At 54.0% G+C, this 57,362-nt stretch carries 54 protein-coding genes, 3 tRNA genes and 1 rRNA gene (1 of these 58 running past the window's edge); 30 read left to right on the forward strand and 28 right to left on the reverse strand.

Annotated elements, in window-relative coordinates:
• The 5 genes from BT114_RS13025 to nudE all read right to left on the reverse strand — a co-directional run.
• A 16S ribosomal RNA gene (locus BT114_RS13025) occupies positions 1-284 on the reverse strand; the annotation flags it as partial.
• A 386-nt stretch (positions 285-670) separates the two neighbouring features.
• Positions 671-874 carry a YgaP family membrane protein gene (locus tag BT114_RS13030; protein WP_072326943.1) on the reverse strand — a complete coding sequence of 68 codons (204 nt, stop codon included), beginning with the start codon at positions 872-874 and terminating at the stop codon, positions 671-673.
• Between the two features lie 99 nt (positions 875-973).
• Positions 974-3,340, reverse strand: coding sequence for an endopeptidase La (lon, locus tag BT114_RS13035; protein ID WP_072326944.1), 2,367 nt, complete (start codon positions 3,338-3,340; stop codon positions 974-976).
• An 83-nt stretch (positions 3,341-3,423) separates the two neighbouring features.
• Positions 3,424-4,269, reverse strand: coding sequence for a 3'(2'),5'-bisphosphate nucleotidase CysQ (gene cysQ, locus BT114_RS13040; protein WP_245770449.1), 846 nt, complete (start codon positions 4,267-4,269; stop codon positions 3,424-3,426).
• Positions 4,262-4,867, reverse strand: coding sequence for an ADP compounds hydrolase NudE (gene nudE, locus BT114_RS13045; RefSeq protein WP_072327026.1), 606 nt, complete (start codon positions 4,865-4,867; stop codon positions 4,262-4,264). Before nudE ends, cysQ begins: the two co-directional genes overlap by 8 nt.
• 130 nt (positions 4,868-4,997) lie before the next feature.
• Between nudE and yrfG the strand changes: the two genes are divergently transcribed.
• From yrfG to BT114_RS13065, 4 genes are all read left to right on the forward strand, one after another.
• A complete protein-coding gene (yrfG, locus tag BT114_RS13050; RefSeq protein WP_072326946.1) occupies positions 4,998-5,660 on the forward strand; it encodes a GMP/IMP nucleotidase in 663 nt (220 codons plus the stop codon).
• A complete protein-coding gene (locus BT114_RS13055) occupies positions 5,657-6,052 on the forward strand; it encodes an RNA-binding S4 domain-containing protein (protein ID WP_072326947.1) in 396 nt (131 codons plus the stop codon). The genes yrfG and BT114_RS13055 overlap by 4 nt, the downstream gene beginning before the upstream one ends.
• A gap of 24 nt (positions 6,053-6,076) precedes the next feature.
• A complete protein-coding gene (hslO, locus tag BT114_RS13060) occupies positions 6,077-6,961 on the forward strand; it encodes an Hsp33 family molecular chaperone HslO (RefSeq protein ID WP_072327027.1) in 885 nt (294 codons plus the stop codon).
• Between the two features lie 222 nt (positions 6,962-7,183).
• The gene (locus BT114_RS13065; RefSeq protein ID WP_072327028.1) at positions 7,184-8,743 is read left to right on the forward strand and encodes a phosphoenolpyruvate carboxykinase; all 1,560 of its coding nucleotides are present in this window, start codon (positions 7,184-7,186) and stop codon (positions 8,741-8,743) included.
• A gap of 236 nt (positions 8,744-8,979) precedes the next feature.
• On the opposite strand, the gene BT114_RS14985 is transcribed toward BT114_RS13065, so the two are convergent.
• A complete protein-coding gene (locus tag BT114_RS14985; RefSeq protein WP_072326948.1) occupies positions 8,980-10,602 on the reverse strand; it encodes a methyl-accepting chemotaxis protein in 1,623 nt (540 codons plus the stop codon).
• 251 nt (positions 10,603-10,853) lie between these two features.
• Here BT114_RS14985 and parE point away from each other — a divergent pair, with 251 nt between their 5' ends.
• Positions 10,854-12,752, forward strand: coding sequence for a DNA topoisomerase IV subunit B (gene parE / locus BT114_RS13075; RefSeq protein ID WP_072326949.1), 1,899 nt, complete (start codon positions 10,854-10,856; stop codon positions 12,750-12,752).
• Between the two features lie 172 nt (positions 12,753-12,924).
• Here parE and BT114_RS13080 read toward each other — a convergent pair whose 3' ends face one another.
• Entirely contained in the window at positions 12,925-13,749 is an 825-nt protein-coding gene (locus BT114_RS13080) for a nuclease-related domain-containing protein (RefSeq protein WP_072326950.1), read from the reverse strand.
• 220 nt (positions 13,750-13,969) lie between these two features.
• Between BT114_RS13080 and parC the strand changes: the two genes are divergently transcribed.
• Entirely contained in the window at positions 13,970-16,234 is a 2,265-nt protein-coding gene (parC, locus tag BT114_RS13085; protein WP_072326951.1) for a DNA topoisomerase IV subunit A, read from the forward strand.
• A gap of 24 nt (positions 16,235-16,258) precedes the next feature.
• On the opposite strand, the gene BT114_RS13090 is transcribed toward parC, so the two are convergent.
• Entirely contained in the window at positions 16,259-16,462 is a 204-nt protein-coding gene (locus BT114_RS13090) for a hypothetical protein (protein WP_072326952.1), read from the reverse strand.
• A gap of 139 nt (positions 16,463-16,601) precedes the next feature.
• Here BT114_RS13090 and BT114_RS13095 point away from each other — a divergent pair, with 139 nt between their 5' ends.
• The 4 genes from BT114_RS13095 to trpC are packed head-to-tail and all read left to right on the forward strand — an operon-like array spanning position 16,602 to position 20,978.
• Positions 16,602-18,455 carry an ABC transporter ATP-binding protein gene (locus BT114_RS13095; RefSeq protein ID WP_072327029.1) on the forward strand — a complete coding sequence of 618 codons (1,854 nt, stop codon included), beginning with the start codon at positions 16,602-16,604 and terminating at the stop codon, positions 18,453-18,455.
• Between the two features lie 51 nt (positions 18,456-18,506).
• Positions 18,507-19,085, forward strand: coding sequence for an anthranilate synthase component II (locus BT114_RS13100; RefSeq protein ID WP_072326953.1), 579 nt, complete (start codon positions 18,507-18,509; stop codon positions 19,083-19,085).
• Between the two features lie 48 nt (positions 19,086-19,133).
• The gene (gene trpD, locus BT114_RS13105) at positions 19,134-20,153 is read left to right on the forward strand and encodes an anthranilate phosphoribosyltransferase (protein ID WP_072326954.1); all 1,020 of its coding nucleotides are present in this window, start codon (positions 19,134-19,136) and stop codon (positions 20,151-20,153) included.
• Between the two features lie 24 nt (positions 20,154-20,177).
• The gene (trpC, locus tag BT114_RS13110; RefSeq protein ID WP_072327030.1) at positions 20,178-20,978 is read left to right on the forward strand and encodes an indole-3-glycerol phosphate synthase TrpC; all 801 of its coding nucleotides are present in this window, start codon (positions 20,178-20,180) and stop codon (positions 20,976-20,978) included.
• 32 nt (positions 20,979-21,010) lie between these two features.
• Here trpC and crp read toward each other — a convergent pair whose 3' ends face one another.
• Positions 21,011-21,682: a cAMP-activated global transcriptional regulator CRP gene (gene crp, locus BT114_RS13115; protein WP_072326955.1), complete on the reverse strand. Its 672-nt coding sequence runs from the start codon at positions 21,680-21,682 to the stop codon at positions 21,011-21,013.
• Positions 21,683-21,796: 114 nt separating this feature from the next.
• Between crp and BT114_RS13120 the strand changes: the two genes are divergently transcribed.
• The gene (locus BT114_RS13120) at positions 21,797-22,216 is read left to right on the forward strand and encodes an OsmC family protein (RefSeq protein WP_072326956.1); all 420 of its coding nucleotides are present in this window, start codon (positions 21,797-21,799) and stop codon (positions 22,214-22,216) included.
• 164 nt (positions 22,217-22,380) lie between these two features.
• Here BT114_RS13120 and BT114_RS13125 read toward each other — a convergent pair whose 3' ends face one another.
• From BT114_RS13125 to BT114_RS13165, 9 genes are all read right to left on the reverse strand, one after another.
• On the reverse strand, positions 22,381-23,622 hold the full coding sequence (locus tag BT114_RS13125; protein ID WP_072326957.1) for a saccharopine dehydrogenase family protein: 1,242 nt from the start codon (positions 23,620-23,622) through the stop codon (positions 22,381-22,383).
• 42 nt (positions 23,623-23,664) lie between these two features.
• Positions 23,665-24,762 (reverse strand): carboxynorspermidine decarboxylase, encoded by a 1,098-nt coding sequence (nspC, locus tag BT114_RS13130; RefSeq protein ID WP_072326958.1) that lies wholly within the window; start codon positions 24,760-24,762, stop codon positions 23,665-23,667.
• A gap of 66 nt (positions 24,763-24,828) precedes the next feature.
• On the reverse strand, positions 24,829-25,476 hold the full coding sequence (gene coq7 / locus BT114_RS13135) for a 2-polyprenyl-3-methyl-6-methoxy-1,4-benzoquinone monooxygenase (protein ID WP_072326959.1): 648 nt from the start codon (positions 25,474-25,476) through the stop codon (positions 24,829-24,831).
• A 10-nt stretch (positions 25,477-25,486) separates the two neighbouring features.
• Complete coding sequence (locus tag BT114_RS13140) at positions 25,487-26,710, reverse strand: acetate/propionate family kinase (protein ID WP_084662257.1); 1,224 nt, start codon at positions 26,708-26,710, stop codon at positions 25,487-25,489.
• Between the two features lie 3 nt (positions 26,711-26,713).
• Positions 26,714-27,688 (reverse strand): bifunctional enoyl-CoA hydratase/phosphate acetyltransferase, encoded by a 975-nt coding sequence (locus BT114_RS13145; RefSeq protein ID WP_072326960.1) that lies wholly within the window; start codon positions 27,686-27,688, stop codon positions 26,714-26,716.
• Between the two features lie 138 nt (positions 27,689-27,826).
• Positions 27,827-28,171 (reverse strand): histidine triad nucleotide-binding protein, encoded by a 345-nt coding sequence (locus tag BT114_RS13150; protein ID WP_072326961.1) that lies wholly within the window; start codon positions 28,169-28,171, stop codon positions 27,827-27,829.
• 28 nt (positions 28,172-28,199) lie between these two features.
• Positions 28,200-28,523, reverse strand: coding sequence for a ferredoxin FdxA (fdxA, locus tag BT114_RS13155; RefSeq protein WP_072326962.1), 324 nt, complete (start codon positions 28,521-28,523; stop codon positions 28,200-28,202).
• A 41-nt stretch (positions 28,524-28,564) separates the two neighbouring features.
• Positions 28,565-31,183 carry a DNA mismatch repair protein MutS gene (gene mutS, locus BT114_RS13160; RefSeq protein ID WP_072326963.1) on the reverse strand — a complete coding sequence of 873 codons (2,619 nt, stop codon included), beginning with the start codon at positions 31,181-31,183 and terminating at the stop codon, positions 28,565-28,567.
• A gap of 86 nt (positions 31,184-31,269) precedes the next feature.
• A complete protein-coding gene (locus BT114_RS13165) occupies positions 31,270-31,773 on the reverse strand; it encodes a hypothetical protein (RefSeq protein WP_143142842.1) in 504 nt (167 codons plus the stop codon).
• Positions 31,774-31,920: 147 nt separating this feature from the next.
• Here BT114_RS13165 and BT114_RS13170 point away from each other — a divergent pair, with 147 nt between their 5' ends.
• From BT114_RS13170 to BT114_RS13210, 9 genes are all read left to right on the forward strand, one after another.
• Positions 31,921-32,406, forward strand: coding sequence for a CinA family protein (locus BT114_RS13170; protein WP_072327032.1), 486 nt, complete (start codon positions 31,921-31,923; stop codon positions 32,404-32,406).
• Positions 32,407-32,513: 107 nt separating this feature from the next.
• Positions 32,514-33,581 carry a recombinase RecA gene (gene recA / locus BT114_RS13175; RefSeq protein WP_072326965.1) on the forward strand — a complete coding sequence of 356 codons (1,068 nt, stop codon included), beginning with the start codon at positions 32,514-32,516 and terminating at the stop codon, positions 33,579-33,581.
• A gap of 23 nt (positions 33,582-33,604) precedes the next feature.
• On the forward strand, positions 33,605-34,117 hold the full coding sequence (locus tag BT114_RS13180; protein ID WP_072326966.1) for a regulatory protein RecX: 513 nt from the start codon (positions 33,605-33,607) through the stop codon (positions 34,115-34,117).
• 82 nt (positions 34,118-34,199) lie between these two features.
• Positions 34,200-36,842, forward strand: coding sequence for an alanine--tRNA ligase (alaS, locus tag BT114_RS13185; RefSeq protein WP_072326967.1), 2,643 nt, complete (start codon positions 34,200-34,202; stop codon positions 36,840-36,842).
• Between the two features lie 29 nt (positions 36,843-36,871).
• The gene (locus BT114_RS13190; protein ID WP_072326968.1) at positions 36,872-38,110 is read left to right on the forward strand and encodes an aspartate kinase; all 1,239 of its coding nucleotides are present in this window, start codon (positions 36,872-36,874) and stop codon (positions 38,108-38,110) included.
• A gap of 243 nt (positions 38,111-38,353) precedes the next feature.
• Positions 38,354-38,545, forward strand: coding sequence for a carbon storage regulator CsrA (gene csrA / locus BT114_RS13195; protein WP_072326969.1), 192 nt, complete (start codon positions 38,354-38,356; stop codon positions 38,543-38,545).
• A 178-nt stretch (positions 38,546-38,723) separates the two neighbouring features.
• A tRNA-Ser gene (locus tag BT114_RS13200) sits at positions 38,724-38,813 on the forward strand.
• Between the two features lie 19 nt (positions 38,814-38,832).
• Positions 38,833-38,909: transfer RNA gene (locus BT114_RS13205), tRNA-Arg, on the forward strand.
• A 61-nt stretch (positions 38,910-38,970) separates the two neighbouring features.
• Positions 38,971-39,047, forward strand: a tRNA-Arg gene (locus tag BT114_RS13210).
• Positions 39,048-39,108: 61 nt separating this feature from the next.
• On the opposite strand, the gene BT114_RS13215 is transcribed toward BT114_RS13210, so the two are convergent.
• From BT114_RS13215 to purD, 3 genes are all read right to left on the reverse strand, one after another.
• Positions 39,109-39,981, reverse strand: coding sequence for a phosphoribulokinase (locus tag BT114_RS13215; protein WP_072326970.1), 873 nt, complete (start codon positions 39,979-39,981; stop codon positions 39,109-39,111).
• A 3-nt stretch (positions 39,982-39,984) separates the two neighbouring features.
• Positions 39,985-40,416 (reverse strand): acyl-CoA thioesterase, encoded by a 432-nt coding sequence (locus BT114_RS13220; RefSeq protein ID WP_072326971.1) that lies wholly within the window; start codon positions 40,414-40,416, stop codon positions 39,985-39,987.
• A gap of 70 nt (positions 40,417-40,486) precedes the next feature.
• The gene (gene purD, locus BT114_RS13225) at positions 40,487-41,779 is read right to left on the reverse strand and encodes a phosphoribosylamine--glycine ligase (RefSeq protein ID WP_072326972.1); all 1,293 of its coding nucleotides are present in this window, start codon (positions 41,777-41,779) and stop codon (positions 40,487-40,489) included.
• A gap of 238 nt (positions 41,780-42,017) precedes the next feature.
• Between purD and BT114_RS13230 the strand changes: the two genes are divergently transcribed.
• The gene (locus BT114_RS13230) at positions 42,018-43,226 is read left to right on the forward strand and encodes an ABC transporter substrate-binding protein (protein ID WP_072326973.1); all 1,209 of its coding nucleotides are present in this window, start codon (positions 42,018-42,020) and stop codon (positions 43,224-43,226) included.
• Positions 43,227-43,308: 82 nt separating this feature from the next.
• Here the strand turns inward: BT114_RS13230 and BT114_RS13235 are convergent, their stop codons facing one another.
• Genes BT114_RS13235 through BT114_RS13250 form a run of 4 tightly spaced genes read right to left on the reverse strand, consistent with a single transcriptional unit; the run spans position 43,309 to position 47,135 of the window.
• Complete coding sequence (locus BT114_RS13235) at positions 43,309-44,607, reverse strand: branched-chain amino acid ABC transporter permease (protein ID WP_072326974.1); 1,299 nt, start codon at positions 44,605-44,607, stop codon at positions 43,309-43,311.
• Positions 44,607-45,611: a branched-chain amino acid ABC transporter permease gene (locus tag BT114_RS13240; protein WP_072326975.1), complete on the reverse strand. Its 1,005-nt coding sequence runs from the start codon at positions 45,609-45,611 to the stop codon at positions 44,607-44,609. The genes BT114_RS13235 and BT114_RS13240 overlap by 1 nt, the downstream gene beginning before the upstream one ends.
• Positions 45,612-45,642: 31 nt before the next feature.
• Positions 45,643-46,347: an ABC transporter ATP-binding protein gene (locus tag BT114_RS13245; protein ID WP_072326976.1), complete on the reverse strand. Its 705-nt coding sequence runs from the start codon at positions 46,345-46,347 to the stop codon at positions 45,643-45,645.
• Between the two features lie 20 nt (positions 46,348-46,367).
• Positions 46,368-47,135: an ABC transporter ATP-binding protein gene (locus BT114_RS13250; protein WP_072326977.1), complete on the reverse strand. Its 768-nt coding sequence runs from the start codon at positions 47,133-47,135 to the stop codon at positions 46,368-46,370.
• 332 nt (positions 47,136-47,467) lie between these two features.
• On the opposite strand from BT114_RS13250, the gene BT114_RS13255 reads away from it, so the two are divergent.
• Positions 47,468-47,848: a phasin family protein gene (locus BT114_RS13255; protein WP_072326978.1), complete on the forward strand. Its 381-nt coding sequence runs from the start codon at positions 47,468-47,470 to the stop codon at positions 47,846-47,848.
• 142 nt (positions 47,849-47,990) lie between these two features.
• On the opposite strand, the gene phaR is transcribed toward BT114_RS13255, so the two are convergent.
• Complete coding sequence (gene phaR, locus BT114_RS13260) at positions 47,991-48,491, reverse strand: polyhydroxyalkanoate synthesis repressor PhaR (RefSeq protein ID WP_072326979.1); 501 nt, start codon at positions 48,489-48,491, stop codon at positions 47,991-47,993.
• A gap of 155 nt (positions 48,492-48,646) precedes the next feature.
• On the opposite strand from phaR, the gene BT114_RS13265 reads away from it, so the two are divergent.
• Complete coding sequence (locus tag BT114_RS13265) at positions 48,647-49,015, forward strand: hypothetical protein (protein WP_072326980.1); 369 nt, start codon at positions 48,647-48,649, stop codon at positions 49,013-49,015.
• Here the strand turns inward: BT114_RS13265 and BT114_RS13270 are convergent, their stop codons facing one another.
• Complete coding sequence (locus BT114_RS13270) at positions 49,016-49,756, reverse strand: hypothetical protein (protein ID WP_072326981.1); 741 nt, start codon at positions 49,754-49,756, stop codon at positions 49,016-49,018.
• A 487-nt stretch (positions 49,757-50,243) separates the two neighbouring features.
• Between BT114_RS13270 and BT114_RS13275 the strand changes: the two genes are divergently transcribed.
• Together BT114_RS13275 and BT114_RS13280 are read left to right on the forward strand one after the other, a co-directional pair.
• A complete protein-coding gene (locus BT114_RS13275; protein WP_143142843.1) occupies positions 50,244-50,687 on the forward strand; it encodes a hypothetical protein in 444 nt (147 codons plus the stop codon).
• Between the two features lie 9 nt (positions 50,688-50,696).
• A complete protein-coding gene (locus BT114_RS13280) occupies positions 50,697-51,407 on the forward strand; it encodes a 16S rRNA (uracil(1498)-N(3))-methyltransferase (protein WP_072326983.1) in 711 nt (236 codons plus the stop codon).
• Positions 51,408-51,438: 31 nt separating this feature from the next.
• Here BT114_RS13280 and BT114_RS13285 read toward each other — a convergent pair whose 3' ends face one another.
• Complete coding sequence (locus tag BT114_RS13285) at positions 51,439-51,897, reverse strand: DUF3429 domain-containing protein (protein WP_084662261.1); 459 nt, start codon at positions 51,895-51,897, stop codon at positions 51,439-51,441.
• A 197-nt stretch (positions 51,898-52,094) separates the two neighbouring features.
• On the opposite strand from BT114_RS13285, the gene BT114_RS13290 reads away from it, so the two are divergent.
• The 5 genes in view from BT114_RS13290 to BT114_RS13310 are tightly spaced (each overlapping or abutting the next) and all read left to right on the forward strand, a layout consistent with a single transcriptional unit that may run on beyond the window.
• Positions 52,095-54,890 carry a monovalent cation/H+ antiporter subunit A gene (locus tag BT114_RS13290; RefSeq protein ID WP_072326984.1) on the forward strand — a complete coding sequence of 932 codons (2,796 nt, stop codon included), beginning with the start codon at positions 52,095-52,097 and terminating at the stop codon, positions 54,888-54,890.
• Positions 54,890-55,240 (forward strand): Na+/H+ antiporter subunit C, encoded by a 351-nt coding sequence (locus tag BT114_RS13295; RefSeq protein ID WP_072326985.1) that lies wholly within the window; start codon positions 54,890-54,892, stop codon positions 55,238-55,240. The genes BT114_RS13290 and BT114_RS13295 overlap by 1 nt, the downstream gene beginning before the upstream one ends.
• Positions 55,234-56,748 (forward strand): monovalent cation/H+ antiporter subunit D, encoded by a 1,515-nt coding sequence (locus BT114_RS13300; protein ID WP_072326986.1) that lies wholly within the window; start codon positions 55,234-55,236, stop codon positions 56,746-56,748. The genes BT114_RS13295 and BT114_RS13300 overlap by 7 nt, the downstream gene beginning before the upstream one ends.
• Positions 56,748-57,251: a Na+/H+ antiporter subunit E gene (locus tag BT114_RS13305; RefSeq protein ID WP_072326987.1), complete on the forward strand. Its 504-nt coding sequence runs from the start codon at positions 56,748-56,750 to the stop codon at positions 57,249-57,251. The genes BT114_RS13300 and BT114_RS13305 overlap by 1 nt, the downstream gene beginning before the upstream one ends.
• Positions 57,245-57,362: the start of a K+/H+ antiporter subunit F gene (locus BT114_RS13310; RefSeq protein ID WP_072326988.1), read on the forward strand. It continues 152 nt past the right edge of the window; 118 of the gene's 270 nt are visible here — the first part of the coding sequence; the start codon lies at positions 57,245-57,247; the stop codon falls past the right edge of the window. Before BT114_RS13305 ends, BT114_RS13310 begins: the two co-directional genes overlap by 7 nt.

The raw sequence follows: 57,362 nt of genomic DNA on the forward strand, positions 1-57,362 counted from the left end.
GTTACGGATCGTCGCCTTGGTGAGCCTTTACCTCACCAACTAGCTAATCCGACATGGGCTCATCCGATAGCGCAAGCCTAAGCCTGCTTTCTCCCGTAGGACGTATGCGGTATTAGCGTTCCTTTCGAAACGTTGTCCCCCACTATCGGGCAGATTCCCATGCATTACTCACCCGTCCGCCGCTCGCCACCAGAAAAGCAAGCTTTCCCGTGCTGCCGCTCGACTTGCATGTGTTAGGCCTGCCGCCAGCGTTCAATCTGAGCCATGATCAAACTCTTCAGTTTAAAATCATACGGTTTCTTCTGCAGAAGCAGGGCGAAACCAAACCTGGCTCAAGGTTCAAACGAATAATTGGGATCAAATCAAATTCAATCCCGACGAGTCGCTTGCCTTGATATCTTGTGACTGATCACAAAACATCCCGCAAGCGCCCACATGAATGTACCTGATGCTTCATTCTTAAAGAGCTGGCCAGATCTCTCTGAACCGGGACGACAATCTTACTGTTTTCTGTCGTGGTGTCAAGCACTATTTGCTTGAATTTTTCGACCTGCTTCAGCAGCTTGCATCCAGGCGACTTTTTAAATCGCCTCGCTGCAGAACATTGCCCTGACAGCGAGAGCGCATTATATAGAGCCGATTTAAGCTTGCAAGCTTTTTCTCAACTATTTCACTCGAAGGCACAACCCTTCTTGATACCCAGCTTGCGGAAGATCATTACTGCCGGGCAGAAACCGGTTACGCTTGCCTGCATCATGTTGGCGGCAATGAACACGGTGAACCACACAAAACCAGCATGCACAAAATGGGTCAGCAGCAGACTTACCAGAATCATGATGCCAGCAAACATCAACAGGGCGCGATCAATATTCATTTCTTACTCCAGTTACAGGTGGAAGACTTTCAACTGCCAATAATTAAGAATTATCTTAATTAGCATAATCTAGCACTGAAAAATTCAACCTGCAAGCCATCAGAATACTCGCTCTGCCACGTCTTTATAGTGCGAGGCAAAACAGACTGACATGCCTTCCTTCAAGTAGTCTGGCAACTCGTCGTAATCTCGCCGATTGGCAGCCGGAAGTATCAACTCATGGATTTTTGAGCGCCTGGCAGCAATCACTTTTTCGCGTATGCCACCAACCGGCAACACCTGACCTGTCAGACTCAGTTCACCGGTCATGGCCACCCTGGCCGGTTTTTTGTTCAACGCCAGCGACAGCAAGGCGGTGGCCATGGTGATACCTGCTGACGGCCCATCCTTGGGGGTTGCTCCCTCCGGCACGTGCAAATGAATGAATGCCTGATCATAAAACTCCGGGCTGGCCCCATAACTGATCAGGTGACTCATGACATAGCTGTAAGCGATTTCTGCCGACTCTTTCATCACTTCACCCAGCTTACCCGTCAGCTTAAAGCCACGGGTCAGTGAATGAATACGATTGGCCTCCACTGAAAGGGTGGCACCGCCCATTGAGGTCCATGCCAGCCCTGTCACTACACCAACACCTTTCATTAACTGATCAGCCCTGAAGGGCGGCGCTCCCAGATAATCTTCCAGATCCTTCACACCAACACGAACGGCATCCGGACCTGCCTCTGCCAGCAACGCCACCGCAGCCTTGCGCAGAATACGATGCAGCAATTTTTCCAGCTTGCGCACTCCTGCCTCACGGGCGTAGCCCTCTATCAACTGCTTCAAGGCGGCATCACTGATCGACAGCTGTTTCTTTTTCAGGCCTGAACGCTTCAGTAACCGCGGCCACAAATGATGACGGGCAATGGCCAGTTTTTCCTCAGCGATGTAACCGGACAGGCGAATCACTTCCATACGATCCAATAAAGGACCAGGAATGCTATCCAGCTGATTGGCAGTGCAGATGAATAATGCCTTGGACAGATCCACCCGCACATCCAGGTAGTGATCCAGAAAATTGACATTCTGCTCAGGGTCCAGCACCTCCAGCAGGGCCGAAGCCGGATCCCCCTGATAACTACTGCCCAGCTTGTCGATTTCATCCAGCAGGATGACCGGGTTTTCTGTGCCACAGTCTTTTAATGCCTGAATCAACTTGCCAGGCAAGGCACCAATATAGGTACGGCGATGCCCTTTTATTTCTGCTTCATCACGCATGCCACCCACAGAAAAACGATAAAAGCGACGTTCCAGCGCCTCTGCTATCGAACGCCCGATGGACGTTTTACCCACACCCGGCGGCCCCACCAACAGGATGATGGAACCACCCACATCACCCTTGAAATGCCCTTCAGCCAGAAACTCAACAATCCGATCCTTTACATCCTTCAAGCCATCATGGTCACGATCCAGCACCTTGCGGGCATGATCCAGATCCAGGTTATCCGCTGAGCGAATACCCCAGGGCAGACAGGTCAGCCAGTCCAGATAGTTTCTTGTTACCGCGTATTCCGGTGAGCCGGTCTCCAGAACAGAAAACTTCTGCAGCTCTTCATCCAGGCGTTTCTGAACAGCAGAAGGCAATACCTTGTCTTGTAGTCGCTGACGAAACTCATCACTTTCTGCAGTTTTATCATCCTTGCTGATGCCCAGTTCCCGCTGGATCACCTTGAGTTGTTCACGCAGGAAAAACTCGCGCTGACGCTCCTGAATTTTCTGATTGACCGCTTCACTGATTTCACCCTGCAGACGCGCTACCTCAACCTCCTTGCGCAGCAACGGCAAAACCTTTTGCATCCGATCCAGCAGCGGCAGGGTTTCCAGCACCACCTGCAGCTCATGCCCCTTGGCAGACGTAATGGCAGCTGCAAAATCAGTCAGTGGGCCCGGCTCATTGGGACTGAAACGATTAAGGTAATGGCGCAGCTCCTCACCATAAAGCGGATTCAGCGGCAGCAGCTCCTTGATGCCGTTGATGATCGACAAGGCATAAGCGCGCGCTTCATCACTGGTATCCTCCTGATCACGCGGATAACTCACCTCAACCAGATACGGCGGTTTCCGGGATAACCAGCGCTCGATGCGAAAACGTTTCAAGCCCTGAGCAATGAACTGAATGCGGCCTTCATCAGTTGATGCGCGATGCACCTTGACGGCCGTTCCGATCAGTGGCATGGCTTCGGTATCAACCTTTTCAGGCGCTGTTTCACTGACATAAACCAGACCAACAGCATGATGCGGTGTATCTGCCACCCGATCCAGGGTACTTTCCCAGCGCTCACGCGGGATCACCAGCGGCTGAATCTGGGCTGGAAAAAAGGGTCGATTATGAACAGGTAAAAGGTAGATCCGCTCCGGCAACACATCCGCCGGCAGCAAGAGTTGGCCGGCTGAGTTGTCTGTGACGGGAGTATCTTCTGACATGGGTGCCTCTCAATCTGACAGGTATGCTGCTTTACCCTGATTGATGCGGCCCGCAGCCGGGCTTTTCAAGCCCCGAGCAGTGTTCAGCTCCGTGAGTTTTTCGATATCAGTGGCGCCAGCCACTCCTGCCAGGGATGATTGAGGTCACCGATCACCATAAACGGAGGGTTTTCCAACGAAGGTTTCTGGTTGTAAGTCAATGCACGAAACGACCAATCCAGCACCCGCCCTCCTGCCCCCTCAACCACTGCCTGTGCTGCAGCAGTATCCCACTCACTGGTTGGTCCCAGGCGTGGATAAAAATCCATCAGTCCTTCTGCAATACGGCAAAACTTCAATGAACTCCCCATGGAGTGAGCATTCACCACGGCACCAGCCTGCTGCAGTGCATCCTGAACCTGCTGCATGCTTTCCGTGGCATGGCGATGACTACCCACCAGGTTGAGTTGTGGCCAGTTCAGCGAACGAGTCCGTAGCGTGCGCGCTTCTCCATCCCGTGGCTGAATAAAGCTGCCAAAACGTTTACCACCATAATAGGTCTGGCCGCTGGCTGGCAGGTGCACCATGCCAAATACAGGCTGGCCATGTTCAATCAGCGCAATATTAACGGTGAACTCACCATTACGAGCCAGAAATTCACGAGTACCATCAAGGGGATCAACCAACCAGTAACGTGCCCACTGGCGACGTGTAGCCCAGGAGATGACTGCTTCCTCTTCTGACAGCACCGGCAAACGCGGCACCAGTTGATTCAAACTTTGAACAATAACCTGATGAGCAGCCAGATCAGCAGCCGTCACCGGTGAGTGATCCTGTTTTTCAGTGGTTTCCCAAAGTTCCGGGCGCACATAAACCCGCATGATGGCTTCACCGGCGCGATAACAAATGCGGCCCAGCTCTCGTGCCAGTTTGTTTGGCTGATCAAGCACCATCCAACTCCTGCCACTGCCCCATCTCCTGGCGCAAACGCTCACGCGTGATAAACAAGGCTGCTACCGAGCGTCCTTCATGAAAATCATCCCGGTCCACCAGCTCATTCAGACGAGCGAGCGGATAGAGCTGAACTTCCAGAGGTTCGGGCTCATCACCCTCCAGCTTGCAGGCGTATAAATCACGTGCCAGCACCACATGCATCTTGTGACCCATATAGTTAGGTGCCAAAGACAATTGTGTCAGCGGCTCCAGACGACAAGCCCCAAAACCTGTTTCTTCCATCAGCTCACGATTGGCTGCAGCAAGAATGTCTTCGCCGGGCTCAACCAACCCTTTGGGAAGGGTTAAGCAATAGTCGTGAAAACCACCGGCATACTCACGTATCAGCACCACCTGCCCCTCATCGTCCACTGCGACCACCATCACCGCGCCAGGCCCCTGACTGACCAACCGCTCATAGGTACGCTGCTCGCCGTTTTCGAACTTCAAATGCAGCTCTTCCACCTTGAAAAGACGGCTTTCTGCCACTATTTTCCGATGCAGGATGCTGGGGCGTACGGGCATGTCGGGGTCCACTCCTCTGTCGGCGGTCATCCAGCAGTTCTTGAAATTGCCGCTTTCCGCTACAATATTGAGATACTTTCCATTATCAATGCTGGCGGGCTGCTTGCCCAGCTCCATTTTATCAGCCATTCAGGCAACCTGCCTGCACAAAAGGCCCAAGATGATTGACTGGACACGCATTAAAACTGTGCTGCTGGACATGGATGGCACGCTGCTGGATCTGCACTTTGACAGCCACTTCTGGCTGGAACATCTACCACGGCGTTATGCCGAGCTGCACAAGCTGGATCAGGCACAGGTTCGGGAAGAGCTTATACCACAAATCATGGCAGAAAAAGGTCAGCTCAACTGGTACAGCCTGGATTACTGGAGCGAACGTTTTAATGTTGACATTGTTGCACTGAAACGAGAAATCCAACACCTGATTGGATTCCGGGTGGATGCACTGGACTTTCTGCAATGGTTAAAAACTGCGCACCCTCGCGTCATTCTGGCTACCAACGCTGACCGCAAGAGCCTGGAACTGAAACTGGCATTAACCGGCCTGGATGAGTTTGTTGATCTGATTTTCAGCTCGGCGGATGTGGGCATCCCCAAGGAACAGCAGGGTTACTGGCAGGCTTTGATGGAAAAGGAACCCTTTGATCCGGCCAGCACGTTATTGATTGATGACAATGAAGAAGTGCTGGCCTCTGCCAAAACCTTTGGTATTGCGCAGTTGATCACCATCACCCAGCCAGACAGCCAGAGCCCACAGCGCCAGATGACTGAGTTTCCGGCCGTGACCCGTTTTGCAGAACTGCAACCGGTCAACAAACCATGAACCAGGCAGTTGAAGATATCCGACTTGATAAATGGTTGTGGGCCGCACGTTTTTTTAAAACACGCAGTCTGGCCAAGGCTGCCATTGAAAACGGCAAGGTGCGTTACGATGGGCAACGCCCCAAGGTCAGCCGCAACGTCGAAGTGGGAGCCTTGCTGGAAGTGGCTCAAGGCTGGGACCTGCGCGAAGTCCGAGTTCTTGAACTTTCTGCACAACGCGGACCGGCCAGCCGCGCACAACAGCTTTATGAAGAAACCCAGCGCAGCATCCAGCGCCGTGAGCAGGAAACCGAAAAACGCCGTCTGGCCGGTACGGCCTTGCAAGCACCAGAACACCGCCCGGACAAAAAATCACGCCGACAGATTCACCGCTTCAAGCGACAGGAAAACTGAACCATGAACAACCCAACACCCGAACTGCCCGACCAGGTGCAGCGTTTTCTATTTGATGCCACCGCAGTACGTGGTGAGCTGGTGCAACTGCATCAGAGTTATCAGGAAGTACTCAACCGCCATGATTATCCGGCACCGATTGAACGCCTGCTGGGTGAGCTGCTGGCAGCAGCAGCCCTGCTGACAGCAACCGTCAAACTGGATGGCACCCTGACGCTGGAGGCCCGTGGCCAGGGGCAGGTTTCACTGCTGATGGCTGAGTGCAATACCGGATTAAAAGGAGGCGACCAGCTGCGTGCCATTGCACGTTATCAGCAACAGCCTGAAGGTGAAACCCTGCAGCAGTTACTCGGTGGCGGTCAACTGGTGATCACTCTGGATCCCTATAAAGGACAACGTTACCAAGGCATCGTGGCACTGAACCAGGATAATCTGGCCGCCTGCCTGGAAAGTTATTTTGCCAGCTCCGAACAGCTGCCCAGCCGTTTGTGGCTGATGGCTGATGCCACTGCTGCCGGTGGCTTACTGCTGCAACAACTGCCTGATGATCATCACAACAAGGATGCAGATGCATGGGAGCGCATCAATCATCTTGCTGCTACCTTGTCTCAGGATGAGTTGCTGCACCTTGATCAACATGAAATCCTGCACCGCTTGTTCCATGAAGAGACCGTGCGCGTGTTTGATCCTCAACCACTGAGTTTTGGTTGCACCTGCTCCCGCGAACGCATTGCAGATGCTCTGGCCAGTCTGGGCGAGGCAGATTTGCGTGAAATGCTCGCTGAGCAAGGTAATATCACGACCCAGTGCCATTTCTGTAATACCAGTTATACCTTTGACTCTGAGGCACTACCCGATATCCTCAAAAGTAAAGCTGACGGAGCTCCATCAGGTACCACCCTGCACTGAAACAACTTTTGTAGTGGTGATTGATCAATTTTCAATCAAATCAGGAATAATTATTGTTTATAGTGCTTAAGCAACTGATAAAAAAAGAGTTTTGGCTGTGTAATGGTGCTACACCGGAATTCAGTCATTTTTAACAAAAACAGATACTTCGCCCTGCAGTTTTTTTTTGACATAATACCGCCCACTTTTCGGGCGACTTTATTTCCAGAGGCGGCCCTGATCATGACAAGCATTAGTGAGAGCGCTGTGAAAACCCATACCAATTTAAGCAATGCCCAGCTGATCGAGCTGGCAGTACAACGCGGTGAAGGCCAGCTGGCAGACAATGGTGCACTGGTGGTCAACACCGGCAAGCGGACTGGCCGCTCTCCCAAAGATCGTTTTATTGTTGATGAGCCCAGCACTTCCGGTGACATCGAATGGGGTGGTATCAACCGTCCATTTGATGCGGCACGCTTTGATGCCTTGTGGGATCGTGTAGCTGCCTATCTGGGTGAGCGTGACCAGTTCATCTCCGAGTTGCATGTTGGCTCTGATCCAGCCCACTACCTGCCCATTCGTGTCACCACTGAAACGGCCTGGCACAACCTCTTTGGTCGCACCCTGTTCATCCGCCCTGACAGCTACAACCCAGCAGGCAAACAGGAGTGGACCATTCTGAATGCGCCACACTTTGAATGTGACCCTGCGCGTGATGGCACCAATTCCGACGGCTGTGTGATCCTGAACTTTGCCCAGCGCAAGGTCCTGATTGCAGGCATGCGTTATGCCGGTGAAATGAAAAAAGCCATGTTCTCCGTACAGAACTTCCTGCTGCCTGCCGCCGATGTATTGCCCATGCACTGCTCTGCCAACGTCGGTGAAGATGGTGAAACCACCCTGTTCTTTGGCCTCTCAGGTACTGGCAAAACCACCCTTTCTGCTGACCCATCCCGCTACCTGATTGGTGATGATGAGCACGGCTGGGGTGTAGGCACCGTATTCAACATTGAAGGTGGCTGTTATGCCAAGTGCATCAATCTGTCTCAGAAAAACGAACCCATCATCTGGGATGCCATCCGTTTTGGGGCCGTTCTGGAAAACGTAGTGCTGAATGACCGTCGTGAACCCGACTATGCGGATGACAGCCTGACCGAAAACTCCCGTGCAGCCTACCCGCTGGAGCATGTGGAAAAACGTGTTGCCGAAAACCGTGCCGGCGAGCCCAATGCCATCATTTTCCTGACCTGCGACATGAGCGGTGTACTGCCTCCGGTTTCCGTGCTGTCCAAGGAAGCAGCGGCTTACCACTTCCTGTCGGGTTACACCGCCAAGGTTGGCTCCACTGAAATGGGCTCCACCTCTGGCCTGGAAGCCACCTTCTCCACCTGTTTTGGTGCGCCTTTCTTCCCACGTCCGGCGCGCGTTTATGCCGACCTGTTGATGAAGCGCATTGAAGCTTTTGGCTCCCGCGTGTACCTGGTTAACACCGGCTGGACTGGTGGTGCCTATGGTCAGGGTGGTAGCCGTTTCAGTATCCCCACCACTCGCGCCATTGTTAACGCCGTACAAAACGGTGCACTGGCCGAAGTGGAAACCGTTAAACTGCCGATCCTGAACCTGGAAGTACCTGCCCATGTACCAGGTGTTGATTCCAGCCTGCTGAACCCACGTGACACCTGGCAAGACAAGGATGCTTATGATCGCCAGGCACAGCAACTGGCTGGCATGTTCATCGAGAACTTCCGCAAGTTTGCCGGTGTTGACCAGCAAATTATTGGTGCGGGTCCTCAACTGAGCTGAGAAGCCTCTGTTTAATGTCACGTGCGCAGGTCAGGCAAGGCGAAATTGGCTGAAAAAGCGGAGTTTACACAGAGTAAATGAGCATTTTGAGGCCAATTTCAACACGGCATAAGCCAGCAAAGTAATTAATCAGTGGCTTTCTAATTCGCACAACCCATAAAAAATCCCCACCACCGATGAAGGTCGCGGGGATTTTTTATTACCCCGAATCAGATCACCTGATCTGAAATGACCAATCAGGTCACAAAGCGCGCCAGCTGAGACTTCAGCTCTACTGCAGACAGTTGTAAGCGCTCAGCCGCTTCGGCCACTTCCGACATGCTCTGAAAGTTTTCGTGGGTGTGATCTTCCACTTGGCTGACCTGCGACAGAACCTCTCGCGTACTACCCAGCACCTCACCAAGATTGCCTGAAGCCTGCTTCAGCTTGCTGCGGGTTGCATGCATACTGGTCGTGCTCTGTGTCACCTGCTCGTAGGCCTGGTTGGATTCACTCAGCAGTTGGTTGAACTGATCTGCACTCTGCTGCATTTTATTGGCCACCCCCACGATGGAAGCAACAATGCGACTGATGGTTTCTCGCGTCTGGTTCAGGCTGTCCTGGGTACGGGTAGCCAGTTGCCGCACTTCATCTGCGACCACCGCAAAACCTCGACCATGCTCACCAGCACGCGCTGCTTCAATGGCCGCATTCAGTGCCAGCAGATTGGTTTGATCAGCAATTTCACTGATCACCGACAGCACCTGATTAACATCCTCAGCCTGGTGTGAAAGCTGTGCCAGTTCATCAGACAGATCTGATTGGGAACGGGCCGTCTGTTCGATGGTTTCAGCCACCTTACGAATTGCCGCCTGGCCAGCATCCAGACGCTCCACTGATTCCAACACCTCTGCAACCGCAACCGACAATTCCTGATCAGATGCTGCCAGCAGTTCCCCAGTGGTTCCACCTTGCATCCGCACGGCATCAACAGCCTGCACCACACCTCGTCCACGCTCATTCATCTGGCGACTGCTGGACTGCAATTGATCAGCCACGGAAGCAGTATCCAGTGCAGCACGCGTAGTGGTGGACAGGGTATCCTGCAACTCTTGCATCAAGCCATTAAAATCAGCCAACAGCTGCCCGATTTCGTCACGACCACAGCGTGTACGCAAGGTTAAGTCACGTCGACTGGCCGCCTCTCGCATCACTGACTGAGCTGTTCCCAGGGGTCGCAACACCCGGCTCACCAACCAGTAGGTCACACCGGAGGACAGGATAAAAATCAGCAAACCTATGGCGATGGAAACCAGCAGGGTGGATAACAGTTCACTGCGAATGTGGCTGATGGTGATGTCAGCACCGGCAACAAATTGCTGACCACTGGCCGTGGTATAGGGAACAAATACCGAACGGAACTCACCCCATTCATCTTCATATTCATCAAAAGTGATGCGCTGCTCACGGAAAGCCAGAAAAATAGCCTCGCTAGGCTCTTCATAAAGTGGCAACAGCTCACCAAAATCACCTGAAGTCACTTCTTCAGGTTCAGGAGTATCCAGCACAAACACCAAGCCACGCGGGGTTTGCACCAGGGTATAAATGTATTCAATGTCAGTTGGGCTGACCAGATGATAGGCCTGCAACTGTATGGCATCAGAGAGGGTTTCATCAAAACTGCCAGCAGCCACCCGGTCATAAATGGATTGATCCACCAGATTCGCTGCTGCGTGTGCTGCAAATAATAGCTGCCCATCAATCTGTGCATAAAGATCAGCCTTGCGAACCTGCCAGGCATAAACCGTGTAGGCCGTGACAGCAAAGGCATTCAGGAGAAGTACAACCACCAGCAGACGGGCACGAATTGTTATAAACATGTTATCATCCCTGCTAAATTAAACCTTATGTAATCAAGATTGGTTAAAAAAACATTCTACTCCTGTTGAATTAATGGGTCACTTGTACTTCGTCACAAAATTAAAAATTCATTTACCAATCATCTTTATTCCATTCAAATTAATACACCACTTGATAAGTGCGCCTCATCACTGCATTCCTTGCCAGCAGGCAAGCCTGCAGGCAAACTAGGCCGATTCAGAACAGCCCCATATAACAACTGAAGCAGCCCATGACTCAATACGATGCACGCGCAATCGAGGTGTTGACCGGTCTGGATCCGGTGCGTAAACGCCCCGGCATGTACACCGATACCACCCGCCCTAACCACCTGGCACAAGAAGTCATCGACAATAGCGTCGATGAAGCCTTGGCAGGCCATGCCAGCGAAATCCTGGTCACCCTGCATGCCAACAATAGCCTGAGTGTTCGTGACAACGGACGCGGCATGCCAACCGACATTCACCCTGAATACGGTGTATCCGGTGTTGAGCTGATCCTGACCCGCCTGCACGCGGGGGGCAAGTTCTCCAACAAGAACTATGAGTTCTCCGGCGGTCTGCATGGTGTGGGTGTATCCGTGGTGAACGCCCTGTCTGAGTACCTGGAAGTGACGGTACGTCGGAACGGTGAAATCAGTCGCATCACCTTCGCCGGTGGCGAAAAAGCCAGTGAACTGGAAATCATTGGCAAGTGCAATAAAAAAGACACAGGCACTGAAGTACGCTTCCTGGCTGACAGCAGTTATTTTGACAGCCCTCGTTATGCCACCACTCGGTTAAAACACCTGTTACGCGCCAAAGCCGTACTCTGTCCCGGCTTAAAGGTGGTCTTTGTCAATGAACAGGAAAAAGATCCCGAAAGTGGGCAGGCCCACCAGCAGGAATGGTGTTATCAGGATGGTCTGGGCGACTACCTGCAACAGGCTTGTCAGGGCTGGGAAACCTTGCCAACCCAGCCATTCCGGGGTGAGTTCCGGGCACCACACGAAGCAGTGGACTGGGCTATTTTCTGGCTGCCGGAAGGTGGTGAGCTGGTACAGGAAAGTTACGTCAACCTGATTCCAACAGCTCAGGGTGGCACCCATGTCAACGGCCTGCGCAGTGGTTTGCTGGATGCACTGAGGGAGTTCTGTGAATACCGCAACCTACTGCCACGGGGTGTGAAGCTGGCCCCGGAAGACCTGTGGATGGATTGCAGTTATGTGTTGTCCCTGAAAATGCAGGACCCACAGTTTGCCGGACAGACCAAAGAACGCCTGTCATCCCGCCAGAGTGCCACCTTTATCAGCGGTGTGATCAAGGATGCTTTTTCGCTATGGTTGAACCAACACACTCTGGATGCCGAACGCATTGTTGAGCTGGTACTCAGTCGTGCCAACCGCCGCCTGCGTGCAGCCAAAACCGTAGTGCGTAAAAAGATCACCCAAGGACCTGCCCTGCCCGGCAAACTGGCCGACTGTACCGGGGCCGACATTGCCCGCAGCGAGCTGTTTCTGGTGGAAGGTGACTCTGCCGGTGGCTCAGCCAAACAGGCGCGGGATCGTACCTTTCAGGCCATCCTGCCACTGCGTGGCAAAATACTGAACACCTGGGAAGTTGAATCCGGTGAAATTCTTGCCTCGCAGGAAGTGCATGACATTGCCGTGGCACTGGGCATGGACCCTGGCTCCACCGATTTAAGTGGTCTGCGTTATGGCAAGATCTGTATTCTGGCAGATGCTGATTCGGATGGCCTGCACATAGCCACCCTGCTGTGCGCCCTGTTCCTGCGCCACTTTCCGGCCCTAGTCGATCAAGGCCATGTGTTTGTCGCCATGCCACCCCTGTATCGTGTTGACTGCGGCAAGGAAGTTTTTTATGCCCTGGACGAAAGTGAAAAGGAAGCTGTACTGGATCGCCTGACCGGACGCAAGGCCAAAATCAACGTCCAACGCTTCAAGGGACTAGGTGAAATGAACCCGCAACAGCTCAGGGAAACCACCATGGCCCCGGAAACCCGGCGACTGGTGCAACTGGTGCGTGAAGAAGGGGATCAGGCACTGGAGCTACTGGATATGCTACTGGCCAAAAAACGGGCCTCCGACCGCAAAAACTGGCTGGAAGCCAAGGGTAACCTTGCCGAAGTGTAAGGAAACCTCTGATTAATGTCACGAGCGCAGGTTAGGCAAGGCGAAATTGGCTGAAAAAGCGGAGTTTACACAGAGTAAATGAGCATTTTGAGGCCAATTTCAACACAGCATAAGCCAGCAAAGTAGTTAATCAGAGGTTTCTAAGCCAGGACAGATGAAATAAAGCCCGGACTCACCGGGCTTTAGCTTCACTCTCTGCTTCCAGGCGTTCCAGCGTCTGCTTGCCGGGCTTGATGTCTCGTCCTTTGATGATTTTGACCGGCTTGGTGCTATAAGCCCTCACTATGCCTGTTTTTCCTTCGGGAACAGGTAAAAGTGCAGCACCACCACTACTGGTCTGCTCTGTTGCAGCAGGGTAGCTACTGCGATCGATCTCGTTACCCAACAGGAAGTTGGCAATGGCATACATGTCTGACTGGGAAATCTTGAAGGTATCCAGACCACCATACATCTGAAACTCACGCTTTTTATAAGCGCTGAAGGTACGGTTAATGCTCTGGGTCAGGGCTTCTACAAAAATAATGTTGGATTGATTGATGCCGGTACCAATGATGGTGCTTTTTAATGCCTGGATAAATAGCACATCAATGGGCATGTTCTCAAAAGTACGCTGGCTGCCCTTGGCGCGCGTTAACAGTTGATCGATATTCAGGCTGAGGTTCTGGCGGAGGTTTTTGCTGACATGCTTGAACAGTTCAATCGGGTTCTGCATGGCAATTTCCCGACCCTTGACGTTGCGACTCCACTCACCGCGGTAGTTCACCTCAATCTTGCCGTAAATGGCACGGCTGCTGATCAGGGTCATACCATAACTATGCAGCACGATATGATCCACATTTACCGTGCGCTCATCATCAAACGGCAGACGTACGTCATTCAGCAGCACCACGTCCTCATTGGCCTTGAAGGCATTGCGTAACCGTGTTGCGGCCTCGGCGCAGGTTTCTTCCGAACGGGGGTCCGCATCCGGGCGGTGCACGTAATCTTTCAGAATCATGATCCAACCTCCCTGAACAACATGCAGGTCATCAAGACCCGATTATCCCGGAATTATAACCAGTGACTGGCAGTCGCGATAGCAAGCACTACACATGGAAACAATCTTTACATCACTGATCTGTATATCCGCCCAGCACTGCATTTATTCAGCCACCAGTTCAGGGTACACTGGCAGCCCTCCAGGGCACATTTGACGGCAAAGAAGGACAGTCTCCCTCATGAGCAGCAGCTACAGCGATTTTGTTGACGACAATTTTGAACGTCTCAGCCTGAGCCAGTACACGGAAAAAGCCTATCTTGATTATTCCATGTACGTGATTCTTGATCGTGCGTTACCACACATCGGTGATGGCATGAAGCCGGTACAACGGCGCATTGTTTATGCCATGAGTGAACTGGGCCTGAGTGCCAGTGCCAAGTACAAGAAGTCTGCCCGCACCGTGGGTGACGTGCTGGGTAAGTTCCACCCCCACGGTGATTCGGCCTGTTATGAAGCCATGGTACTGATGGCTCAGCCCTTCAGTTATCGCTACCCGCTGGTGGATGGTCAGGGCAACTGGGGTAGCCCGGATGATCCCAAATCCTTTGCAGCCATGCGTTATACTGAATCACGCCTGGCTCGCTTCTCGGAAGTGCTGCTGAAAGAACTGGGACAGGGCACTGTTGACTGGGTACCCAACTTTGATGGCACCCTCGATGAACCGGAAGTTCTGCCCGCCCGCCTGCCACACATCCTGCTGAATGGCGGCACTGGCATTGCTGTTGGCATGGCCACCGACATTCCACCACACAACGTGCGTGAAGTGGTCAAAGCCACCCTGCATCTGCTGCAACACCCGGAAGCCGACATCAGTACCCTGATGCAGTTTGTACCCGCACCAGACTTCCCCACCGGTGCGGAAATCATCACCCCGCCTGAAGAGTTGCATCGCATTTATGCCAGTGGACGTGGCTCGGTAAAATGCCGTGCAACCTGGCAAGTGGAAGACGGTGAAATTGTCATCCAGGCACTACCGTATCAGGTTTCACCCAGCAAGGTACTGGAACAGATTGCAGCACAGATGCAAGCCAAAAAGCTACCGCTGCTGGCTGATCTGCGCGACGAGTCAGATCATGAAAATGCCGTACGCCTGGTGCTGGTGCCCCGCTCCAACCGGGTGGATCTGGACGCCTTGATGGCACACCTGTTTGCCACCACCGACCTGGAAAAAAACCACCGGATCAACTTCAACGTGATTGGTCTGGACGGTCGCCCGCAGGTCAAACCCCTGAACCTGCTGTTAAAAGAATGGTTGGTGTTCCGTCGTCAGACCGTGGTACGTCGCCTCGAAAACCGCCTGAAGAAGGTGGAAGATCGCCTGCACCTGCTGGCAGGCCTGCTGATTGCCTACCTGAACATTGATGAAGTCATCCGCATCATCCGTGAGGAAGAAGAACCCCGTGCAGAATTGATGCAACGCTTTGGGCTCAGTGAGCGCCAGGCCGATGCCATTCTGGACCTGAAACTGCGTCATCTGGCACGTCTGGAAGAAGAAAAAATCCGCGGTGAAGAAAACGAACTGGAAGCAGAACGCAAGAAGCTGACTGAACTACTGGGCAGTGACCAACTGCTGCGCCAGCTGATTGCTGAAGAGCTGGCCGCTGACGCAGAAAGTTATGGTGATGAGCGGCGTTGTGCACTGGTGCAGCGTGAAGAGGCCAGAGCCCTGACGGAAGTGGAACTGGTTGGTGCCGACCCGGTCACCGTGGTGCTGTCCCGCAAGGGCTGGATACGTGCCGCCAAAGGACATGACTTGGATCCGGCCAGCCTGAGTTATAAAAGTGGCGATGACTTCTTCCTGGCCGCCCGCGGCAAATCCAACCAGCAACTGGTATTACTGGATGACACCGGGCGCAGCTACTCCTTGGCCGCTCACGGTCTGCCTTCAGCCAGAGGCCAGGGTGAACCACTGACCAGCCGCATCAACCCTCCGGCTGGCTCTGAATTCCGTGGCCTGCTGATCGGCCAGGAGCAGGAGCAGGTGCTGGTGGCCTCGGATGCCGGTTATGGCTTCATCACCACCCTGGGCGACATGATCAGCAAAAACAAGGCCGGTAAAACCCTGCTGAATCCACCCACTGGTGCTGAGGTGATGCAACCTCAGTCATTACCTGTGACAGACAATCCTGATGAGCTGAAGCTGGCCGCCGTATCTAATGAAGGACGTTTACTGGTATTCCCCGTCAGTGAACTGCCACAACTGTCCAAGGGCAAAGGCAACAAGATCATTGATATCCCATCACGCCGGGCGGCAAATCGGGAGGAGTATGTCAAAGCGTTGGTGGTACTGACCCCACAGGACAGCCTGAAAATCATGTCCGGCAAACGTATCCTGACACTTAAACCTGCTGATCTGGAACACTATCTCGGAGAGCGTGGCCGCCGTGGCAGCAAGCTGCCACGGGGTTTTCAGAAAGTGGATCAGATGGAAAAGGACAGCTAAGCAAGGGGCTTTAGATCAAGGGACTTACACCCGCACATCCACATGGTGCCCCAGACTACCATCCGGCTGGGGCACCGGGACGGCCCCCATCAGCGCCATGATGGCGTCACCCTGCATCTCCTGCGCACCCTTCACAACCTTCACCTGCGCTTCCAGCTCAGCCTGTGCCTGCTGCTCTCGCAGGGTACTTCTTACCAGTACCTCTGGGCTAACTGCGGAAATATCCATCAGTTTTGCTCCTTCTTTTTGCCATTAAAACGTCACTGCCTGAATGATGATTCCATCAAACTGCTGCAGCACTTCTGACACTCTAGCAACCCAGAACCGAGTTTTATAGTAAGATTTGGTTTTTTTCCGAGGCAAAGCCGTGTCAGCTTTTTTCGGCCATACCGAAACATCCAGCCGCTCCACTTCTGAACTACAACGCTTCCTGGGGGTATTCCGTTATACCCGCCGTGCCATTCAACTGGTCTGGCAGACCTCTCGTCGCCTGACGCTGGGGCTGATGCTGCTGACACTGATTGCCGGAGTACTACCCGCTGTGGCAGCCTGGATCGGCAAGTTGATTGTGGACGCCGTGGTACTGGCGATGCAGGTGCATCAGACAACCGGGCTGGTGGAATACCAGCCGGTACTCAACTACCTGCTGCTGGAAGCCCTGGTATTGATTGGCATCAGTGCCACCCAGCGGGCCACCGCAGCACATCAGGCGCTGTTGCGAGCCTTGCTGGGCCAGAAGGTCAACGTGATGATTCTGGAAAAAGCCCAGACCCTGTCACTGGCCCAGTTTGAAGATTCAGAGTTCTACGACAAACTGACCCGCGCCCGGCGTGAAGCCTCTGTACGCCCGCTGGCACTGGTCAACAAAACCTTCACCCTGCTGCAGAATGCCATTGCGCTGGCCAGCTTTGCCTTTCTGCTGATCCAGTTTTCTCCCTGGGCCTTGCTGCTGCTGTTTGTGGGTGCCTTGCCAGTGTTCATTGCCGAAGCAAAATTCTCCGGTGATGCCTTTCAGATTTTCCGTCGTCGTTCACCGGAAACCCGCACCCAGATGTACCTTGAAACGGTGATGGCCCGTGAAGACAGCATCAAGGAAGTGAAACTCTTCCAGCTTGGGCCACTGCTGTTGAATCGCTACCGGGGTATTTTTGACACCCTGTTCAGCGAAGATCGCAAACTGATCCTGAAGCGGGAAACCTGGGGGTTTATCCTGGGCCTGCTCGGCACCCTGACCTTTTATGCTGCTTACGCCTGGGTGGTGCTGGAAACCGTGCTGGGCAAAATCACCCTGGGCGACATGACCATGTACCTGCTGGTCTTCCGCCAGGGGCAGACATCGGTCAGTGCCAGCCTGACATCCATCAGCGGCATGTATGAAGACAACCTCTACCTGTCCAACCTGTACGAATACCTGGAACAACCGGTACCCATTGAAGCCGGACAACTGACCCAAGGCACACAACCGGGTGATGGCCTCCGATTTGAAAACGTCAGTTTCACCTACCCAGGCGCCAGGCATCCCGCCCTGCAACACATCAACCTGCACCTGAAACCCGGTGAAAGCCTGGCACTGGTGGGTGAAAACGGCTCCGGCAAAACCACCCTGATCAAACTGCTGACCCGTCTTTATGAGCCGGATGAGGGGCGTATCCTGCTGGATGGCAGTGACCTGAAAGACTGGCACCCCCAGACCCTGCGAGAGCGCATCGGCGTGATCTTCCAGGATTTTGTGCGTTACCAGTTTCTGGTGGGTGAAAACATCGGCATGGGTGACGTGGCAGCCTTCAGTGAAGAACCTCGCTGGAAAAAAGCGGCTGAAGCCGGCATGGCGGATGACTTCATTCAACGCATGAGCCAGGGTTATCACACTCAGTTGGGACGCTGGTTCAAGGGTGGGCAGGAGTTATCCGGTGGTCAGTGGCAGAAAATTGCCCTGTCCCGTGCCTTCATGCGGGAAAAGGCTGATATTCTAGTGCTTGATGAACCCACTGCCGCCATGGATGCAGAGGCCGAAGCCCAGATGTTTGAATACTTCCGCCAGCACACCCTGAACAAGATGGCGATTCTGATTTCACACCGCTTTTCCACCGTGCGCATGGCTGATCAGATCATTTTCATCGAGCAGGGGCAGATACTGGAACAGGGCAGCCACGAACAACTGATGGTGCTGGATGGTCGTTATGCCCATCTGTTTAACCTGCAGGCCAGCGGTTACCGATAAACACCAATCCCTGTATAATCGCGTGATATTTTTGCTCAGGAATCACCCGTCATGCTGCTGATGATCGACAATTTTGACAGCTTCACCTTTAACATCGTGCAGTATCTGGCTGAGCTGGGTGCTGACGTACGGGTGGAGCGCAACAACGCCCTGACACTGGCACAGATCGAAGCCATGCAGCCCAGTCATCTGGTGATCTCCCCCGGCCCCTGCACACCCAATGAAGCCGGTATTTCCATGGATGCCATTCGCCACTTTGCCGGAAAAATACCGATTCTGGGTGTCTGCCTGGGTCATCAGGCCATCGGTCAGGTATTTGGTGGCCAGGTGGTGCGCGCCCCTCAGGTGATGCATGGTAAAACCTCACTGATTGCACACCACAACACCGGTGTCTTCCGTGGTCTGGAAAACCCGCTTTCGGTGACGCGTTACCACTCGCTGGTGGTTGATGAAGCCAGTCTGCCCGACTGTCTGGAAGTCACTGCGCGCGTGGTGCAGGATGACCCGACACCTGGCCTGATCATGGGTATCAAACACAAAACCCTGGCAGTGGAAGGTGTCCAGTTCCACCCGGAATCCATTCTGTCCCGTCAGGGCCATGAGCTGCTGAAAAACTTTCTTGATCAATAACGCCAGCAGCAACACGCCATTCGAACAACAACGACCAGGGAGCCACCCATGGACATGAAACAGGCCATAGATGCCGTCACCCGCCGTCAGGATTTAACCCGTGAACAGATGCGGGATGTGATGCAACTGATCATGACCGGTGAGGCCACCGCGGCCCAGATGGGCGGTTTTCTGGTCGGCCTGCGCATGAAAGGTGAAACCGTGGATGAAATCACCGCGGCCGCCGAAGTCATGCGCAATCTGGCTACACCGGTACAGATCAAGTCTGATCGACTGGTGGACATTGTTGGCACGGGCGGTGACGGTGCAAACCTGTTTAACGTATCCACCTGTGCCTGCCTGGTGGTTGCTGCCGCCGGTGGTCAGGTAGCCAAACACGGCAATCGCTCAGTTTCCTCTTCCAGCGGCAGTGCTGATCTGCTGGAAGCTGCCGGTGTGCATCTGGCCATCACCCCGGAACAGGTGGCCCGCTGCGTGGAAGAGCTGGGGGTCGGTTTCATGTTTGCGCCCCAGCACCACAGCGCCATGAAACATGCCATCGGCCCACGCCGGGAAATGGGCGTTCGCACCCTGTTCAATATCCTGGGACCACTGACCAATCCAGCCGGTGCCCAGCACCAGTTGCTCGGTGTTTATACGCCCGAGCTGGTACGCCCACTGGCTGAGGTACTGGGCAATCTGGGATTAAAACACGCACTGGTGGTCAGCGGCGAAGACGGACTGGATGAAATCTCCATTGCCGGCCCCACTCATGTAGCGGAATACCGCAATGGCCAGCTCAGTGAATACACCATCCAGCCGGAAGACTTTGGCCTGACCCGCCACTCACTCGATGCCCTGAAAGTCGGATCCGCCAGCGAGTCCCTGGAGCTGATCCGTCAGGTATTAAAAAATCAGCAGGGCCCGGCACTCGACATGGTGCTGCTGAACGCCGGAGCGGCACTTTATGCTGCTGATATTGCCGACTCCATCATTGAAGGGGTGGCGCTGGCCCAGGATGCCATTGCATCCGGTCAGGCTGCCGAAAAACTCAAGGTACTGGTGAACTTCACCCAGAGCCTGGCATAACTGGCACAAAAGGTCCCCATGCTGATGCACACTGATACCCCCACCATCCTGAAAAAAATTGTTGCCCGCAAACACCAGGAAGTGGCTGAGCGCAGCCAGTCAACCAGCTTGAAGGCACTGTATCGCCGCGCTGAGCAGGCGGATGCCCCTCGCGGTTTCACTCAGGCACTGCTGGACAAGGTTGCAGCCGGGCAACCTGCGGTGATTGCCGAAATCAAAAAGGCCTCACCCAGCAAAGGCGTGCTGCGTGAAGACTTCATTCCGGCTGAAATTGCCCAGCGTTATGAAGCCTGCGGTGCAGCCTGCCTGTCAGTGCTGACGGATCAGGATTTTTTCCAGGGTCACGAAGACTACCTGCAGCAGGCGCGGGCCGCCTGTCAGTTGCCGGTGATTCGCAAGGACTTCATTGTTGAGCCTTATCAGGTGGTGGAAGCACGCGCCATCAATGCTGACTGCATCCTGCTGATTGCCGCCTGCCTGAATGATGAACAAATGAGTGAGCTTAACCTGCTGGCTCATGAACTGGGCATGGATGTGCTGATTGAAGTACACAACAAGGAAGAACTGGAGCGGGCATTAAAGCTGCCGAACCGCATCATCGGCATCAACAACCGCGACCTGCACAGTTTTGAAGTGAAGCTGGAGCACACCTGGGCGCTTCTGCCCTTTATCCCGCAGGATCGTCTGGTGATCACCGAAAGCGGCATTCTCAGCCAGCAGGATGTGACCGCCATGCAACAGCACCAGGTGAATGCCTTTCTGGTCGGTGAAGCCTTTATGCGTGCAGAAGACCCAGGCCAGGCACTGCAACAACTCTTTTTCTGACGTGAGGTCCACCACCGGGTTGTGCCTTCTGCTTACGAACCGGGCTGGGACTCACGATAGAGTGGACGTAAACTTGGGTCACGGATGACCAGGCTTTTGCCTTCAGCTTCAACCAACCCCTTTTCTTCCAGGTCTTTCAGCACACGACCAGACATTTCACGCGAACAACCCACCAGCTGCGCAATCTCCTGTCGGGTGATGCGTACCATCATGCCCTCAGGATGAGTCATGGCATCCGGCTGTCTGGCCAACTCCAGCAGCATCCGCGCCACCCGGCCAGTGACATCCAGAAAAGCCAGATCACCCACCTTTTGGGTGGTAGCACGCAGACGCACTGCCAGTTGATTACCCAACAGGAACCAGAGGCTCTGGTGCTCCCGTGACAGGTTCAGGAAGCGCTCATAACTCATCTCGGCCACTTCACACTCGGTTCTGGCTCGCACCCAGGCACTGCGCCGACTGATTTCATCAAACAAACCCAGTTCACCAAAAAAGTCACCCTTGTTGAGGTAGGAAACAATCATTTCCCTTCCCTGCTCATCCTCAATGTAAACAGCCACCGTACCCTTGACGATGTAATGGATGGACTGGGCATTTTCACCGGCATGGATCACCAGCGCACGCTTGTTGTAACGACGCTTGTGGGCCTGCTCCAGATATACATCCAGAGCGGCATCCCGTGCCTCGGCGTTGGGCAGACTCATTGCAGCAAACTCCTTCCTTTGGCAGCAGGCAGAAAGGCTGATCAGGTTTCCTGCTGGAGCACCATTAAAGCACCATCAATGGTAAGATTGAAGTCATTGACAGGAGAACAACTCATGCAAGCAAAAATCAAGTGGACCGATGGCGTTCAATTCATCGCCGAGTCAGGCACCGGCCATGCCGTTGTGGTGGATGGCCCACCGGATTCAGGGGGCCGCAATACCGGGCCGCGCCCAATGGAGCTGGTACTGATGGGATTGGGTGCCTGCAGCAGTTATGACGTGGTCAGTATTCTGAAAAAATCCCGTCAGGACATCACTGACTGCCATACCGAACTCAAGGCTGATCGCGTGGATGCCATCCCCGCTGTATTCAGCAAGATTCACCTGCACTTTGTGGTCAGCGGACGAGACCTGAAACCGGCACAGGTGGAGCGTGCGGTGAAGCTCTCGGCAGAAAAGTACTGCTCCGCATCCATCATGCTGGGTAATGCCGGGGTTGAAATCACCCACAGCCATGAAATAATCAGTGTTTAACCGGGCAACAAACAAGCCTGGCAGAACGCGCCTGGTGTTTGAAGCAAAAAAACAACCTGCCGTGACCTGAGAAAGAAGCGATCTAAGAAAGCAGCGACCTGAGAAAGCAGCGACCAGACAAAACAGGCCAGCATTGCTGGCCTGTTTTTATTGGTGCGGCAGGATCAACTGAAGTTCAGCGGGCGCTCACCGGCTTCATCACGAATACAGGTGGGTAGGCCCATCTGGTTCAGCAGGTTCAGGAAGGGTTTGGGTGGCAGCTCTTCCACGTTCACCATCTTTTCCACATCCCAGATACCCTGTGCGACCAGCAGGGCAGCAGCCACAGGCGGTACACCGGCAGTGTAAGAAATGCCCTGCGAACCTACTTCGTTATAAGCTTCTTTATGGTCGGCCACGTTGTAAATGAAGACTTCCCGCTCCTTACCATCCTTCTGCCCCTTCACCAGATCACCGATACAGGTTTTCCCGGTGTAGTTGGGCGCTAGGGAAGATGGGTCCGGCAGCACTGCTTTCACCACTTTCAGCGGTACCACTTCCTGGCCTTCGGCGGTTTTAACCGGTTGCTCCGAGAGCAGGCCAAGATTGTTCAGCACCGTAAACACATTGATGTAATGCTCACCAAAACCCATCCAGAAACGGATGTTGGGAACATCCAGGTTCTTTGACAGGGAATGGATTTCATCATGACCCGTCATGTAACTGGTCTGTTCACCCACTACCGGCAGGGAGTCAGTGCGCTTGATTTCAAACATCCGGTTCTGGGTCCACTGGCGATTCTGCCAGGACCAGACACGTCCGGTGAATTCACGGAAGTTGATTTCCGGATCAAAGTTGGTGGCAAAATACTTGCCGTGACTGCCAGCATTGATATCAATGATGTCGATGGAGTCAATGGCATCAAAATACTCATCACGCGCCAGTGCCGCATAAGCATTCACCACACCGGGATCAAAACCAATGCCAAGAATGGCGGTGGTTTTATTGTTTTCGCACTCCTGCTTACGCTTCCACTCATAGTTACCGTACCAGGGGGGTGTTTCACAGATTTTGGCCGGATCTTCGTGAATGGCAGTATCCAGATAAGCGGCGCCGGTTTTGATGCAGGCGCTGAGCACGGACATGTTGACAAAGGCAGAGCCAACATTGATGACGATCTGAGACTGGGTTTCCCTGATCAGGGAGGCGGTGGCTTCAACATCCAGTGCATCCAGTGCGAAGCAGCAGATTTGTCCGGCCACCTTCATACTACCCTTTTCAGCCACGCTCGCAGCGATGGCTTCACACTTTTCCAGTGTTCTTGAGGCAAGGGCAATATTGCCGAGAATATCGTTGTGTTGTGCACACTTATGAGCAACAACCTGGGCGACACCTCCAGCACCAATAATCAGAACGTTTTTTTTCATCTCGACGCATAACTCCTCTTTGTCATGCAGGTTAAGCAGGGCTCAGGAGAGCCCTTGCACAAAGTCGCCGTAGGAAAACTCCCTGATGAGCTCCACACGACCATCCAGCTGTTTCACGGCAATGGCAGGCATCTTCACACCGTTGAACCAGTTTTTCTTCACCATGGTGTAACCGGCTGCATCCTGAAAGGACAGGCGATCACCAATCTGCAGTGGCTGTTCAAAACGGAACTCGCCAAAAATATCGCCCGCCAGACAGGATTTACCGCACACCATGTATTCATGCTCACCTTGATTGGGAAGCAGTTTGGCGGACTGGCGATAAATCAGCAGATCCAGCATATGGGCTTCAATCGAGCTATCCACAATAGCCAGATTTTTGCCATTAAACAGGGTGTCCAGCACTGTCACTTCCAGGGTGGTGGAGTTGGTGATGGCTGCTTCACCCGGCTCCAGATACACCTGCACACCCCAGCGCTCGGCAAAGTCTTTCAAGCGAGCACAGAAGGCATCCAGCGGATAGTTTTCACCGGTAAAGTGAATCCCTCCACCGAGGCTGACCCACTCTACCCGCTCCAGCAATGAGCCAAATTTTTCTTCAATGCGCCCCAATAACTGATCAAACAATTCAAAGCTGCTATTTTCACAGTTGTTGTGGAACATGAAGCCGGATATCTGATCCATCACTTCGGCAATTCTGGCTGGATCATGTTCACCCAGACGGCTGTGCGGACGCGCCGGGTCAGCCAGAATGAACTCCGAGCTGCTGACACCGGGATTAACCCGCAGGCCACGAACATGGCCTTCCGATGCAGCAGCAAAACGCTGCAACTGGCTGATGGAGTTAAAAATGATCTTGTCGCTGTTGGCCAGCACTTCGGCGATTTCATCATCGGCATAAGCCACACTGTAGGCGTGGGTTTCACCGGCAAATTTTTCGCGCCCCAGCTTCACTTCATAGAGGGAGGAGGTGGTGGTGCCATCCATGTATTCCTGCATCAGATCAAAGACTGACCAGGTGGCAAAACACTTGAGCGCCAGCAGCGCCTTGGCACCGGACTGCTGGCGAACCTGAGCAATTTTCTCCAGGTTCTTCAGCAGACGGGATTTGTCGATCAGGTAACAGGGCGTTTTGAGCATGATCCGGCCTCATGCCTGATCCAGCGTCTGGGCTGAATCAGGACAGGTAGTTAACAAAACGCGCGATTATATACGATAAACGCTCTTGGTCATCACCTTCGACATCAGTGTCATGACTTTCCTGACCGGCGTGGGAAACTCAATGCCTCCGGCAGCCAGTGCCCAGTCTGCATGATGGGCTTCATCTTCATGCATCTGGCGCAGAATGGCGCGGGAACGCTCATCCTGTGCGGGTAAATCTTCAAAGTGGTGTTCCAGGTGTTTGCACACCTGATCTTCCGTGGCCGCCACAAAACCCAGGCTGTATTTATCCCCGGCGGCACCGGCAGCAGCACCGATACCAAAGGACAGGGCATAAAACACCGGATTCAGCAGACTGGTGTGACTGTCCAACTCTTTCAAGCGCTGCTCACACCAGGCCAGATGATCAATCTCTTCCTGAGCAGCCAGAGTCATCTGATCACGCACTGCTTCCAGTCGGGCGGTTAATGCCTGGCCCTGGTAAAGGGCCTGGGCACAAACTTCGCCAGTGTGATTGATGCGCATCAGGCCTGCTGCATGGCGCCGCTCTTCTTCGGTCATGTCCGGCTGCTCATGCAGCTGTGCCGGATTAGGCCGGTAGGGTTGTGCGGCACCCGGTACCAGGGTGCGCAGCAGAGTATCAAACTGGCCGATCAGGCGATCGACCGAATTTTCCTGGCGTACAAGGGACATTTCACCTCCGTCAGGCCACGCCCAGCTGTTTCAGCGTATGGCGGGCAATCATCTTTTCTTCGTTGGTGGGGATGGCAAACACCTTCACCCGGCTGTCATCCGCTGAAATCAGATATTCATTGGAGCGATTACGCTGTGGGTCCAGTTTCATGCCCAGCCAGGCATTCTGCTCCACCACTGCAGCACGCAAGTCGGCGTCATTTTCACCCACACCACCGGTGAATACAAATACATCCACACCACCCAGAGCAGCCGCCAGCGAACCGGTTTCACGGGCAATACGATACACAAACATGTCAATCGCTGCTTTGGCCAGCGGATCGGATGACTGCTTCAGCGTCAGCATCTCTGAGGAAATACCACCGGACACACCAAACCAACCACATTCCTTATACAGGAAGCTTTCCAGCGCCTTGGCATCCAGGCCTTTTTCCTGCATCAGGTACAGGAGTACACCAGGGTCCAACTGGCCGGAACGGGTACCCATTGGCAGACCTTCAACGGCAGTGAACCCCATGGTCGAAGCACGACTTTTGCCCTGATCCATCGCACACATGGAGCTGCCCGCACCCAGATGGGCCACCAGCAGTTTTTTCTGTGCCAGTCCGGCATCCAGGCGACTCAGCTTGTCATGGATGTATTCATAAGACAGGCCATGAAAACCATAACGACGCACCCCTTCTTCGGTCAGCTTGCGCGGAATGGCAAACTCGCGCGCCACCACCGGGATGCTGCTGTGGAACGCAGTATCAAAACAGGCCACCTGCGGACAGTTCGGCAGAAATTCGCGGCACAGGTGAATCAGCTTCAGGTTGAAGGGTTGATGCAGGGGGGCCAGCGGAATCAGGGTTTCCAGGAAAGCCAGTACATCACTGTCCACCACCACAGGGCTGGAATAGCGATCACCACCGTGGACCACCCGGTGCCCAACCCAGGCCACCTGATACTGCGGAGTGTTTTTTTCAATCCAGTCCAGCACCACTTTCAACGCCTGGGCATGGGCCTGGTTATGCGCCACATCCAGCTGTTCCTTATCCAGGGTTTCCTTATCAACCAGCACACCATCCGGATTTTCACTGTGGTCATAAATTTCCAGCCGTGCCGGGCCAGACAGGTTGGCCACCTTGACACGAAAATGCTGGGTCACCTCAGTGCCCTGTACATCAAACAGGGAGCACTTCAGGCTGGAAGAGCCGGCGTTGACGATCAACACCATATCGGTTTTCTGAGTCATAACTTACTCCAGACGGCCAAGTTTGCGGGCCACCATCACCGCCACAGCACAAGAAGACAGACGCTCCAGCGACTTGGCAGCACGACTGGTCAGAATGATGGGTACCCGAGCCCCCATCACAATACCGGCGGCCTTGGCATTGGCCAGGTACTGCAACTGCTTGGCAAACATATTGCCGGACTCCAGATCCGGAGCCATCAAAATATCCACATCCCCCGGCACCGGTGACTTGATGCCCTTGTCCAGTGCGGCTTCCAATGAAATGGCGTTGTCAAAGGCCAGTGGACCATCAACAATGGCACCGGTGATCTGACCACGATCCAGCATTTTGCACAGAGCTGCCGCATCCAGGGTGGACTGGATGTTCGGCTTGACCTTTTCCACCGCAGACAGAATGGCAGCCTTGGGCAAATCCACACCCAAGGCATGAGCACAGTCAATGGCGTTCTGCAGGATGTCGCGCTTTTCCATCAGGTTTGGTGCAATGTTGATGGCCGCATCAGTGATGAACAGGGTTTTGTGGTAGCTGGGCACATCCATTACAAACACATGCGACAAACGACTCTCGGTGCGCAGGCCACCGGTTTTGGACACCACCGCACCCAGCAACTCGGAGGTGCCCAGCGAACCTTTCATCAGGGCATGCACTTCACCACAGTAGGCCATTTTTACTGACACTTCCGCTGAGGCATGGCTGTGTTCGGTGTCAATGATGGTGTAATCACGCAAATCAATATCAGCCTGCTCAGCGACGGCACGGATCTTTTTTTCCGGCCCGACCAGGAAAGGCACAATGATGTCGGCTTCGGCTGCCTCAATGGCGCCTTCCAGACTGTTCACATCAGTGGGGTGCACCACAGCGGTGGGCACCGGTGGTGCATCCTTGGCTTGCTGCAGAATGCTTTCCAACTGATAGTGTTTAACGTCCTTCACTTCCAGTGCGTGAGGGGCCAGTACCTTCTTGATTGCATCGTTCATGATTACCCTTTCCTCTGTTGAGCCTGCGCTTCCACTATCCAGTTCATTGCTGAATCAATCACTCTTGCAGCAGGCATTGCCATCCTATTGTGGCAAGCCTGCAAGACGTTCTGCTGACAGGCAGCTGTCAATCTGGTTTCAACCTGGTGGCCAGGTTAACTGGCGACCAGCCAGTACATGCATGTGAATGTGCCAGACGGTCTGACCACCATCTTCATTACAATTCATCACCACACGATAACCCTGCTCGGCAAAACCCAGCTCCCTGGCCAGTTTTGCAGCGGTAACCTGCAAGCGCCCAACCAGTGCGGCATCACCCTCTTCCAGATCATTCAGGGTGGTGATGTGGCGCTTGGGGATCACCAGCAGGTGAATGGGTGCCTTGGGATCAATATCATGAAAAGCGATCACCTGATCGTCTTCATAAGCAATTTTGGCCGGAATCTCACGGCTGACAATTTTGCAAAAAATACAGTCTTGCATGCTTCACTCCCGTTTTTATTGTCGTTGATCAGCGTTCCAGATACTGCAGCTTGCCGGGCTTGCCATCCCAGTCGGCTGCATCTGGCAGTGGGTCTTTTTTCTCAGCAATATTGGGCCAGATTTCTGCCAGGTCGGCATTCAGTGCCACAAAGTTTTCCATGTCAGCGGGCACTTCATCCTCTGAAAAAATGGCTCCTGCCGGGCACTCAGGCTCACACAGGGCACAGTCGATGCACTCATCCGGATGAATCACCAGAAAGTTCGGCCCTTCATAAAAACAATCCACCGGACAAACTTCCACACAGTCGGTGTATTTGCAGCGGATGCAGTTGTCGGTTACAACAAAGGCCACTGAAGCCTCCTTTTATTGGTCATCTTCAATCAAGTCAGCCATCAATCATCAGCCAGTTGCTTCAAGCTGTAAAGCAACTCCAGCGCCTGACGTGGGCTCAGGTCGTCCGGTGACAGCTTTTTCATTTCATCCACCAGTGGATGAGGTTGCAAGGCAAACATGTCTGCCTGCCAGGGTTGTTCAGCCACCCTACCCGTTGCACTTACAGCTGGCTGCTCCTGAACCGGAGGTTTGACACCCATCTGGCGTTGCAGCACTTCCTGCTGCTCCAGTTCACGCAGTCGGGTGCGAGCCCGGCTGATCACCTTTTCCGGCACACCGGCCAGGCGTGCCACCTGCAAACCATAACTCTGGCTGGCCGGGCCCGCTTCCACCTTGTGCATGAATATCAATTGATCACCATACTCACTGGCAGACAGGTGCACATTGGCCACCCCTTTCCGATCATCCGCCAGCGTGGTGAGTTCAAAATAATGGGTGGCAAACAGGGTACGGGCACCGATCTGTGCCAGTTCCTCAGCACAGGCCCAGGCCAGTGACAGGCCATCAAAAGTGCTGGTGCCGCGCCCCACTTCATCCATCAGCACCAGACTCTGGGCGGTGGCGTTATGCAGGATATTGGCGGTTTCGGTCATTTCCACCATAAAGGTGGAGCGACCGGAGGCCAGATCATCAGAGGCACCGATACGGGTGAAAATCCGATCCACCGGACCGATGCGAGCGGCACTGGCGGGCACCGCCGAGCCGATATGGGCCAGCAGGGTGATCAGCGCCACCTGGCGCATGTAGGTGGATTTACCCCCCATGTTGGGACCGGTGATCACCAGCATGCGAGTCTCGGCGTCAAACTGCAGGTCATTGGCCACAAAAGGATCCGTGACCACCTGCTCAACCACCGGATGGCGACCGGCGTCAATCTGCAGTTCATCCGTCTCGGTAAGCTGCGGCAGGCACCAGTCCAATTGTTCGGCACGTGCTGCCAGATTATTCAGTACATCCAGCTCAGACAGGGCTGCAGATGTCTGCTGCAAACTGGCCAAGTGTTCATTCAGGCGGTCCAGCAGGATTTCATACAGCTGCTTTTCACGACTCAGTGCCCGGCTCTGACTGGACAGTGCCTTGTCTTCAAAGACTTTCAGCTCAGGTGTAATAAAACGCTCGGCATTTTTCAAGGTCTGACGCCGTTGGTAGTCGATCGGTGCCTGATCCGACTGGGCCCGGCTGATTTCGATGTAATAACCATGCACCCGGTTGTAACCCACCTTCAGGGTGGACAGTCCGGTGCGGGCTTTTTCCTGCTCTTCCAGTTTCAGCAGAAAGCCACCGGCGTTTTCCCGCAAGGCCCGCAACTCATCCAACTCGTCATCATAACCCGTGGCAATCACACCACCGTCCCGGATCACCGCCGGGGGATTGTCGATCAAGGCACGCTGCAATTCATCCGCCAGTTCCGGCAGCGGCTCCATCTGCCCGTTCAGGGACTGCAACAGGGGAGCCTGCACACTGGCCAGTCGCTGCTGCAGCTGAGGCAGGCTCAGCAGGGCATCTTTCAGGCGAGACAGATCGCGTGGTCGGGCTGAGCGCAGGGCCACTCGCGCCAGAATGCGCTCCAGATCACCAATGGCTTTCAGCAGGGGGTGTAAATCCAGCGCAAATAACTGTTCACGCAGTTCTGCCACCGCCTGTTGACGTTGCAGCAGTACCTGGCGCTTGCGCAGAGGCCGATGCAACCACCGGCGCAACAGTCGCGATCCCATCGGTGTAGCGGTTTCATCCAGCACTTCCAGCAGGGTGTGGCTCTGACCACCAGACAGGTTGGTATCCAGTTCCAGATTACGGCGGCTGGCAGCATCCAGCAGCAGTGCCTCATCTTCTTCTTCCAGCAACAGGGATCGCAGGTGGGGTAAATCAGACTTCTGGGTATCCTTCACATACTGCAGCAGTGCACCGGCAGCAGCCAGGGCTGAATTCAGATGATCACAACCAAAACCACGCAGATCCTGCACCCGGAACTGCTCACAGAGTTTGCGAACAGCCGTTTCCCGATCAAACTGCCAGGGCGGTAGACGACGCAGGCCTCGCAGGCTGCGCCACTCATCCGGCAGCGGCAACAGCTCATCAACCAGCAACTCGGAAGGCGCCAGGCGTGCCAGGGTGGTTTCCAACTGCTCCTGACCTTGTACTTCTGACACCACAAAACGACCACTGGACAGATCCAGACTGGCAAAACCGTAGCGACCACCCTCTGCGTGCAAGGCCACCAACAGGTTGTCCCGCCGTTCATCCAGCAGCGCCTCATCGGTCAGGGTGCCGGGAGTCACCACTCGCACCACCTGCCGTTCCACCGGCCCTTTACTGGTGGCCGGATCACCGATCTGCTCACAGATGGCGACTGACAAGCCAGCTTTCACCAATCGCGCCAGATAACCCTCGGCAGCATGATGGGGTATGCCCGCCATGGGTATTGGCTCACCGGCCGAAGCCCCCCGCTGGGTCAGGGTGATATCCAGCAACCGGGCGGCTTCACGGGCATCATCAAAAAACAGCTCGTAAAAATCACCCATCCGGTAAAACAACAGGGTGGTGGGATAATCTCGCTTCAGAGCAAGATATTGACGCATCATAGGTGTGTGGCTGGAAAACTCTTCCTGGGCAGTCATGCGGTTTTAAATCCTGACAAGTCTGTTATCGGTAAGTGGCTAACGATAAACCTGTAGCTTAACATTTTACCCTTGATCCCAGACTGCTAATTACCACCAAAAGCCACCTCCAACCCCAGCCAACCCAGCTTGTAATCAATGCCATCAAAGCTGCTGAAATCATAACCAACAAGAAAACCGGCGCGACGGCTCCCCAACCTCAACAAAGCACCGTAATAAGGGTCACTGCCAGTGAACTGTTGCGTGCTCCGGCCTATCGACGGCTTCACCCCGATGGACCAGTGCATCACACCCGCCTGAACACCAAGATGTGCCCAGTCATTCAAGGGGTGTTGATACCCAGCCAGAAAACGGGTTGCATAACCGTCCACGCCATAAACCACATCATCCAGAAAAGGCAGGAGCTCCAGATTCAAGCGGGACACCTCCAGGGTAAACTGTTCCTGATAACGCACCCCCAGACCCAGCAATCCAGCAAAATCGGCTTCACTGAACCCGGTTTCACCCCGTCGCCCCGGATAATCACCACTGGCATCATACTGACCGATACCCACCCCAAGGCGCAGATAAACATCAGTATTGGCGGACACACCCATACAACTCATTAGCAGTATGAGCCCTGACAAAATGCCTCCAGACAAGCTGTGATTCATGGTCGACATGTCCTGATCTGTTTTATGATGTCCCTGCAGTTTAGTCAGCCCAGCAGTCATCACAAGCAGAAAACGGCCATACAGATGAACAGAAGATTGATCATTGAACAGATTGCCGAACTGGCCACCCGCCAGGGAAAAATGCTGGCAACCGCTGAATCCTGCACCGGTGGAGGCATTGCCAAGGCGCTGACTGAAGTGCCCGGTAGCTCTGCCTGGTTTACCTGTGGCCTGATCACTTACTCCAATCAGGCCAAACAGCAGCTACTGGGGGTCTCCGCCACCAGCCTCACTGAACAGGGAGCGGTCAGCGAGGCAGTGGTCTGCGAAATGGTGAAGGGTGCATGTCTACAAGGTGCAGCGGATCTTGCTGTAGCTGTCAGTGGTGTGGCTGGCCCTGATGGCGGCACGCCGGAAAAACCGGTGGGTTGTGTCTGGCTGGCCTGGGGCGATGCCAGCCAGCAATGGGCACAGCGCATGCAATACCAGGGTGATCGACGCACCATCCGCGAGCAAACCATCAACACCGCACTACAAGGCTTGCTGGACGCGTTACAGAAAACTGCATGAACAGGTGTTGCCTTCTGAAAAAATACTGTTAACCTATACAGTAATCGACACAAACGCATCCCCGATTCGACAAAAATTCATCACCACTTTTATGAAGGAAGCATGTCATGGCCATTGATGAAAACCGCCAGAAAGCCCTCGCCGCCGCCCTCGGTCAGATTGAAAAACAATTCGGCAAGGGCGCCATCATGCGCATGGGTGATCAACCTCGCGTAGCCATCCCCGCGGTTTCCACCGGTTCACTGGGACTGGATATTGCGCTGGGCATCGGCGGCCTTCCCTATGGCCGTATCGTAGAAATTTATGGCCCTGAGTCTTCCGGTAAAACCACCCTGACCCTGTCAGTGATTGCTCAGGCCCAGAAGCAAGGCAAAACCTGCGCATTCATTGATGCTGAACACGCGCTTGACCCCATTTATGCTGAAAAACTGGGTGTCAGCCTGGATGATCTGTTGGTATCCCAGCCAGACAATGGTGAACAGGCACTGGAAATCACCGACTCACTGGTTCGCTCTGGCGCAGTGGATGTAGTGATTGTGGACTCGGTGGCAGCACTGACACCCAAGGCAGAAATTGAAGGTGACATGGGTGACTCCCACGTTGGTCTGCAGGCTCGCCTGATGTCTCAGGCACTGCGCAAAATCACCGGCAACATCAAAAATGCCAACTGCCTGGTGATTTTCATCAACCAGATCCGCATGAAAATTGGTGTGATGTTCGGTAGCCCGGAAACCACCACCGGTGGTAATGCCCTGAAGTTTTATGCATCCGTGCGTCTGGATATTCGTCGCATCGGTTCCGTTAAGCAGGGTGATGAAGTCACCGGTAACGAAACCCGCGTCAAGGTGGTCAAGAACAAGGTTTCACCACCCTTCCGCCAGGCTGAATTCCAGATCCTTTACGGCAAGGGCATCTATCATGCCGGAGAAGTCATTGACCTGGGTGTGCAGTGTAAACTGATCGAAAAATCAGGTGCCTGGTACAGCTATCAAGGCAACAAGATTGGTCAGGGTAAGGCCAACGCCGCACAGTACCTGGAAGACAACCCCGCCATCCTGACCGAAATCGAAGCTGGAATCCGTGAACAGCTGCTGAACAAGGTGGAAGAAAAACGCAGTGCAGAAATGGTCACCGAAGCCGGTGATGATGACGAACTGCCACCGCTGGACGACTGAGTCACAGCCGGTCTGTCACTCTTATGGAACTGACAAGCGCCCAGCAAGACTGGCTGAAAGCCCGCCGCGAGCGGGCTTTTCGCTTACTTGCCGCCAGAGAACACAGTCGCAGTGAGCTGCGCAACAAACTGCTAAAGCCCTCAAGGACTGAACAAGCCCTGACTGACAACGAAGCCGCAGTGGACAGCGAGTTGGCCCAAGCACTGATTGACTCCCTGCTGGAGCAACTCATCACTGACGGTTTACAAAGTGATGCCCGCTTTATGGACAGTCTGGTGCGTCAATACCTCAGCAAGGGCAAAGGCCCAGTGGCATTACAACAAGCCTGTCGCATGCAGCAGCTGGACACTGAATTGGTGCAGCAACAACTGCAACGCCTTGAAACCCTTTGGCCAAAACAGGTACAGCGCGTTCGTGAAAAACGCTTTGGAAATGAACCACCCGCTGACTCGCGCGAAGCAGCCAGGATGCAACGTTTTCTGGCGCAGCGGGGATTTACCCCTGAACTGATCCGAAAGGCAGTGTTTCAGCGCTGAGCCGGATTATCATTTTGCCGTGAACTCCGTATAATGGTCGCCCAGTTTGTCCGGCAGCCCCATTCGCTTACAGAGAGGCATCATGAAAAGCGCCGAAATCCGCGAGGCTTTCCTGAAGTTTTTTCAATCCAAAGGGCACACCGCCGTGCCGTCCAGCTCGCTGGTGCCCCATGACGACCCGACCCTGCTGTTCACCAACGCAGGGATGAACCAGTTTAAAGACTGTTTCCTGGGTCTGGAGCAACGGGGCTACACCCGTGCAACCTCGTCACAGAAGTGTGTGCGTGCTGGTGGCAAACACAATGATCTGGAAAACGTCGGTTATACCGCACGTCACCACACCTTTTTTGAAATGCTGGGCAATTTCAGCTTCGGCGACTATTTCAAGCAGGATGCCATTCACTACGCCTGGGAATTCCTGACCGGCGTAGCCAAGCTGCCCAAAGAAAAGCTGTGGATCACTGTTTACGCCACTGATGATGAAGCTTACGACATCTGGCATCAGCAGATAGGTGTTCCTGCTGAACGCATTATTCGCATTGGTGACAACAAGGGTGCGCCCTACGCATCTGACAACTTCTGGGCGATGGGTGATACCGGCCCCTGCGGCCCCTGCACTGAAATTTTTTATGACCACGGCGAGCACATCTGGGGTGGCCCACCCGGCTCACCGGAAGAAGATGGCGATCGATATATCGAAATCTGGAACGTGGTGTTCATGCAGTTCAACCGCACTGCGGATGGCCAGCTCCACCCGCTGCCGGCACCTTCCGTAGATACCGGCATGGGTCTGGAGCGCATTGCCGCGGTACTGCAAGGCGTACATGCCAACTATGAAATTGACCTGTTCCAGAACCTGTTAAAGGCCTCTGCAGAAGCCATCGGCTGCGAAAACTCCGATGCACCTTCTCTCAAGGTGGTGGCTGACCACATTCGCTCCTGCAGCTTCCTGGTGGCGGATGGTGTTATTCCATCCAACGAAGGCCGGGGTTATGTGCTACGTCGCATCATTCGCCGCGCCTGCCGCCATGGCCACAAGCTGGGTGCTGAAGGCAGCTTCTTTTACCGCATTGTGGCTGCCCTGGCACAGGAGATGGGTGATGCCTATCCTCAGTTAAGAGAACAGCAGGCCCACATTGAAAAGGTCCTGAAGCAGGAAGAAGAACAGTTTGCCAAAACCCTGGATCAAGGCATGAAAATCCTTGAACAGGATCTGGCCAACCTGCAGGGCTCCGTGATTCCCGGTAGTGTTGCATTCAAACTCTACGATACCTTCGGTTTCCCACTGGATCTCACTGCGGACATTGCCCGCGAACGCCAGCTGACCATTGACGAAGCCGGTTTTGAGCAGGAAATGGAAGCTCAGCGTGATCGCGCTCGGGCTGCCAGTCACTTTGGCATGGACTACAACAGCCTGATCAAGGTGGATCGTGCCACTGAGTTCACCGGTTATGAAACTGCCGAAGGCAGTGCCAGGGTTGTTGGTCTTTATCGTGATGGCCAACCGGTTGAGACCCTGCAAGAAGGTGAACAGGGTGTGGTACTGCTGGACAGCACACCTTTTTATGCCGAATCCGGTGGTCAGGTTGGTGACTCTGGCCAGTTGCTGGCCACAGGCCTGCGCTTTGATGTGCAAGACACCACCAAAGCCGGTGAAGCCCATTTGCATCAGGGTGTACTGGCCGAAGGCACACTCAGCAAAGGTCAACAGCTGACCGCCAGGGTCAATAACAGTGTTCGCACCCGCACCCGCGCCAATCACTCGGCCACCCACCTGCTGCACGCAGCCCTGCGCCAGGTATTGGGCACCGGCGTACAGCAAAAAGGCTCACTGGTGGATTCAGAGCGCCTGCGCTTTGACTTCAGCCACGGTGAAGCCGTCAGCCCGGTGCAACTGCAGGAAATTACCCGCCTGGTGAACGAACAGATTCGCGCCAATGCGGCCGTAACCACCGAGTTGCTGGACCTGGAAACAGCTCGCGCTCGTGGTGCCATGGCACTGTTCGGCGAGAAATATGCTGACGAAGTGCGTGTACTGAGTATGGGCACCCAGCAAGATCAACAACCCTTCTCCATCGAGTTGTGTGGCGGCCTGCACGTCAACCGTACCGGCGACATTGCCCTGTTCCACATCACCAGCGAATCCGGCATCGCCTCAGGCGTGCGTCGTATCGAAGGTGTGACCGGTGAAGCGGCGCTCAACTACCTGCTGGGTCGTGAGCAGCAATTGCTGCAGGCAGCGTCTCAGCTGAAAGTGAAACCAGAACAGCTGCTGGAGCGCCTGGAAAACAATCAGGAACGCACGCGCCAGCTGGAAAAGGAAATCCAGCAGCTGAAGAAAAAACTGGCATCCGGTACTGGCACCGATCTGACCGCTCAAACTGAGCAGGTCGGTGACATCAAGGTACTGGCCAGCCTGATTGACGGTGCAGATGTTAAAACCCTGCGCGACCTGATGGATCAGCTCAAACAGAAACTGGCACCTGCAGCCGTGGTACTGGCTGCCGTTGAAGGTGACAAGGTTAGCCTGATCGCAGGTATCTCAGGTGAAGCCAAAGACCGACTCCACGCAGGCAAACTGGTCAATCATGTTGCGTTGCAAATTGGTGGTAAGGGGGGTGGCCGCCCCGACATGGCACAAGCTGGCGGTACTGATGCCGCAGCGCTGCCCGCAGCCCTGGCATCGGTGAAAGCCTGGGTTGCCGAACAACTGGGTCAGGCATAAGTTTTTTAATTTAACCCAATAGGACTCCTATGGCACTTTATGTACAGAAGTTCGGTGGCACCTCTGTAGGTACTGTTGAACGGATCAAGAAGGTTGCTGAGCGTGTTGGACGCTTCCGCAAGGAAGGCCATGATGTGGTGGTGGTGGTTTCAGCCATGAGCGGTGAAACCAACCGACTGATCGCGCTGGCAAAAGACATTCACGACGAACCCTCACCGCGTGAAATGGACATGCTGGTTTCAACCGGTGAGCAGGTTACTATTGCCCTGCTGGCCATGGCCCTGGAACAACAGGGTACACCGGCGACCTCCTACACCGGTGCACAGGTCGGCATCATCACTGACAAGGCTTACACCAAAGCCCGTATCAAGAAAATTGACACCGAAGCCATCAACCAGGACCTGAAAGCCGGTCGCGTGGTAGTGGTTGCCGGCTTCCAGGGTGTGGATGAAGAAGGCAACATCACCACCCTGGGTCGTGGTGGCTCGGACACCACAGGCGTAGCACTGGCTGCCGCACTGAAAGCCGATGAATGCCAGATCTACACTGATGTGGATGGTGTGTATACCGCTGATCCCCGTATTTGCTCCAAGGCCAGCCGCCTGGATACCATCACGGTTGAAGAAATGCTGGAGCTTGCCAGTCTTGGCTCCAAGGTACTGCAGATTCGCTCGGTTGAGTTTGCTGGAAAATACAAGGTCCCACTGCGCGTTCTGTCCAGTTTTGAAGACAACGAAGGCCCGGGCACACTAATTGTTGCTGATGATGAGGAGAACCCCTCGATGGAAGAACCACTGATCTCTGGTATTGCCCACAACACCAATGAAGCCAAGCTGACGGTTCTTGGCGCACCGGATATTCCCGGTGTTGCTGCCAGGATTCTCGGACCGATCGGTGACGCCAACATCGAAGTGGACATGATTGTTCAGAACGTCTCTCCTGACGGCAAATCCACCGACTTCTCCTTCACCGTCGGTCGTGGTGACTACAAAAAAGCCAAGGCCCTGCTGGAAGACATCGTGACTGAAATGGGCGCCGGTAAGGTGGTTGGCGACACCGCCATTGCCAAGGTTTCGCTGGTGGGCGTTGGCATGCGCTCCCATGCCGGTGTGGCCAGCCTGATGTTCAAGACACTGGCATCAGCCGGCATCAATATCCGCATGGTCTCCACCTCTGAAATCAAGATTTCCGTGGTGATTGATGAAAACTTCACCGAGCTGGCCGTTCGCACCCTGCACACGGCCTTTGGCCTCGACAAAGCCGAGTAATTGCATCAGCGCCAGGGATGGCGCACATCTTTGTGACAATTTAAAAAAGGCATTCAGAAAATAGCTAAAAATCATTTAACATTTTTATGCTATTAGCCGATAATCAGCATGCCTGTGAAAAATGAACTACAGTCATCGGAGATGGTCTGTTTTTTCACGGCATTCAACGGAAGACTGCACTATCTGCCTTCTTCCCTGCCTGTTGAGTTTTTTCTCTGGACTGCTTGATAAGGAGATTCCACCATGCTTATTCTCACACGTCGCGTTGGCGAAACCCTGATGATTGGTGACGAAGTCACTGTTACCGTACTGGGTGTCAAGGGTAATCAAGTTCGCATTGGTGTGAACGCACCCAAAGAGGTTGCTGTTCACCGCGAAGAGATTTACCAGCGCATTCAACGTGAAAAGGAAGAAGGTAACCAGGGTAACTTCTGATTCCTGATTTCCTGACCTTCGGGTCTGCTGAAACCGCAACAATCTGGCCGTCTGTGAGCCTTTGATTGTTGCGGTTTTTTTGTGCCCATTACCCCAACACAAGCCTTTGCTTCAGCAAGTTTTTTTCAACCAAAAGGGTAGACAAACTGATAACAGATGGTATTATGTGCGCCGTGTTGGAGAGGTGGCCGAGTGGCTGAAGGCGCGCCCCTGCTAAGGGCGTATGGGAGAAATCTCATCGAGGGTTCGAATCCCTCTCTCTCCGCCACCGAATCAGTATCAAATACGCGCTCATAGCTCAGCTGGATAGAGTACCTGGCTACGAACCAGGCGGTCGGAGGTTCGAATCCTCCTGAGCGCGCCAACTGATTCATGATGGAAAGCTACTCCATTCTGCTTTGGAGAGCTGCTACAAGTTGCAATGCGCGCTCATAGCTCAGCTGGATAGAGTACCTGGCTACGAACCAGGCGGTCGGAGGTTCGAATCCTCCTGAGCGCGCCACTTGCAAAATCTCTGTGTTAAACCTCCCTGCTCTGCAATCCCTTATCTGAACCTACGCCCGTTATCTGAACCTGCGTCCGTCCAGCAATTCCTGTACTCGCGGCAACATGATCAATTCCAGCGCCAAAGGCATTTTTGCACCCGGCACCACCAGGGTGTGAGGGCGCGACATGAAACTATCCTTGATCATTGCCAGCAGATAGGGAAAATCCACCTTCTGCGGCCCACGAAACCGTATCACCACAAAACTTTCATCTGCAGTTGGCACGCTACGCGGCTCAAAAGGATTGGAGGTATCCACCACCGGTACTCGCTGGAAGTTGATGTGGGTGCGCGAAAACTGCGGCAGGATATAACGCAGATAATCCTCCATCCGCGACTGGATGGTATCAATCACCGCCTCCTGTGAATAACCCCGCAACTTGGTGTCCCGATCAATCTTCTGAATCCACTCCAGGTTGATGGACGGTGCCACACCAATCAACAGGTCCACATACTGGGCAATGTTGATCTCCTCAGTGACCAGACCACCATGCAGCCCTTCATACAACAACAGGTCGGTAGCCTCTGGCAGTGACTCCCAGGGCGTAAAGGTACCCACCTTATGGCCCGCCTCAACCAGTTCCTTGTCTTCCGCATGAATATAGTGGCGATAACTGCCAGTGCCTCCAGTGGAATACTCCAGAAACAGCTGCTCCAGGCGATCCAGCAGGTTGGCTTCAATGGCAAAGTGAGACAGCGACTGTTTACGCTCAGGATGTGCCAGCAAGAGTTTTTCCAGCTGATCACGGGTGTAACGGTGAAAACTGTCTCCATGCACAAAAGCAGCCACCACATCCTGCCGTGCAAACATGCGCGCAAAGGCATCCTTGATGGTGGTGGTGCCAGCGCCGGATGAACCCGTCACTGCAATAATGGGATATTCCCGCGACATGAATCAGCGCCTCCCAGCCAACTTCAGAAAGTTTTCCGGTACTGCCACTGCCTTGCGACTGGCATAATCAAAAAACACCACACCGGCTTTTGCCAACGCCACCTGCGCGCCATCACTGCGCACCACACGATGATAAAGCTCGGCTCCTTTGGTGCTGATTTCGCCAATAGCCAGCTCTATCACCAGCGCATCCGCATAAAAGGCTTCTGCCTGATAATGCACTACCAATTCAGCAACCACCCAACCGATGCCTTCACCACCCAGATTCAACTCACTCAGTCCGTGACTGTCCAGCCAGCCACAGCGTGCATCATGCAATAAAGACACCAATGTATCGTGCCCCAGATGCTGACCGTAGTTGATGTCACAGATTCGCAGGGTTAAAGGATGGCGATAAACCACTGCAGCTGGAAACTCAAGACTGGTGCGAGGCATACAAAACTCCTGGAGTCAAAAAGGCCCGGCATTGCCGGGCCCAGGTTCAAAACGAGCGTATGACAGCAGCTTAACCCTTCGACTCTTCCCGGGCAATAGCGCGGTAACCGATGTCACGACGGCAAAAACCATCTTTCCAGCTGATTTGATCCACCAGTTGATAAGCACGACGCTGCGCCTCAGAAACACTTGTACCCAAAGCAGTGGCACAGAGCACTCGACCGCCCGCAGTGACAACCTGATCACCTTGAAGCTGTGTACCCGCATGAAACACCTTGGCATCAGGCTGTTCCTGCTGTGGCAAACCGCTGATCACATCACCCTTGTTATAGTCACCGGGATAACCACCTGCAGCCATCACCACACCCAGTGATGCCCGCTCGTCCCATTCAGCAGTCACCTGATCCAGACGCCCCGCCAGGGCCGCCTGACACAAGGCCACCAGATCGGACTGCAAGCGCAGCATAATGGGCTGGGTTTCAGGATCACCAAAGCGGCAGTTGTATTCAATCACCTTCGGCGCACCGCTGGCGTCAATCATCAGGCCGGCATAAAGAAAACCTGTGTAAGGGTTACCTTCAGCAGCCATGCCGCGTACGGTTGGATAAATCACTTCATCCATCACCCGCTGATGCACCTCAGGCGTCACCACCGGAGCAGGTGAGTAGGCACCCATGCCACCGGTATTCGGACCGGTATCAGCATCACCCACCCGCTTGTGATCCTGGCTGGTGGCCATTGGCAGGGCATTGACACCATCCACCATCACAATGAAACTGGCTTCTTCGCCTTCCAGAAACTCCTCGATCACCACCCGCGCACCGGCATCACCAAAGGCATTGCCTGACAACATGTCGCGTACGGCATCCTCTGCTTCATCCAGCGTCATGGCCACAATCACGCCCTTACCCGCAGCCAGACCATCCGCCTTTACCACGATGGGTGCACCTTTTTCCTGCAGGTAGGCCAGCGCCTCATCCACCTGGGTGAAAACACCGTAATAAGCCGTTGGAATGGCATGACGCGCCAGAAAATCCTTGGTGAAGGCCTTGGAGCCTTCCAATTGCGCCGCCCCCTTTGAAGGACCAAAAATGGCCAGCCCCTGCTGCTGAAAATAGTCAACAATACCAGCAACCAACGGCACTTCCGGGCCGACCAGAGTCAGTGCAATGCCTTCATCGCGCACCAGTTGGGCCAGGCCCTCAAAATCCAGCACATCCAGCGCAACATTGCGCATGCCGGGTTCCAGTGCCGTTCCCGCATTACCGGGTGCAACAAGCACTTCACTGACCTGTGGGGACTGAGCTGCTTTCCAGGCCAGCGCGTGTTCACGCCCGCCGCTGCCGATGACCAATACTTTCATGCCTTCGAGTTCCTGTAATGAGTCAAAATAACTGGCGCTATTATGGCAGATTTTACCCTGTGGAGCTTCTACGCAGACTGACATGCTAAAAAAGAGGTCATCTCTGCCAGGATGTGTTAAAAAAACAATCACTGTACAAGAGCGGTGAAGGATTGTACTCCGGCTTGTTTTTGCTGAAAAAACATCCCAGAATCAGGCAGTCAGGGAACAAAAAAACACACAACAGAAGAGATACGCCATGATGAAAAAAACACTTCTTGGTATGACACTTGCGGCAGCTTCCGTAATGGGTGCTGCGGCCCTGCAGGCTGATGTAAAAATCGGCTTTCTCGGCGGTTTCACTGGCCCCATTGAAAGTATGACGCCAGCCATTCATGCCGGCGCCCAGTTGGCACAAAGTCATATCAATGCCCAGGGTGGTTTGCTGAACGGCCGTCAATTTGTGATGCCAACCGGCGATACCACCTGTGCTGACGCTTCAGCAGCCTCCAACGCAGCAGACCGCATGGTTAATACCGAGCGCGTCACTGCCATAGTGGGTGCACTGTGTACCGGTGCCACCATTGCTTCTGCCAATAACGCTGCCATTCCGGCGGGTGTGGTGATGATCTCTCCTGCCTCCACCGCACCGGCAGTGACCACCCTGAACGACAATGACCTGGTCTTCCGTACCGTGCCCTCTGACGCCTTCCAGGGTCAGGCACTGGCACACCTGCTGATTTCCAAAGGCATCAAGGAAGTGGTTGGCACCTATGTGAACAACGACTATGGTCGTGGTCTGGCCGATCAATTCCGCCGCACTTACACTGCCCTGGGTGGTGAAGCCGTGGAAATTGTGGCTCACGAAGACAACCGTGCTGACTACCGCTCCGAGCTGGGCGCCCTCTCCGCTCATGGCGTAGATACCCTGATCATTTTTGCCTACGCTGACTCTTCCGGTCAGACCGTATTGCGCCAGGCACATGAAAGTGGTGCCTTCAGTCGTTATGTCGGTGTGGATGGCATGGCCAGTGAAAACCTGGTTCGCGCCGTTGGTGCCCGCGTAGTGGAAGGCATGATTGCCACTCGTCCCGGCTCCCCAAAACTGCCAGGCGCTGACATTTTTGCCGCTGAAGCCCGCAAGGCCGGCTTTGATCCCAGCGCCGTGTTCTCAGCCCAGGCTTATGATGCTGCCTTCATTCTGGCCCTGGCCGTTGAAAAGAATGGCTCCGATGCCCGCCAGGGCCTGAGCCAGGCTGTTCGTGCGGTATCCAGTGCACCCGGTGAAGTCATCCTGCCTGGTGAGTGGGAAAAAGCCAAACGCCTGATTGCTGCTGGCAAGGACATCAACTACGAAGGTGCCGCAGGCTCTCACGAGTTTGACGCCAACGGCGACATCCAGGGTGTAGTGGTTGAAATTGCCTTTGAAAACGGCCGCTTGGTCACCAAGGGTGAAGTGAAGTTCTGATACTGAAGCTACCCTGATCTAAATAAAAATCCCCGACCAGCAATGATCGGGGATTTTTGTTTGTGGCTATGAAACCTGATGCTCAACCCTTTTCGTGGGTCAACTTCTCAGGCATCAGTCCCTTGGGTGCATAACGCAACACCAGGGTAATCAACAAACCGATGACAAACACCCGTGCCTGCAAGGCCCGGCTGGACAGGTTGGCCGGTGCTTCCCAACCAAACAGGCTGCCCGCCACATCTGCATAAAGGTGCATCACATAAAGCGCCAGCGGCTCGGACATCACCCAGATGATGTAAACCAGCAAGGCACCCAGAATGGTACCCAGATTGTTGCCTGGCCCACCCAGAATCACCATCACCAGCACCAGGAAGGTATGGTTCAATGGCAAATACCCCTGAGCATCAAAAATGCCATTAAAGGTAGTCAGTGCACCTCCACCAATGCCAATCAGAACACAACCAAAAACAAAGACCTCAAGGCGACGTTTGTTAACGTCCTTACCCATCGCCTGGGCTGCTATTTCATTATCACGTATGGCACGGATCATTCGCCCCCAGGGAGCATGATAAGCCCGCTGCAATAGGAAGAAGATAGCCACAATCATCACTGCCGTCACCGCCAGATAAATCGAGCGGGACAACACAAAACCCAATTCAGCCGGTCCCGGAGTGGGCCAGGGCAAGGGGGATACCGTGGCCGTTCCGCGGGTTAACCAGTCTTCATTTTTCAGGAAGGCCTTGATGATTTCAGCAATGCCCAGGGTCGCAATCGCCAGATAATCACTGCGCAACCCCAGGCAGATATGCCCGATGAAATAGCCCACCAGTCCGGCCAGTAAACCACCAACCAACCAACCGATCCAGGCTGGCAGCCCCAGGCCACCGATGAATCCGGCCTGATTTTCAATGGCCGAAGTCACCGGAGCAAACACGGACTTGACCACCATCCAGGTGATCAAAGCCACAATAATGGTCAGAACAGTACGAAGCCGCTTCGACAAGCCGAATCGGTGCAGCTGGGAAACAGCCACCACCAGGAGTACACCGGCAATCAACCAGACAAAAGCCCTGCCCAGTTCACCCGGCAGGTCAGTGGACCAGAAAGCATCATTAACGGGCACACTGAACAACATGGCACAAAAACCACCCAGTGCCACAAAACCCATGACACCGGCATTAAACTGACCGCCATAACCCCACTGAATGGTTAATCCCAGAGCAATAATGGCATAACAGCTGGCTTCCACCAGCATGCGCACCCCATAAGCACTGCCCTGACTGATCAGCACCAGCAGCACGGCCAGAAACACCAGACCAGCCACCACCAGCTCACGCAATGGAAAGTTTTCCGGAAATTTGTTGAGAATGTTCGCCAGCATCAGATCACCTTCCCTTTAAAGATACCGGTCGGGCGCCATACCAGCACCACCACCAGAATGAAGAAGGGCACCACAATCTTGTATTCGGTGCCGACCAGTGCCAGGGTGCGTGGAATTTCCACCCACTCAGGGAACCAGTGGCGAATCGGGCGCAGCAGCACCGCCCAGTTGAATACCGACAGGGTTTCAGCAAAACCGACCAGAAAACCACCGGCAATGGCACCGTAAGGATGACCCACGCCACCCACAATGGCAGCAGCAAAAATGGGCAGCAGCAGGTGGAAACTCAGATCAGGCGTCAGACTCACATCCATGGACAGGAAGGTGCCGGCAGCAGCAGCCAGGCAGCCAGCCAGAATCCAGGTCACCATCACCACCTTGTCAGTGTTGATGCCGGAAACCCTGGCCAGATCCGGGTTATCCGACATGGCGCGCATGGCTTTACCGGTCCGGGTACGATGCATGAACAGATGCAGACCGATCACCGCCACCAGGGTAAACAGGATCAGGGTAATCTGAGGCTCGGTAATCACGATCGGGCGGCTGGCCAGCTCAAACGGCAGCTCCAGCCGATAAATACCCTTGCTTTCCCCCACATACATGCTGCGTGAGCCGGTGCCGGCAAACAGGCGAATCAAGCCCTGCAGCATCAAGGTCACACCAAGCGAAGCGATGACAATAACAATGGGCTTCACGCCGTGTTCGCGCATCGGCTTGTAAAAGGTACGATCGATGCCGATTGCCAGAAAGGCCGTCATCGCCATGCCCAGTGGCAACATCAGCAGCGGGGTCGGAATCCCCAACAAGGCACCACTGCCTGGAAACAGGCTGGTGAACATCAGCACCATCAGGGCACCAAAGGTCATCAGATCAGCGTGGGCAAAGTGTGCAAAACGCATGATGCTGAACACCAGGGTGATACCAATGGCACCAATGGCGTAAATGGAACCCGCCACGGTGCCGGAAATCACCACATTATTGATGAAAAAAACCAGTTCGTTCAAAGTCGTCTCTCCCCAGTTCAGGGTCTGTTGATCAACCGCCCAGAAAGCTTTTGGCTACATCCGGATCGTTCAGCAGTTTTTCACCGGTATCGGTGAAGAGGTTCTGGCCTGATGCCAGCACAAACCCTTTGGTGGCAATAGCCAGTGCCTGCTTGGCATTCTGCTCCACCATCAGGATGCCGACACCCGCCTTGTTGATCTCCACAATGCGATCAAAAATTTCCTGCATATAAAGAGGAGACAAGCCAGCCGTGGGTTCATCCAGCAGCAACAGCGTAGGCTCGGTCATCAATGCACGCCCCATCGCCACCATCTGGCGTTGACCGCCGGACAACTCGCCTGAAGGCTGTTTGCGCTTTTGTTTGAGATCGGGAAAGAAGGAGTAGATTTTTTCCAGCATGCGGGCGGTGGTGCGGGGTTTGATGTAGGCACCCATTTCGAGATTTTCTTCCACCGTCATGCTGGGAAAAATATTCTTTTCCTGGGGAATAAAACCCATGCCCAGATGCACCAACTCATTAGGCTGCCGATTACGAATCGATTCACCTCTGAGCAGGATGTCGCCATCAGTGACCTGCACCAAGCCAAAAATGGCTTTCAGCATGGTGGATTTACCGGCCCCGTTAGGCCCCACAATGACACCGATGTCTTCCTTGTCGATGGCCATGTCCACGCCCTTGAGGATATTCATCCCGCCGTAGCCGCCCTGGACCTGGGTTGCGTTCAGTAATGACATAATGTTGTTTCTCCAGCTTCCTACAGGGCGTTGCCAAAATAGGCTTCAACCACTTCCGGGTTATTGCGGACCTGCTCGATGGTACCCTGCATCATCACCTGCCCTTGAGCCAGCACAATCACGGGATCACATAAACGGGCAATCATGTCCATATCGTGCTCAATCACCAGGAAGGTATAACCCAGCTCACGATTGAGGCGCTCAATATTGCTGACCAGATCACCCAGCAGGGTACGGTTCACACCAGCGGCCACCTCATCCAGCAGCACCACCCGAGCATCAGTCATCATGGTACGACCCAGCTCCAGCAGCTTTTTCTGGCCACCAGACAGGTTACCTGCCAGCTCATTCTTTACGTGGGAAAGGTTGATGAAATCCAGCACTTCCAGCGCCTTGCGACGCACCTCTGCATCCTGCTCACGCACCAACGAGGGTTTCAGCCAGGTGCTGAACAGGTTTTCACCTTCCTGATCCGGTGGCACCATCATCAGATTTTCCAGCGCGGTCATATGAGAAAACTCATGGGCAATCTGGAAGGTACGCAGCAGTCCTTTATGGAACAGCTGATCAGGTGTGTCATGGGTGATGTCTTCACCATCCATCAGGATCTGTCCTGAGTCCTCTGGCAGGGTGCCAGCGATGATGTTGAACAGGGTACTTTTGCCTGCGCCATTGGGGCCGATCATGCCCGTGATGGAGCCTTTGGCAACCTCGATGGAGCAGTTGTTGATCACCTGCAAACCACCAAAGGCCTTACTCACATTCTTAACTTCTATGATTGGATTCATCCGTCCCCCTGCAACAGACTGCAAGCTTGTGGCCCGCAGGATGCATTAAACAAAGGTCGCATTCTATCGATATCAATAGCCCATTCACAACCACTTGGACAGGAAGCTACAGGCAATAAGCAGAAAATCAAAGCAATAACGTGACAATTCGACTTATATGCAGTGATTTAAACTGGCAGAATTGGCAAAGAAACTATTTACCGCTTTTTTTGATTTTGTGATTTGACCCTTATTGTGCAGTGCACTATAGTGAAATTGCTTGTTGCAGTGCAGCAAAACTGCAACCACCCCAAGCCAGTCTTTCCATTTTTATGATTCAGAGAGGCAACACTATGTTTGACAAAATGTTTTCTGACATGCAGTCCATGATGAAGCCCTATCAGGAAAGCTTCAACGGCAAGCAGTTCAAGCCTGTTGCCAACCTCATGCTGATCCAGGCCAAAACCCTGGAGAAAATGGGTAGCGAACAAACCCGCTTTTACACCGAGTGTGTTGAAGCTGTCAGCAAGCAGTTCGAAGCCATGGGCAAAAACGACCCGGCAGCACTGCAAGAAGCCCAGTTCAACTTTGCCCAGGACATGCAGGACCGTGTCAGTCGCCTGTTCAAAACCAGCATGGATATCCTGGCGGAAGCACGTGAAAGTGCCAATGGCGAAATTGAGTCCATCAAGGCTCAAGCCACTGCACCGGTAGCCAAAACCAAGGCAGCCTGAAATAGCCAGGGGAGTAGTCTACCCAGACTCTAGAGTGGCCAGGTTTCAGAGTACCCAGGTTTCAACAGCCCGTACCTCAGCAAACTCCCTCTGCCTGAAACGAGCTGTTTTTCCGACCCGGCCGGATGGCCGGGTTTTTTTATTACTGTGGATCTTTTGTTTCGTCTGCCTCACCCGGTGCCGACTTGGCAAAACTGCCACCCGACAGGGTTTTCCACAACAGCAGATTCTGCTCCGCCACCTTGCGCATCACTTCCATTGGGTTGGCGGCTTGCATTGGACTGCCTTTCATCACCTGCTGCATCTGCTCACGCAGCAGCTTTTGTTGCTCCATAAAAGTGCTGATACTCTGTTCCAGGTAACCACTCATGGAGTTCTGCATGCTGTCTCCGTAAAAACGGATCAATTGCTGCAGGACCTTGTTACTGAACATGGGCCCGCCTTTTTCTTCTCCACCACGATTTTCCTGCTCAGTGATGATTTGCAGCAAAATATTACGGGTCAGGTCTTCTCCGGTCTTGGAGTCTTCAACACGAAACTCTTCACGATCAACGATCAGCTGACGGATATCCTCCAGCGTGACATAACGACTCTCCGATGTGTCATAGAGGCGCCGATTGGCATATTTACGGATCACTCTCAAAGCAGACTCCTCCTGAAGACTCACGAATACCGGTAAACCGGAGATTTTTTGACTTATTCTAGCAGGCCTTCCAGCCTGACAACCTTTTCATGCTGTTTACTTCTTGTCATCTTCTTGTGTTTCGCTAGACTAAAGTAAAACACTCGGAGCGCAAAATGTTTATCAAAATCCGCAAGAGCAATGCCATTTATTTTAAAACCAATGACACCCCCAAAGGACGTCTGGTTAACCTCAGCAGCCATCTTTACCTGAATCTGCATCAAATCACAGAGCTATCGCATTACACCCTGAAGTCGCCACTGGAAAAACAGAGCGTTGATGGCAAACCGCTGACACTTCCTGCAGAAACCAAGGTGGTTCACCTGATGCTGGCTCCCACCTTTGCTTCTTATCCCGACAGCAAGGACAGCGAACGCCGGATTCATGAGCGCCGTTTTTATACCCTGCATTATCTGCCAGAAAGCCTTGATGAGTATCTGGCAATACGCCAGGCCCTGAATGGTTTTATTCTGAACAACGACTGATCAGCGAGGGCAAAGACTCCGATCCGGCGGCTCAACACAGATGCTGTAATAATCGTTGTTCCGCCCCGTTGTGCTGCGTCGTACACCCGAGTGTTCAGCAAGTCGCGACTCACTTCCCAGCGTGACCCAGTAGCCTGGCTCCAGCTCCAGCTCACTGCCAACTCCAGAGGTGGCAAAACCGGGCTGGCGTGCTGCTGAGGCACGCTGATCTGGCTGTATCTGCTGGGTGGAAAAACGCAGCAGCACCCGATCACCACGTGATGCAGCATCCACCCAGATACCACCTTGCAACCACTGATAACCCTCATGCTGCCGGCTGCGCCCTGCTGGTGCTGGCACCCAGAAACCACGATCCAGGCGAGCAGAAGCATCTTCACGCACCATCAACTGCACCGCTTGCTGGCGTGCTGTTGAAAAACGGCGCACTCCTGCCAACTGATCCGCTTCAAGATCCAGCGGCCCCTGCACAAAGTGCACACGCCAGGTGCGACGCTGCTGATCCATCACACCAGCCAAGGCTTGCATGCTATCCACCAGATCATGAGGACCACTGATCAGCAGGCGCTGCCCCTGCTGGCTAAGTGCCACACTCTCTGGCAAATGCGGTTGCAGCAAGGCCTTCATTTCTTCAGCCGAGACATAACGTAGTTCCACCACACGCCACTGCAATCCGGCAGCCAAGGTAAACTGCATCAACCCCGTTATCAGCAACAGTGACAAACACAACAACAAACGTTTCATTAACCGCTTTCCTCTGCTGGCAACAACAAGTCAGTGCCTAAAGGGATTCTGATTCACTCAGGATCAGCATACACTTGCCCAACCAACCAGATCAATTTAGTGGCAAATACCAGGTAAACCTCTGTTACATCCAGAAACCGCTGCCTCTATCGCTGCATCCATGCAAAAGCGACACAATAATCCCCGAACCCCTTCATCCAGCCAAACACAAGCAATTGAAGTGCAAGCGAATTAATATCACCGGGATGCATGCCATCCACTTTTTCTGTCACATACAGGCCACTCACTAGCCTGCTGTGGGCTGACAGCCAGGCAGGCTAGTGTTAAATTCACTTGCAATTTAACTCAGCGCTGTTACAGCCTCGATGGTTTTACATGTAGAAGTTAACCGACAGCTGGCACTAGAATGGGGCATACTTCATGATGTGCCTTTTGCTCTTCATTCTCGGACCAACAGGTTAAAGCTGGAAATCATATAGGGAACACCATGTCACAGCCGATGACTCTAACGACAACAAGAACACCTGTTACTGCCTCACCAGGTATGCGACGTAATCGCTATCCATTAATGAGCCTTGAGTTTCCAGTGCATTTTGCCCTGCCAGACGGCAACTTCAGCACTTATGCTCTGGAGCTGTCGCATGAGGAAGTCCGGGTTGCCTGTGATTCATCAGATATTCCACTACTGGTTCCCAGAACGGCACACCATCGCCCTGATGAAAAAATCATTCATCAAGCACTGCTGGTATTAAACGAGCGTACACCACTGGAAGCTCACCTGCAGGTTCTCACATGCAGACGTTTCTCTCAGAAAACCTTTCATGTTGCCTTTCGTATTCTTGATCTTGATGAGCAAGGCCAGAGTCAGCTGGAAAAATGCTTGCAACGTGCACTGCAAACCAATACCAGTCGTGCCAGCCTGTTCGGCTGACACCCAAGAATGAATCTGCTACTCCTTGCTGCAAGTGAGCTTAATGATCAAGGTCAGGTGACACTGACTGATCGTAGACATCAACACTTAAGAGATGTCCATCAGCTTCGTGCAGGCAGCCGCCTGCAAGCAGGTGTACTGAATGGTTATTGTGGTGAAGCGCTGGTGCTTGAACACAGCGCCGACTTCACACGCATTGAACTGCAAGCCCTGGATACCCCGCCACCCGCTCCGCTGCCGATGACCCTGCTGCTGGCACTCCCTCGTCCGCGCATGCTGGCGAGAAGCCTGGAGCACCTCACCACCCTGGGTGTAAAAAAACTGGTATTGATGCAAACAGCCAGAGTAGAAAAAAGTTACTGGCAATCACCTGAGTTAAAACCAGAAAAGATTCACCAACACCTGTTACTGGGCCTGGAACAAGCAAAAGACACCCTGCTTCCCGAAGTGATTTTTCAGCCTCGCTTTAAACCCTTTGTTGAAGATCAGCTACCCGAACTGAGTCACAACAGCCTGAAACTGCTGGCCCACCCCGGCGACTACCCCTTCTGCCCGCGTGGACTGAGTGAACAGGTCACCCTGGCGATTGGCCCCGAGGGTGGCTTTGTCGACTTTGAAGTTGATCTGTTACAGCAGCAAGGTTTTCAGCCCGTTCAACTGGGTGAACGCATCCTTCGCGTGGAGACGGCTGTTACCGCCCTGCTTGCTCGCCTGTTCTGACAGCCCATCTTTTAAAGCTTCAGGCAGGATCTTACAGCTGCATGGCCAGATAACCCCACAAGCCCAGCAGGCACAATAAAACCAGAAAGGTCAGCTGAAAACGCAGGCGACTGTACCAGTTGGGCCAGCCACAACCTCGATCGGCCAGCCAGACCAGAATAAAACTCAGCACCAACAAAGGCAGGGCAAACACAGCCGGCATCAAAAGTGCCAGCCAGGCAGCCAGTGCCGGAATCACACTCCAGACCATTCGTCCAGCCTGCCCCATGCTTAACCCGGAACCCCAGTGGATGCCCGTCATAAAGGACAGGATCACTGCCGCATAACCTATCAATGCTGCCAAGGCTTGATCTGCAAAAGGCTCTGGCAGTGAACCCGTCAACAACGCCAAAGCATAAAAGGGCAGCACACCCAGATAACCCAATAAATAAGCAGTGGAGCGCAACTTGACGCGAGACTCCCCTTGAAAGGCAGCAGTGTTCAGTGGCATATCTGTTCCTCTTCTGATTGGACGGATCCCTGAATTAACCAAATCACTCCAGCAATATAGCTACGCGGCAAAATGTATCAGTCAAAACCTTACGCAAGAGTAGATTTTTTTTCGTGCAAAGGGTATATCCTTACGTTCGTTTTTTGAGTTCTTTTGCTTCCCACCATCCTGACTGACCAACTGGAGCCAAACCTACCATGGGCCTGTTCTGGATCCCGCTGTTGCCCCTGCTCGGCACAGTGGTGCCCCTGCTGTCATCCCGTTTTGGACGCAGCTTCCTTGCGCTTTTTACAGCCATTCCGCCCTTGCTGGCGTTGTTGTTGCTATTGCAACTGGCACCGAGTGTATTCAACGGCGAAGTCATCTACCAGAGCTTCGACTGGATTCCGCTGGCCGGACTCAGCCTGACTTTCAGGCTGGATGGTCTTGCTCTGCTGTTTGCCCTGCTGATTTTAGGCATCGGTCTGCTGGTCATTTTATATGCCCGTTATTACCTGTCCGCCAAGGACAACATGGGGCTGTTTTATGCCTATCTGATCCTGTTCATGACGGCCATGCTGGGCATTGTGCTGTCCGGCAACCTGATCCAGCTATGGTTGTTCTGGGAGCTGACCAGCATCAGCTCCTTCCTGTTGATCAGCTTCTGGAGCCACAAATCTGAAGCCCGCAAGGGTGCCCGCATGGCGCTGACCATCACCGGTGCTGGTGGACTGGCATTACTGGCTGGCCTGCTGTTGGTGGGCAAGATTGTCGGTAGCTTTGATCTGAGTGTGGTACTGGCCAGCGGTGATCTGCTGCGCCAGCATGCAGCCTACCCAGTAGTGCTGGTGCTGGTGCTGTTGGGTGCTTTCACCAAATCAGCCCAGTTCCCATTCCATTTCTGGCTGCCCCATGCCATGGCTGCACCAACACCGGTCAGCGCCTACCTGCACTCCGCCACCATGGTGAAGGCGGGGATTTTCCTGATGGCGCGTTTTTATCCGGTACTGGCAGGCACCGAGCTGTGGTTCCTGATTGTCAGCATGACAGGCCTGATCACCCTGCTGCTGGGTGCTTATGTCGCCCTGTTCAAACATGACCTGAAAGGACTACTGGCTTACTCCACCATCAGCCACCTGGGTCTGATCACCCTGCTGCTGGGTATGAACACTCAGCTGTCTACCGTGGCAGCAGTGTTCCACATCATCAACCACGCCATCTTCAAGGCCTCACTGTTTATGGCGGCCGGCATCATCGACCATGAATCGGGCACCCGCGACATGCGCCGCCTGAATGGCCTGTGGAAATACATGCCTCACACCGCCACCCTGGCGATGGTGGCTGCGGCTTCGATGGCTGGTGTACCCCTGTTGAACGGTTTCCTCTCCAAGGAAATGTTCTTTGCTGAAACCCTGGATCAGGTCACTCTGGGCTCCCTGTCCTGGATGGTGCCAGTACTGGCAACCCTGGGGGCTGTTTTTTCGGTCGCCTATTCAGCACGTTTTATCCATGACGTGTTTTTTAATGGTGAACCGGTGGATCTACCCAAAACACCTCATGAACCGCCACGTTACATGAAGGTGCCGGTGGAAATTCTGGTAGCCCTGTGCCTACTGCTGGGTATTTTCCCCGGCGTGATTGTTGGTCCCCTGCTGGCATTGGCGTCTACATCGGTGCTGGGTGGTGAGCTGCCTTATTACAGCCTGTCGATCTGGCACGGTTTTAACCTGCCACTGCTGATGAGCTTCCTGGCCATGCTGGGTGGTTTGATTATTTACCACAATCGCCGTCACCTATTCCGCTTCCAGTCCCAATTCCCGGAGCCGGATGCCAAACTGATCTTTGAATGGCTGGTACAGCGCCTGGTGCGCCTCTGCTCAGCAATCATCGACAAGCTGGAAAACGGCTCGCTGCAACGTTATGTGTTCCTGCTGTTGCTGGCAGCGCTGGTGCTGATGGCCGGCCCGATGATTGACCTGAATGCCACACTTGGCCATCAATCCAGCATGCCAGTGGATACGGTTTCACTGATTGGTGCACTGCTGCTGGCTGCTGGTGCCATTGCCACGGTGATTCTGAACCGGCGACGCCTGGTATCCCTGCTGACCCTGTCAGTGGTGGGCTTGATTGTGTCGCTGGCTTTTGCCCGCTTCTCCGCACCAGATCTGGCACTGACCCAGTTGTCAGTGGAAGTGGTCACCATGATCCTGCTGTTGCTGGCACTGTTTTTCCTGCCACAATCCACACCCAAGGAGTCCAATCCTCGGCGCCTGGTACGCGACCTGAGTCTGGCGGGTCTGATTGGTGGTGTGATCGGTACCATCAACTACGCCATGATCACTCGCCCGCTGGACAGCATTTCCGGTTTCTTTCTGGAAAACAGCAAAACCGGTGGCGGTGGCACCAATGTGGTGAACGTGATTCTGGTGGATTTCCGCGGCATGGATACCTTTGGTGAGGTAGCGGTACTGGGAATTGCCGCCCTGGGTATCTTCAAGCTGATCGTGCACATGCGCCTTTACATGCCGAGCACCGATGGCAATGGCCTGCCCTGGTCACCGGATCGCCACCCGATGATGCTGGCGATTGTGTCGCAGAGCCTGTTACCGCTGGCACTGCTGGTGTCGGTCTACATCTTCCTGCGCGGTCACAACCAGCCGGGCGGTGGTTTTATTGCCGGTCTGATCACTTCAGTAGCCATTATCCAGCAGTACATTGCTCACGGTGTGGACTGGATCAAGGAACGACTGCGCATCAACTATCAATGGATGGTTGCCAGTGGCCTGTTGATTGCCGGACTGACCGGTATCGGTAGCTGGTTCTTCGGGCGTCCATTCCTGACGTCCTGGTTTGATTATTTCAGTCTGCCCTGGGTTGGCAAGTTTGAGCTGGCCAGTGCCATGGTGTTTGATCTGGGCGTTTATCTGACCGTGGTGGGTGCGACCCTGTTGATCCTTGCCAACCTTGGCAAGCTGACCACCAGTCATAGCCCGGCAGCAAAGGAGAATAACTGATGGAAGGCCTTTATGCTTTCAGTGTTGGCTTGCTGACCGCTTGCGGGGTATTCCTGACCCTGCGCGGTCGCAGCTTCCCGGTAGTAGTAGGTATCACCCTGCTATCCTACGCCGTCAACCTGTTCCTGTTTTCCAGCGGCCGCCTGAAAATGGATGGTGCTGCCGTGCTGGGTGCTTCAGAAAGTTATGCCGATCCGCTACCCCAGGCACTGGTGCTGACTGCCATTGTTATCGGTTTTGCCATGACTGCTTTTGTACTGATTCTGGCCATGCGTTCCCGCGCTGATCTGGGCAATGATCATGTCGACGGTCGCCTGCCTCCGCCGCCGAAGGACCAGAAAAAATGCTGACGCAACATCTACCCATTCTGCCCATCATCTTCCCGATGCTGATGGGTGCATTATTACTGCTACCCCCGCTGGGTACCAACCTGCAACGGCAACGCATCACCGCATTGATATCCGGTGTACTACTGGTGGCATTGGCAATCTGGTTGCTGCAAGTCAGCCACCTGGAAGGCACTCAACTTTATTTCCTTGGTGACTGGAAGCCCCCGTTTGGCATCCTGTTTGTGGCTGACCGGGTCTCCGCCTTGCTGGTGCTGCTAACCGCTGTGCTGGCACTCGGTGCCATGCTTTATGCCACCGGTGGTGAAGACCGTGTCGGCATGCATTTTTATCCGCTGTTCATGTTCCAGATCACCGGTATTAATGGTGCATTCCTGACCGGTGACCTGTTCAACCTGTTTGTATTCTTTGAAGTGCTGCTGATTGCCTCCTACTCGCTGCTGATTCATGGTGGCGGCAAACACCGCACCCAGGCTGGCATGCATTATGTGATTCTGAACCTGGTCGGTTCAGCACTCTTCCTGTTTGCACTGGGCATCATCTACGGCACGCTGGGCACACTCAACATGGCCGACATGGCGGTGCGAGTGCACGGCCTGGAAGAGGACCAACTGGCATTAACCAAGGCTGGAGGCCTGTTGTTGCTGCTGGTGTTTTCACTGAAAGCCGCCCTGCTACCCTTGCACTTCTGGTTACCGCGTACCTATTCAGCAGCCAGCGCACCGGTGGCGGCACTGTTTGCCATCATGACCAAGGTCGGTATCTACAGCATTTACCGGGTTCATACGCTGGCATTCGGACCTGAAGCCGGTGATGTTGCCAGTCTGGCGCAACCCTGGTTGTGGCCCTTTGCCTTGCTGACACTGGCGATTGGCACGATTGGCGTGTTGGCCAGCCACAGCCTGAGGGTGCTGGCTGCCAACCTGGTGATCATTTCTGTTGGTACCTTACTGGTTGCTGCAGCACTGGAAAGTACCGAAGCCATGACTGCAGCGCTTTATTACCTGGTTCATTCCACACTGATTTCCGGTGCCCTGTTCCTGCTGGCGGATGCCATCGGCAAACAGCGTGGCAAACCCGGTGATCGCCTGGTTCGAGGCAGGCAGTTAAAACAGCCGGTATTGCTGGGTAGTGCCTTTTTCCTGGCCGCCTTGATCGCCGTGGGCATGCCGCCCTTCTCAGGTTTTGTGGGCAAGCTGATGCTGCTGCAAGCTGCTGACACCCCGGCAACCGCCAGCTGGATCTGGCCTGCTATCCTGATCAGCGGACTGGCATCCATTGTGGCCTTGTCTCGTGCTGGAACTACCCTGTTCTGGCGTGTCAGTGGTGATGATCCAGCTGCTGTCACTGCTCCGGTATTACAGATGTCGGGTGTCTGGTTGCTGCTGCTTTGCTCGCCGTTGCTGGTGGCTTTTGGTGGCCCTGTCACTGAATTCATGGCACTGGCTGCGGAACAACTGTTTGACGTGCAACAGTTTGTTGATCTGATACTGGTTTCAGGAGCCGAATGATGGAAGCCAATCCCCGTTTTCGTTTTCTGCCCATGCCCACCCATAGCCTGTTGCTGTTTGTGGTGTGGTTACTGCTGAACAACTCGGCAGCGCCGGGACATCTGGTACTGGGCGCCTTTCTGGCCATCAGCATCCCGCTGCTGGTAGCACGCCTGCAATTGCCACAGCCGTCAGCACGCAAACCGCTGCTGGCCATCCGTCATTTCCTGCTGGTACTGGGTGACATCATCACTGCCAACGTGGAAGTGGCACTGCTGGTAGTCGGGCCATTAAAACGCATGCGGCCCGGCTTTGTGGCGGTACCACTGGACATTGAAAAGGAGCTGCCCATCACCCTGTTGGCCAGCACCGTATCCCTGACGCCAGGCACCGTCAGCTGCGACATCTCAGAAGATCGACGCTGGCTTTATGTTCATGCACTGAACCTGACCGATGAGCAGGCTCTGATTGATACCATCAAACAACGTTATGAAGCCCCGCTGAAGGAGATATTCGGATGCTGAAAATCGCACTTCTGCTGGTCAGCGGCATGGTCTGTGTGGCATTGGTCCTGAACCTGTGGCGGTTGATCCAGGGCCCGGACATCGCCGATCGTATCCTTGCCCTGGACACCA

Source organism: Marinospirillum alkaliphilum DSM 21637 (genome assembly GCF_900119735.1).
GTDB classification, from domain to species: domain Bacteria; phylum Pseudomonadota; class Gammaproteobacteria; order Pseudomonadales; family Halomonadaceae; genus Marinospirillum; species Marinospirillum alkaliphilum.

What these genes read in the sequence shown, in the direction of transcription:
- BT114_RS13180 (WP_072326966.1), top strand. Translation starts at nt 33,605, where the DNA reads ATGGAACTGACAAGCGCCCAGCAAGACTGGCTGAAAGCCCGCCGCGAG.
- BT114_RS13300 (WP_072326986.1), top strand. Translation starts at nt 55,234, where the DNA reads ATGCTGACGCAACATCTACCCATTCTGCCCATCATCTTCCCGATGCTG.
- BT114_RS13255 (WP_072326978.1), top strand. Translation starts at nt 47,468, where the DNA reads ATGTTTGACAAAATGTTTTCTGACATGCAGTCCATGATGAAGCCCTAT.
- nspC (WP_072326958.1), bottom strand. Translation starts at nt 24,762, where the DNA reads ATGCTCAAAACGCCCTGTTACCTGATCGACAAATCCCGTCTGCTGAAG.
- BT114_RS13280 (WP_072326983.1), top strand. Translation starts at nt 50,697, where the DNA reads ATGAATCTGCTACTCCTTGCTGCAAGTGAGCTTAATGATCAAGGTCAG.
- BT114_RS13030 (WP_072326943.1), bottom strand. Translation starts at nt 874, where the DNA reads ATGAATATTGATCGCGCCCTGTTGATGTTTGCTGGCATCATGATTCTG.
- BT114_RS13305 (WP_072326987.1), top strand. Translation starts at nt 56,748, where the DNA reads ATGGAAGCCAATCCCCGTTTTCGTTTTCTGCCCATGCCCACCCATAGC.
- BT114_RS13170 (WP_072327032.1), top strand. Translation starts at nt 31,921, where the DNA reads ATGAACAGAAGATTGATCATTGAACAGATTGCCGAACTGGCCACCCGC.
- BT114_RS13100 (WP_072326953.1), top strand. Translation starts at nt 18,507, where the DNA reads ATGCTGCTGATGATCGACAATTTTGACAGCTTCACCTTTAACATCGTG.
- BT114_RS13290 (WP_072326984.1), top strand. Translation starts at nt 52,095, where the DNA reads ATGGGCCTGTTCTGGATCCCGCTGTTGCCCCTGCTCGGCACAGTGGTG.
- BT114_RS13065 (WP_072327028.1), top strand. Translation starts at nt 7,184, where the DNA reads ATGACAAGCATTAGTGAGAGCGCTGTGAAAACCCATACCAATTTAAGC.
- BT114_RS13120 (WP_072326956.1), top strand. Translation starts at nt 21,797, where the DNA reads ATGCAAGCAAAAATCAAGTGGACCGATGGCGTTCAATTCATCGCCGAG.
- nudE (WP_072327026.1), bottom strand. Translation starts at nt 4,867, where the DNA reads ATGACCGCCGACAGAGGAGTGGACCCCGACATGCCCGTACGCCCCAGC.
- trpD (WP_072326954.1), top strand. Translation starts at nt 19,134, where the DNA reads ATGGACATGAAACAGGCCATAGATGCCGTCACCCGCCGTCAGGATTTA.
- purD (WP_072326972.1), bottom strand. Translation starts at nt 41,779, where the DNA reads ATGAAAGTATTGGTCATCGGCAGCGGCGGGCGTGAACACGCGCTGGCC.
- BT114_RS13215 (WP_072326970.1), bottom strand. Translation starts at nt 39,981, where the DNA reads ATGTCGCGGGAATATCCCATTATTGCAGTGACGGGTTCATCCGGCGCT.
- BT114_RS13145 (WP_072326960.1), bottom strand. Translation starts at nt 27,688, where the DNA reads ATGAACGATGCAATCAAGAAGGTACTGGCCCCTCACGCACTGGAAGTG.
- BT114_RS13265 (WP_072326980.1), top strand. Translation starts at nt 48,647, where the DNA reads ATGTTTATCAAAATCCGCAAGAGCAATGCCATTTATTTTAAAACCAAT.
- BT114_RS13080 (WP_072326950.1), bottom strand. Translation starts at nt 13,749, where the DNA reads ATGATTCTGAAAGATTACGTGCACCGCCCGGATGCGGACCCCCGTTCG.
- BT114_RS13245 (WP_072326976.1), bottom strand. Translation starts at nt 46,347, where the DNA reads ATGTCATTACTGAACGCAACCCAGGTCCAGGGCGGCTACGGCGGGATG.
- BT114_RS13270 (WP_072326981.1), bottom strand. Translation starts at nt 49,756, where the DNA reads ATGAAACGTTTGTTGTTGTGTTTGTCACTGTTGCTGATAACGGGGTTG.
- BT114_RS13190 (WP_072326968.1), top strand. Translation starts at nt 36,872, where the DNA reads ATGGCACTTTATGTACAGAAGTTCGGTGGCACCTCTGTAGGTACTGTT.
- mutS (WP_072326963.1), bottom strand. Translation starts at nt 31,183, where the DNA reads ATGACTGCCCAGGAAGAGTTTTCCAGCCACACACCTATGATGCGTCAA.
- BT114_RS13140 (WP_084662257.1), bottom strand. Translation starts at nt 26,710, where the DNA reads ATGACTCAGAAAACCGATATGGTGTTGATCGTCAACGCCGGCTCTTCC.
- BT114_RS13285 (WP_084662261.1), bottom strand. Translation starts at nt 51,897, where the DNA reads ATGCCACTGAACACTGCTGCCTTTCAAGGGGAGTCTCGCGTCAAGTTG.
- BT114_RS13295 (WP_072326985.1), top strand. Translation starts at nt 54,890, where the DNA reads ATGGAAGGCCTTTATGCTTTCAGTGTTGGCTTGCTGACCGCTTGCGGG.
- recA (WP_072326965.1), top strand. Translation starts at nt 32,514, where the DNA reads ATGGCCATTGATGAAAACCGCCAGAAAGCCCTCGCCGCCGCCCTCGGT.
- BT114_RS13090 (WP_072326952.1), bottom strand. Translation starts at nt 16,462, where the DNA reads ATGGATATTTCCGCAGTTAGCCCAGAGGTACTGGTAAGAAGTACCCTG.
- BT114_RS13125 (WP_072326957.1), bottom strand. Translation starts at nt 23,622, where the DNA reads ATGAAAAAAAACGTTCTGATTATTGGTGCTGGAGGTGTCGCCCAGGTT.
- BT114_RS14985 (WP_072326948.1), bottom strand. Translation starts at nt 10,602, where the DNA reads ATGTTTATAACAATTCGTGCCCGTCTGCTGGTGGTTGTACTTCTCCTG.
- parE (WP_072326949.1), top strand. Translation starts at nt 10,854, where the DNA reads ATGACTCAATACGATGCACGCGCAATCGAGGTGTTGACCGGTCTGGAT.
- BT114_RS13275 (WP_143142843.1), top strand. Translation starts at nt 50,244, where the DNA reads ATGTCACAGCCGATGACTCTAACGACAACAAGAACACCTGTTACTGCC.
- BT114_RS13250 (WP_072326977.1), bottom strand. Translation starts at nt 47,135, where the DNA reads ATGAATCCAATCATAGAAGTTAAGAATGTGAGTAAGGCCTTTGGTGGT.
- BT114_RS13055 (WP_072326947.1), top strand. Translation starts at nt 5,657, where the DNA reads ATGAACCAGGCAGTTGAAGATATCCGACTTGATAAATGGTTGTGGGCC.
- yrfG (WP_072326946.1), top strand. Translation starts at nt 4,998, where the DNA reads ATGATTGACTGGACACGCATTAAAACTGTGCTGCTGGACATGGATGGC.
- BT114_RS13235 (WP_072326974.1), bottom strand. Translation starts at nt 44,607, where the DNA reads ATGCTGGCGAACATTCTCAACAAATTTCCGGAAAACTTTCCATTGCGT.
- BT114_RS13230 (WP_072326973.1), top strand. Translation starts at nt 42,018, where the DNA reads ATGATGAAAAAAACACTTCTTGGTATGACACTTGCGGCAGCTTCCGTA.
- coq7 (WP_072326959.1), bottom strand. Translation starts at nt 25,476, where the DNA reads ATGTCCCTTGTACGCCAGGAAAATTCGGTCGATCGCCTGATCGGCCAG.
- csrA (WP_072326969.1), top strand. Translation starts at nt 38,354, where the DNA reads ATGCTTATTCTCACACGTCGCGTTGGCGAAACCCTGATGATTGGTGAC.
- BT114_RS13150 (WP_072326961.1), bottom strand. Translation starts at nt 28,171, where the DNA reads ATGCAAGACTGTATTTTTTGCAAAATTGTCAGCCGTGAGATTCCGGCC.
- BT114_RS13220 (WP_072326971.1), bottom strand. Translation starts at nt 40,416, where the DNA reads ATGCCTCGCACCAGTCTTGAGTTTCCAGCTGCAGTGGTTTATCGCCAT.
- crp (WP_072326955.1), bottom strand. Translation starts at nt 21,682, where the DNA reads ATGAGTCTGCCCAACGCCGAGGCACGGGATGCCGCTCTGGATGTATAT.
- alaS (WP_072326967.1), top strand. Translation starts at nt 34,200, where the DNA reads ATGAAAAGCGCCGAAATCCGCGAGGCTTTCCTGAAGTTTTTTCAATCC.
- lon (WP_072326944.1), bottom strand. Translation starts at nt 3,340, where the DNA reads ATGTCAGAAGATACTCCCGTCACAGACAACTCAGCCGGCCAACTCTTG.
- parC (WP_072326951.1), top strand. Translation starts at nt 13,970, where the DNA reads ATGAGCAGCAGCTACAGCGATTTTGTTGACGACAATTTTGAACGTCTC.
- trpC (WP_072327030.1), top strand. Translation starts at nt 20,178, where the DNA reads ATGCACACTGATACCCCCACCATCCTGAAAAAAATTGTTGCCCGCAAA.